The 57,671-nt window shown below is 72.8% G+C and carries 49 protein-coding genes, 1 tRNA gene and 1 other RNA gene (1 of these 51 running past the window's edge); 34 read left to right on the top strand and 17 right to left on the bottom strand.

From position 1 onward, the window contains the following. The 9 genes from IRY44_RS00255 to efeB all read left to right on the top strand — a co-directional run. Window positions 1–869, top strand: partial view of a hypothetical protein gene (locus tag IRY44_RS00255; RefSeq protein WP_194798474.1) — the 3' portion only. It extends 79 nt beyond the left edge of the window; 869 of the gene's 948 nt are visible here — the last part of the coding sequence; its start codon lies off the left edge, out of view; the stop codon is at window positions 867–869. A 199-nt stretch (window positions 870–1,068) separates the two neighbouring features. Then, window positions 1,069–1,275 carry a Trm112 family protein gene (locus IRY44_RS00250; protein ID WP_013284195.1) on the top strand — a complete coding sequence of 69 codons (207 nt, stop codon included), beginning with the start codon at window positions 1,069–1,071 and terminating at the stop codon, window positions 1,273–1,275. Next, entirely contained in the window at window positions 1,272–2,468 is a 1,197-nt protein-coding gene (locus tag IRY44_RS00245) for an SIS domain-containing protein (RefSeq protein WP_194798473.1), read from the top strand. Before IRY44_RS00250 ends, IRY44_RS00245 begins: the two co-directional genes overlap by 4 nt. Window positions 2,469–2,496: 28 nt before the next feature. After that, a complete protein-coding gene (locus IRY44_RS00240) occupies window positions 2,497–3,519 on the top strand; it encodes a cation diffusion facilitator family transporter (RefSeq protein ID WP_194798472.1) in 1,023 nt (340 codons plus the stop codon). 3 nt (window positions 3,520–3,522) lie between these two features. Beyond that, window positions 3,523–4,683 carry a mannose-6-phosphate isomerase, class I gene (manA, locus tag IRY44_RS00235; RefSeq protein WP_194798471.1) on the top strand — a complete coding sequence of 387 codons (1,161 nt, stop codon included), beginning with the start codon at window positions 3,523–3,525 and terminating at the stop codon, window positions 4,681–4,683. Window positions 4,684–4,973: 290 nt separating this feature from the next. After that, window positions 4,974–6,473: an adenosylhomocysteinase gene (gene ahcY, locus IRY44_RS00230; protein WP_194798470.1), complete on the top strand. Its 1,500-nt coding sequence runs from the start codon at window positions 4,974–4,976 to the stop codon at window positions 6,471–6,473. Between the two features lie 175 nt (window positions 6,474–6,648). Further along, window positions 6,649–7,578 (top strand): iron uptake transporter permease EfeU, encoded by a 930-nt coding sequence (gene efeU / locus IRY44_RS00225; RefSeq protein WP_194798469.1) that lies wholly within the window; start codon window positions 6,649–6,651, stop codon window positions 7,576–7,578. A gap of 29 nt (window positions 7,579–7,607) precedes the next feature. Further along, window positions 7,608–8,738, top strand: coding sequence for an iron uptake system protein EfeO (efeO, locus tag IRY44_RS00220; protein ID WP_194798468.1), 1,131 nt, complete (start codon window positions 7,608–7,610; stop codon window positions 8,736–8,738). Continuing rightward, a complete protein-coding gene (efeB, locus tag IRY44_RS00215) occupies window positions 8,735–10,057 on the top strand; it encodes an iron uptake transporter deferrochelatase/peroxidase subunit (RefSeq protein WP_194798467.1) in 1,323 nt (440 codons plus the stop codon). The genes efeO and efeB overlap by 4 nt, the downstream gene beginning before the upstream one ends. A gap of 7 nt (window positions 10,058–10,064) precedes the next feature. On the opposite strand, the gene IRY44_RS00210 is transcribed toward efeB, so the two are convergent. Further along, entirely contained in the window at window positions 10,065–11,033 is a 969-nt protein-coding gene (locus IRY44_RS00210) for an RDD family protein (RefSeq protein WP_269696170.1), read from the bottom strand. Window positions 11,034–11,074: 41 nt separating this feature from the next. Between IRY44_RS00210 and IRY44_RS00205 the strand changes: the two genes are divergently transcribed. Beyond that, window positions 11,075–12,028, top strand: a complete 954-nt coding sequence (locus IRY44_RS00205; protein WP_194798465.1) for a stage II sporulation protein M — start codon at window positions 11,075–11,077, stop codon at window positions 12,026–12,028. Here IRY44_RS00205 and IRY44_RS00200 read toward each other — a convergent pair. The 5 genes from IRY44_RS00200 to IRY44_RS00180 are packed head-to-tail and all read right to left on the bottom strand — an operon-like array spanning window position 12,006 to window position 17,023. After that, window positions 12,006–13,316 (bottom strand): DUF58 domain-containing protein, encoded by a 1,311-nt coding sequence (locus tag IRY44_RS00200; protein WP_194798464.1) that lies wholly within the window; start codon window positions 13,314–13,316, stop codon window positions 12,006–12,008. The two genes, IRY44_RS00205 and IRY44_RS00200, sit on opposite strands and share 23 nt — an antisense overlap. Then, complete coding sequence (locus tag IRY44_RS00195; protein WP_194798463.1) at window positions 13,313–14,290, bottom strand: MoxR family ATPase; 978 nt, start codon at window positions 14,288–14,290, stop codon at window positions 13,313–13,315. Before IRY44_RS00195 ends, IRY44_RS00200 begins: the two co-directional genes overlap by 4 nt. Next, the gene (locus IRY44_RS00190) at window positions 14,287–15,585 is read right to left on the bottom strand and encodes a DUF4350 domain-containing protein (RefSeq protein WP_194798462.1); all 1,299 of its coding nucleotides are present in this window, start codon (window positions 15,583–15,585) and stop codon (window positions 14,287–14,289) included. The genes IRY44_RS00195 and IRY44_RS00190 overlap by 4 nt, the downstream gene beginning before the upstream one ends. Beyond that, a complete protein-coding gene (locus IRY44_RS00185) occupies window positions 15,582–16,181 on the bottom strand; it encodes a DUF4129 domain-containing protein (RefSeq protein WP_194798461.1) in 600 nt (199 codons plus the stop codon). Before IRY44_RS00185 ends, IRY44_RS00190 begins: the two co-directional genes overlap by 4 nt. Continuing rightward, the gene (locus IRY44_RS00180) at window positions 16,178–17,023 is read right to left on the bottom strand and encodes a hypothetical protein (protein ID WP_194798460.1); all 846 of its coding nucleotides are present in this window, start codon (window positions 17,021–17,023) and stop codon (window positions 16,178–16,180) included. The genes IRY44_RS00185 and IRY44_RS00180 overlap by 4 nt, the downstream gene beginning before the upstream one ends. 216 nt (window positions 17,024–17,239) lie before the next feature. On the opposite strand from IRY44_RS00180, the gene mtrA reads away from it, so the two are divergent. The 5 genes from mtrA to hpf all read left to right on the top strand — a co-directional run bounded on the left by mtrA (window position 17,240) and on the right by hpf (window position 23,097). Then, window positions 17,240–17,929, top strand: coding sequence for an MtrAB system response regulator MtrA (gene mtrA, locus IRY44_RS00175; RefSeq protein WP_088969953.1), 690 nt, complete (start codon window positions 17,240–17,242; stop codon window positions 17,927–17,929). A gap of 13 nt (window positions 17,930–17,942) precedes the next feature. After that, window positions 17,943–19,694: an MtrAB system histidine kinase MtrB gene (gene mtrB, locus IRY44_RS00170; RefSeq protein ID WP_194798459.1), complete on the top strand. Its 1,752-nt coding sequence runs from the start codon at window positions 17,943–17,945 to the stop codon at window positions 19,692–19,694. After that, window positions 19,691–21,490 (top strand): LpqB family beta-propeller domain-containing protein, encoded by a 1,800-nt coding sequence (locus IRY44_RS00165; RefSeq protein ID WP_194798458.1) that lies wholly within the window; start codon window positions 19,691–19,693, stop codon window positions 21,488–21,490. The genes mtrB and IRY44_RS00165 overlap by 4 nt, the downstream gene beginning before the upstream one ends. 7 nt (window positions 21,491–21,497) lie before the next feature. Next, complete coding sequence (locus IRY44_RS00160) at window positions 21,498–22,202, top strand: ComF family protein (protein WP_194798457.1); 705 nt, start codon at window positions 21,498–21,500, stop codon at window positions 22,200–22,202. A gap of 250 nt (window positions 22,203–22,452) precedes the next feature. After that, on the top strand, window positions 22,453–23,097 hold the full coding sequence (gene hpf, locus IRY44_RS00155; RefSeq protein ID WP_194798456.1) for a ribosome hibernation-promoting factor, HPF/YfiA family: 645 nt from the start codon (window positions 22,453–22,455) through the stop codon (window positions 23,095–23,097). A 41-nt stretch (window positions 23,098–23,138) separates the two neighbouring features. Here the strand turns inward: hpf and IRY44_RS00150 are convergent, their stop codons facing one another. Then, window positions 23,139–24,245, bottom strand: coding sequence for a GNAT family N-acetyltransferase (locus tag IRY44_RS00150; protein ID WP_194798455.1), 1,107 nt, complete (start codon window positions 24,243–24,245; stop codon window positions 23,139–23,141). Further along, window positions 24,242–25,399 carry a GNAT family N-acetyltransferase gene (locus IRY44_RS00145; protein ID WP_194798454.1) on the bottom strand — a complete coding sequence of 386 codons (1,158 nt, stop codon included), beginning with the start codon at window positions 25,397–25,399 and terminating at the stop codon, window positions 24,242–24,244. Before IRY44_RS00145 ends, IRY44_RS00150 begins: the two co-directional genes overlap by 4 nt. A gap of 169 nt (window positions 25,400–25,568) precedes the next feature. Here IRY44_RS00145 and secA point away from each other — a divergent pair, with 169 nt between their 5' ends. Then, window positions 25,569–28,469 carry a preprotein translocase subunit SecA gene (gene secA / locus IRY44_RS00140; protein ID WP_194798453.1) on the top strand — a complete coding sequence of 967 codons (2,901 nt, stop codon included), beginning with the start codon at window positions 25,569–25,571 and terminating at the stop codon, window positions 28,467–28,469. A 523-nt stretch (window positions 28,470–28,992) separates the two neighbouring features. On the opposite strand, the gene IRY44_RS00135 is transcribed toward secA, so the two are convergent. Together IRY44_RS00135 and IRY44_RS00130 are read right to left on the bottom strand one after the other, a co-directional pair. Further along, on the bottom strand, window positions 28,993–29,571 hold the full coding sequence (locus IRY44_RS00135) for an Rv3235 family protein (protein WP_194798452.1): 579 nt from the start codon (window positions 29,569–29,571) through the stop codon (window positions 28,993–28,995). A gap of 95 nt (window positions 29,572–29,666) precedes the next feature. Beyond that, window positions 29,667–29,894, bottom strand: coding sequence for a helix-turn-helix domain-containing protein (locus tag IRY44_RS00130; RefSeq protein ID WP_013474124.1), 228 nt, complete (start codon window positions 29,892–29,894; stop codon window positions 29,667–29,669). A gap of 197 nt (window positions 29,895–30,091) precedes the next feature. On the opposite strand from IRY44_RS00130, the gene IRY44_RS00125 reads away from it, so the two are divergent. After that, window positions 30,092–30,601, top strand: a complete 510-nt coding sequence (locus IRY44_RS00125) for a hypothetical protein (protein ID WP_194798451.1) — start codon at window positions 30,092–30,094, stop codon at window positions 30,599–30,601. 10 nt (window positions 30,602–30,611) lie between these two features. Here the strand turns inward: IRY44_RS00125 and IRY44_RS00120 are convergent, their stop codons facing one another. After that, window positions 30,612–31,772 carry a hypothetical protein gene (locus tag IRY44_RS00120; RefSeq protein ID WP_194798950.1) on the bottom strand — a complete coding sequence of 387 codons (1,161 nt, stop codon included), beginning with the start codon at window positions 31,770–31,772 and terminating at the stop codon, window positions 30,612–30,614. 926 nt (window positions 31,773–32,698) lie between these two features. On the opposite strand from IRY44_RS00120, the gene pruA reads away from it, so the two are divergent. From pruA to IRY44_RS00075, 9 genes are all read left to right on the top strand, one after another. After that, the gene (gene pruA / locus IRY44_RS00115) at window positions 32,699–34,327 is read left to right on the top strand and encodes an L-glutamate gamma-semialdehyde dehydrogenase (protein ID WP_194798450.1); all 1,629 of its coding nucleotides are present in this window, start codon (window positions 32,699–32,701) and stop codon (window positions 34,325–34,327) included. A 135-nt stretch (window positions 34,328–34,462) separates the two neighbouring features. Beyond that, window positions 34,463–34,978 carry a PadR family transcriptional regulator gene (locus tag IRY44_RS00110; RefSeq protein WP_013284223.1) on the top strand — a complete coding sequence of 172 codons (516 nt, stop codon included), beginning with the start codon at window positions 34,463–34,465 and terminating at the stop codon, window positions 34,976–34,978. A gap of 45 nt (window positions 34,979–35,023) precedes the next feature. Then, the gene (prfB, locus tag IRY44_RS00105) at window positions 35,024–36,145 is read left to right on the top strand and encodes a peptide chain release factor 2 (RefSeq protein WP_194798449.1); all 1,122 of its coding nucleotides are present in this window, start codon (window positions 35,024–35,026) and stop codon (window positions 36,143–36,145) included. A gap of 118 nt (window positions 36,146–36,263) precedes the next feature. Further along, entirely contained in the window at window positions 36,264–36,944 is a 681-nt protein-coding gene (ftsE, locus tag IRY44_RS00100; RefSeq protein ID WP_013284225.1) for a cell division ATP-binding protein FtsE, read from the top strand. Window positions 36,945–37,009: 65 nt separating this feature from the next. Next, entirely contained in the window at window positions 37,010–37,885 is an 876-nt protein-coding gene (ftsX, locus tag IRY44_RS00095; protein WP_194798448.1) for a permease-like cell division protein FtsX, read from the top strand. 133 nt (window positions 37,886–38,018) lie between these two features. Then, window positions 38,019–38,498, top strand: a complete 480-nt coding sequence (smpB, locus tag IRY44_RS00090) for an SsrA-binding protein SmpB (protein WP_116511188.1) — start codon at window positions 38,019–38,021, stop codon at window positions 38,496–38,498. Window positions 38,499–38,601: 103 nt separating this feature from the next. Beyond that, window positions 38,602–38,977, top strand: a transfer-messenger RNA (tmRNA) gene (ssrA, locus tag IRY44_RS00085). A gap of 177 nt (window positions 38,978–39,154) precedes the next feature. Further along, window positions 39,155–39,583: a hypothetical protein gene (locus IRY44_RS00080; protein WP_194798447.1), complete on the top strand. Its 429-nt coding sequence runs from the start codon at window positions 39,155–39,157 to the stop codon at window positions 39,581–39,583. A 41-nt stretch (window positions 39,584–39,624) separates the two neighbouring features. Beyond that, window positions 39,625–40,569, top strand: coding sequence for a hypothetical protein (locus IRY44_RS00075; protein ID WP_194798446.1), 945 nt, complete (start codon window positions 39,625–39,627; stop codon window positions 40,567–40,569). 3 nt (window positions 40,570–40,572) lie between these two features. Here IRY44_RS00075 and mdlC read toward each other — a convergent pair whose 3' ends face one another. Next, window positions 40,573–42,165 carry a benzoylformate decarboxylase gene (mdlC, locus tag IRY44_RS00070; RefSeq protein ID WP_194798445.1) on the bottom strand — a complete coding sequence of 531 codons (1,593 nt, stop codon included), beginning with the start codon at window positions 42,163–42,165 and terminating at the stop codon, window positions 40,573–40,575. Between the two features lie 109 nt (window positions 42,166–42,274). After that, complete coding sequence (locus tag IRY44_RS00065) at window positions 42,275–43,075, bottom strand: S-methyl-5'-thioadenosine phosphorylase (RefSeq protein ID WP_194798444.1); 801 nt, start codon at window positions 43,073–43,075, stop codon at window positions 42,275–42,277. A gap of 148 nt (window positions 43,076–43,223) precedes the next feature. On the opposite strand from IRY44_RS00065, the gene IRY44_RS00060 reads away from it, so the two are divergent. Further along, window positions 43,224–43,814 carry a YqgE/AlgH family protein gene (locus tag IRY44_RS00060; RefSeq protein WP_018787607.1) on the top strand — a complete coding sequence of 197 codons (591 nt, stop codon included), beginning with the start codon at window positions 43,224–43,226 and terminating at the stop codon, window positions 43,812–43,814. Between the two features lie 90 nt (window positions 43,815–43,904). Next, a tRNA-Ala gene (locus IRY44_RS00055) sits at window positions 43,905–43,977 on the top strand. A 151-nt stretch (window positions 43,978–44,128) separates the two neighbouring features. Here IRY44_RS00055 and IRY44_RS00050 read toward each other — a convergent pair. Both IRY44_RS00050 and IRY44_RS00045 read right to left on the bottom strand, forming a co-directional pair. After that, window positions 44,129–45,805, bottom strand: a complete 1,677-nt coding sequence (locus tag IRY44_RS00050) for a DUF262 domain-containing protein (protein WP_194798443.1) — start codon at window positions 45,803–45,805, stop codon at window positions 44,129–44,131. 124 nt (window positions 45,806–45,929) lie between these two features. Continuing rightward, window positions 45,930–46,418 carry a DUF1772 domain-containing protein gene (locus tag IRY44_RS00045; RefSeq protein ID WP_194798442.1) on the bottom strand — a complete coding sequence of 163 codons (489 nt, stop codon included), beginning with the start codon at window positions 46,416–46,418 and terminating at the stop codon, window positions 45,930–45,932. A gap of 70 nt (window positions 46,419–46,488) precedes the next feature. Between IRY44_RS00045 and IRY44_RS00040 the strand changes: the two genes are divergently transcribed. Continuing rightward, the gene (locus IRY44_RS00040) at window positions 46,489–47,433 is read left to right on the top strand and encodes an AraC family transcriptional regulator (RefSeq protein WP_194798441.1); all 945 of its coding nucleotides are present in this window, start codon (window positions 46,489–46,491) and stop codon (window positions 47,431–47,433) included. Then, window positions 47,430–47,771, top strand: coding sequence for a VOC family protein (locus IRY44_RS00035; RefSeq protein WP_194798440.1), 342 nt, complete (start codon window positions 47,430–47,432; stop codon window positions 47,769–47,771). The genes IRY44_RS00040 and IRY44_RS00035 overlap by 4 nt, the downstream gene beginning before the upstream one ends. Window positions 47,772–47,815: 44 nt before the next feature. On the opposite strand, the gene IRY44_RS30540 is transcribed toward IRY44_RS00035, so the two are convergent. Beyond that, window positions 47,816–49,330, bottom strand: a complete 1,515-nt coding sequence (locus tag IRY44_RS30540) for a DUF4153 domain-containing protein (RefSeq protein ID WP_370584808.1) — start codon at window positions 49,328–49,330, stop codon at window positions 47,816–47,818. A 1,098-nt stretch (window positions 49,331–50,428) separates the two neighbouring features. On the opposite strand from IRY44_RS30540, the gene IRY44_RS00025 reads away from it, so the two are divergent. Beyond that, window positions 50,429–51,325 carry a lytic polysaccharide monooxygenase gene (locus IRY44_RS00025; RefSeq protein ID WP_194798438.1) on the top strand — a complete coding sequence of 299 codons (897 nt, stop codon included), beginning with the start codon at window positions 50,429–50,431 and terminating at the stop codon, window positions 51,323–51,325. A gap of 1 nt (window position 51,326) precedes the next feature. On the opposite strand, the gene mgrA is transcribed toward IRY44_RS00025, so the two are convergent. Then, window positions 51,327–52,316, bottom strand: a complete 990-nt coding sequence (gene mgrA, locus IRY44_RS00020) for an L-glyceraldehyde 3-phosphate reductase (protein WP_194798437.1) — start codon at window positions 52,314–52,316, stop codon at window positions 51,327–51,329. 57 nt (window positions 52,317–52,373) lie between these two features. On the opposite strand from mgrA, the gene IRY44_RS00015 reads away from it, so the two are divergent. From IRY44_RS00015 to IRY44_RS00005, 3 genes are all read left to right on the top strand, one after another. After that, window positions 52,374–53,342, top strand: a complete 969-nt coding sequence (locus IRY44_RS00015) for an aldo/keto reductase (RefSeq protein ID WP_047894557.1) — start codon at window positions 52,374–52,376, stop codon at window positions 53,340–53,342. A 70-nt stretch (window positions 53,343–53,412) separates the two neighbouring features. Next, entirely contained in the window at window positions 53,413–54,909 is a 1,497-nt protein-coding gene (locus tag IRY44_RS00010; protein ID WP_194798436.1) for a magnesium chelatase, read from the top strand. A 2-nt stretch (window positions 54,910–54,911) separates the two neighbouring features. Beyond that, a complete protein-coding gene (locus IRY44_RS00005; RefSeq protein WP_194798435.1) occupies window positions 54,912–56,867 on the top strand; it encodes a VWA domain-containing protein in 1,956 nt (651 codons plus the stop codon). The last annotated feature ends 804 nt before the right edge of the window (window positions 56,868–57,671 follow it).

Genomic DNA, 57,671 nt, shown 5'->3' with positions numbered 1-57,671 from the left:
CGGCGTCGGCCCGGGACGACCGGGTGGGACTGCGCGCGGCGAAGAGCTTCACCGCCGGTGGGCCGCCCGGGACGGTGGCGGTCGAGGTGCGCAAGCGGACGGACGGCTGCGTGCAGTTGCGTACCGCGGTCGGGCTCCGGCTGGAGGGCCTGCGGGCCGACCAGGTCCGGGTGCAGGTGGCGTCCGGCGGCCGATGGGTGCCGGTGCAGGTCTCCGGGGACGGCGGCGCCGTCGCCACCGCCGCGGTGGCGCCTGTCGACCGGCCGTTGTGCAAGGGCAAGGGCGTCACCGTGCGTTACCGGGTGTCCTTCCTTGCCGGGGCCGTCGGCGGCCGGCTGGAGCTGGCCGCCGAGGCGAGCGCCGCGAACGGCGACGTGCTCGGCCGGGCCGGCGGGTCGGCCCGGCTGGTGGGCGCGGCGACGCCGAGCCCCACCCCGTCCCGTAAGCCCTCGCCGACGCCCAGCGCGAGCGAGACCACGGCGGCCGAGGCGACCGACACGTCGCCGGTCGCCGCCGCCGTCGCCCCGGCCACCGCCGCGGCCGACGACTCGTCGTTCGGAGGTTCCATGATCATGTGGTTCGGTATCGGGCTGGTGCTGGTCGGCGCCGCCCTCATCGTCCTGCTGCTGCGCCGCAACCGCGCCGACCGCAGCGGTGGTGGCGCGGACACCGGCCTCCCGCCGGTCCCGCTGCCGCGCAGCACCACCACCTACCGCTCCGGCACGCCCGGGCCGGCCCCCACGGTGTACGGGGGCACGACGCCGCCCCGCCCGGCCGGCAACGTGTACGGCGCGCCCGCGTCCGCCCCGGCGCCACCGGCCCCGCCCGCCGGGGACGCGACGAGCGTCTTGCCCCGCTTGCCGGACTGAACCGGAACCCGACCCGCTCCCGGGGTTACGGTGACGGTGGGTGGTCATGCCGTGACCCGGCAGCCGCCACCTGCCCGACCGGAGGACGGAACACCGGGGCCGAACGGGGCCCGGTGCCGGGGCCGCTCGGCCGATAAGATCGCGTGCGCCGATCGGCACCGCCGACCGGTGAGACCGCATACGTGGAAGGAGCCGCGCCGTGGCCCTGGACCCGCAGTTGCTCGACATCCTCGCCTGCCCGGACACGCACCACGCCCCGCTCGACTACGACGCGCAGGCGCAGACGCTCACCTGCACCGAGTGCGGTCGCATCTTCGAGGTCCGGGACGACGTCCCGGTGCTCCTGCTGGACGAGGCGCGTGGTGGACCCGCCGCCGACGACGCGCGGGGCGGGTCGTCGCGGTGATGGAGGGTACGGCCGGGGTCAGCGGCCACCGGCACGCGGACGAGACCCTGCTGGACGACGCGGCGCAGCTCTCCGAGCGGGATCCGGGCGGGATGCTCCGGTTCACCGCGTCCGCCGGCGCGCAGGTGCGCGAGTCGGCGGCGCTGGCCGCCGAGGCGAATTTGACGGTGCTCGCCGACGACGGACGACCCCGCGCGGTGGTCATCGCGGGCATCGGCACCGCCGGGCGTACCGGTGACGTGCTGGCCACCGTCGCCGGGCCGCGCTGCCCGGTGCCGGTCATCCCGCACCGCAGCGCCGGCGTGCCGGGCTGGGTGGGCGCGGCGGACGTGGTCATCGCGGTGAGCGCGTCCGGTCGCAGCCCGGAGGCGCTGGGCGCGGCCGAGGCGGCGCACCGGCGCGGCGCCCGGCTGGTCGCCGTCGGCGCGCCCGACTCGCAGCTCCAGTCCGTGGCGGAGCGGGCCCGGGCGCCGTTCATCCCGGTGCCCCGGCGCGCGCCGGCCCGGGCGAGCCTCTGGGCGCTCACCGTGCCGGTTCTGCTGGCCGCCCGTACCCTCGGGCTCGTGAAGGTCAACGAGGCGGATCTGGCCGAGACAGCGGCCCGGTTGGACGCCGACGCCGATCGATGCCGGCCGACCGCCGAGTCCTTCGTCAACCCGGCGAAGTCGCTGGCGCTGGGCCTGTCCGGTTCGATCCCGATCGTGTGGGGTTCGTCCCCGCTGGCCACCGTGGCCGCCCGGCGGTTCGGTGACACGTTGTCCGCGAACGCCCGCTACCCGGTGGTCGCCGGTGCGCTGGGCGAGGCGGGCCGGGGCCGCGTCGGCCTGCTCGACGGGGTGTTCGGCGGCCTGGCCGAGGGCGAGCGGGACATCTTCGCCGACCCGGGCGACGACGAGCCCGACGGCACGCGGCTGCGGCTGGTGCTGCTGCGCGACGGCGGGCTCAACGCCGACGACGACACCGACGAGCCGCTGGCGGTCGAGGAGCGCCGCGCGGACGCGGTGCAGACGCTCGCCGAGCGGCGCGGGGTGCGCTGCGACGTGGTGACCGCCGAGGGCGGCTCCGCGCTGGAGCGGCTCGCGTCGCTGGTGGCGGTGCCCGACTTCGCCTCGATCTACCTCGCCTTGGCACATGGGCTGGACCCGATGGCGGTACCGGCCATCACGGAGATGAAGGAGCTGGCTAACCAGTGACCACACGGGGCATCGGGCGAGGCGGGGAATGAGCGCAAACGGGGGCACCAAGGCGATCGTCGCCGCCCTGGCGGCGAACCTCGGCATCGCCGTCACCAAGTTCATCGCGTTCGCCCTCACCGGCTCGTCGTCGATGCTGGCCGAGTCGATCCACTCGGTGGCCGACTCGGGTAACCAGGGCCTGCTGCTGATCGGCGGCCGGCGGGCCAAGCGGCAGGCCACGCCGCAGCACCCGTTCGGGTACGGCCGGGAGCGCTACATCTACGCCTTCATCGTGGCGATCGTGCTGTTCAGCATCGGTGGCCTGTTCGCGCTCTACGAGGCGTACCACAAGGCGTCCGACCCGCACCCGATCGAGAACTGGCAGTGGGTGCCGGTGGCGGTGCTCGTGGCGGCGATCGTGATGGAGAGCTTCTCCTTCCGTACCGCCATCAAGGAGTCGAACCTGGTCCGGGGCAACCAGACCTGGGTCCGGTTCATCCGTCGCGCCAAGGCGCCGGAGCTGCCTGTGGTCCTGCTGGAGGACTTCGGCGCCCTGGTCGGTCTGGTGTTCGCGCTGTTCGGTGTCGGCATGACGCTGATCACCGGCAACGGCATGTGGGACGCCGCGGGCACCGCGATGATCGGCGTGCTGCTGGTGATCATCGCGATCACGCTGGCGATCGAGACCAAGAGCCTGCTGCTCGGCGAGGGCGCCGAGCAGAGCGAGCTGGACAAGATCGAGCAGGCCGTGACGAACGGTCCCGAGGTCGAGCGGATCATCCACATGAAGACGCTCTACCTCGGCCCGGAGGAGCTGATGGTGGCCGCGAAGATCGCGGTGCCGGCCTGGGAGACCGCCCACGACCTGGCCCGCGACATCAACGCCGTCGAGGCGCGGATCCGGCGTGAGGTGCCGACCGCGCGGGTGATCTACCTGGAGCCGGACATCTACTCGCCCGCCGCCGAGCAGGCCGGCACCGGGCAGGCGGCGGACACCGCCGTCCCGGAGGCCGTGACCACCGGTGGGACGCACGCGGCCGACGAGGTCGCCGGGCGGCCCGGGAGCTGACCGATGGAGTTGTTGCAGGGCCGGATCCGTGACTACGCCTGGGGCTCGCGCACCGCGATCGCCGAGTTGCAGGGGCGGCCGGTGCCGAGCAACGGGCCGGAGGCGGAGCTGTGGCTGGGCGCCCACCCGGGCGCCCCGGCCACTGTGCAGCGCGACGGCCGGCCGGTCAGCCTCACCGATCTGCTGGTGGCCGAGCCGGGCCACTGGCTGGGTGAGCGGCTGGTCGGCCGGTTCGGCACCCGGCTGCCGTTCCTGCTGAAGGTGCTCGCCGCCGACTCGCCGCTGAGTCTCCAGGCGCATCCGGACGCCGAGCAGGCCCGAGCCGGGCACGCCGCCGACGTGGGGCGGGTCAACTACGTGGACCCGTACCACAAGCCGGAGCTGCTGGTGGCGCTCTCCGAGTTCGATGCGCTGTGCGGCTTCCGCGACCCCGGGGAGTCGGCGGAGGCGATCGCCGCGTTCGGCGTACCCGCGCTGGAACCTGTGGTGGCGGCGTTGCGGGACGGGCCGGCGGGGCTGCGGGAGGCGGTCCGCCTGCTGTTGAGCTGGCCGCAGGCGGAGCGCGCCGGGCTGGTGGCGGCCGTGCTGGCGGCGGCGCAGGCCGGGCCGGCCTCGGCGGACGCCGAACTGGTCCGCACGCTGGCGGCCGGCTATCCGGCCGACCCGGGCGTGGTGGTGGCGTTGCTGCTGCACCATGTCCGGCTGGCGCCCGGCGAGGGCATCTGGATGCCGGCCGGGAACCTGCACGCCTACCTGCGCGGCACCGGCGTGGAGATCATGGCGGCCAGCGACAACGTGCTGCGCGGCGGGTTCACCGCGAAGCGGGTCGACGTGGACGAGTTGCTGCGGGTGCTCCGGTTCGAGGTGCTGACCCGGCCGGTACTGCGGCCGGAGCAGGTGGAGCCGGGCGTGCTGACCTGGCCGGTGCCGGTGGAGGACTTCGCGCTGCACCGGGTCGAAGTGGCCGCCGGGGCGGCTGGTGTGCGGCTGACGCTGCCCGGGCCGCGGGTGGTGCTCTGCCGGGCCGGGAAGCTGACCGTCGACGACGGCGTGGGGTCGGTGACGCTGGACGCGGGTCAGGCCGCTGTGGGTACGGCGGCCGGTGGCCCGCTGGCGCTGAGCGGGGCGGGCGAGGCGTTCGTCGCCACTTGCGGCATGCACTGACCCCGGACAAGTCCGACTTTCCCGAAATGGCTTGACGGCCACCTTGCGTGGTGTGACTCTATGGGTACGCAGCGTTGTCGCGACGAAGGTCCGGTGACGTGCGGGGGAACCAAACCGGGGGGATGCGCGGGGCGGCCGGACCGTGAGTGGGAGAGTCCGCTCACGACCGACCGCCCCGTGCGCTGTCCGCCGACCGGCCGATTGCGCGGTCGGCCAACCGGGCACGGGTCGAGTGGCCCGCGAGCGTAAGGTGGAAGGCTGCGCACCACCATCGTTCGACAGGAGCTTCCATGACCAGCACCCTCCCGGCGGCCTCCAGCGGCGCGTCGTCGCAGGCCCGGCCGAGCACCCTCGCCGAGGGCGACTACAAGGTGGCGGATCTGTCGCTCGCCGCGTTCGGGCGCAAGGAGATCCGGCTCGCCGAGCACGAGATGCCCGGCCTGATGGCGATCCGGCGCGAGTTCGCCGAGGCCCAGCCGCTGGCCGGCGCCCGCATCACCGGTTCGCTGCACATGACCGTCCAGACCGCCGTCCTGATCGAGACCCTGGTCGCGCTCGGCGCGCAGGTCCGCTGGGCGTCCTGCAACATCTTCTCCACCCAGGACCACGCCGCCGCGGCGATCGTGGTCGGCCCCGAGGGCACCCCGGAGGCCCCTGCGGGCGTGCCGGTCTACGCCTGGAAGGGCGAGACGCTGCCGGAATACTGGTGGTGCACCGAGCAGGTGCTGGCGTGGCCGGACGGGCAGGGCCCGAACATGATCCTCGACGACGGCGGCGACGCCACCCTGCTCGTCCACAAGGGCGCCGAGTTCGAGAAGGCCGGCGTCGTGCCGCCGGTCGAGTCCGCCGACTCCGAGGAGTACGCGGTCATCCTCGAACTGCTGCACCGCTCGCTGGCCGAGGACGGCCGGCGCTGGACCCGGATCGCCGCCGGCATCAAGGGCGTCACCGAGGAGACCACCACCGGCGTGCACCGGCTCTACGAGATGCACCGCGCCGGCACGCTGCTCTTCCCGGCCATCAACGTCAACGACTCGGTGACCAAGAGCAAGTTCGACAACAAGTACGGCTGCCGCCACTCGCTCATCGACGGCATCAACCGCGCCACCGACGTGCTGATCGGCGGCAAGATGGCCGTCGTCATGGGCTACGGCGACGTGGGCAAGGGCTGCGCCGAGTCGCTGCGCGGTCAGGGCGCCCGGGTCGTGGTGACCGAGGTCGACCCGATCTGCGCGCTGCAGGCGGCGATGGACGGCTACCAGGTCGCCACGCTCGACGACGTGGTGGAGCAGGCCGATATCTTCATCACCGCGACCGGCTGCTTCGACGTCATCACCAACGAGCACATGGCCCGGATGAAGCACCAGGCCATCGTGGGCAACATCGGCCACTTCGACAACGAGATCGACATGGCCGGCCTGGCCAAGCGCAGCGACGTGACCCGGGAGAACATCAAGCCGCAGGTCGACGTGTGGCGCTTCGACGACGGCCACGCCATCATCGTGCTGTCCGAGGGCCGCCTGCTGAACCTGGGCAACGCCACCGGCCACCCGAGCTTCGTGATGTCGAACTCGTTCGCCAACCAGACGATCGCCCAGATCGAGCTGTTCACCAAGACCGACGAATACCCGATCGGCGTCTACGTGCTGCCCAAGCACCTGGACGAGAAGGTCGCCCGGCTGCACCTGGACGCGCTCGGCGCGAAGCTGACCACGCTCACCAAGGAGCAGGCCGCCTACCTGGGCGTCTCCCCGGAGGGCCCGTTCAAGCCGGACCACTACCGCTACTGAGTTCCACGCTCCCTGAGGGACCGGGGTCTGCCGCGCGGCCGACCCCGGTCCCTTTTCGCGTACGGGGGAAGGCCGTCAGGTGACGAACCGGGTGACGTTACCCGGATCAGCTTGACGTTTGCTGTGAACAGGAGCAAGGTATGCCTGCCCTAACTCAGCGACGACGGAGTGCCTGATGTTCGCCACGTACCTGATCGGCCTGCGCGAGGGCCTGGAAGCGACGCTCGTGGTCAGCATCCTCGTCGCCTTCCTGGTCAAGTCGCAGCGCCGGGACCGGCTGCCGCAGGTGTGGGCCGGCGTCGGCCTGGCCGTGGCGCTCTCCGTCGGCTTCGGCTCGCTGATCCAGTACACCTCCACCTCGCTGCTGCGCACCTCCGAGTCGCGCGAGCTGTTCGAGGCGGTCACGTCGGTCGCCGCCGTGGTGTTCGTGACCTGGATGATCTTCTGGATGCGCCGGGCCGCCCGCACCATCGCCGGTGAACTGCGCGGCAAGCTCACCGACGCGCTCGCCGTCGGCTCCCTGGCCGTGGCCGGCATGGCGTTCCTCGCCGTGATCCGCGAGGGCCTGGAGACGGCGCTCATCTTCTACGCCGCCGCCGAGAGCGCGGCCGGCGGCACCGGGCCCGGCTCGCTGCTCGCCCTGGCCGGCGGCATCGCCACCGCCGTCGTGATCGGCTTCCTGCTCTACCGCAGTGCGGTACGGATCAACCTCAGCCGGTTCTTCACCTGGACCGGCGCGCTGCTCATCCTGGTCGCCGCCGGCATCCTCAAGTACGGCGTGCACGACTTCCAGGAGGCGGGCGTGCTGCCCGGCCTGAACGACCTGGCCTTCGACATCTCGAACACGCTCGACCCGGGCTCCTGGTACGGCGCGCTGCTCGCCGGCATGTTCAACGTCACCGCCGCGCCGACGGTGCTGGAACTGGTCGCCTGGGTCGCGTACGCGGTGCCGGTGCTCGTGCTCTTCCTGCGCAAGCCGGCCAAGCCCGCTCAGCCCGCGAAGCCGTCCCGGTCCGCCGAGCCGGTCCCCCCGGCCGCCGCGCCCGCAGCCGACACGTCCGACGCGCCGGCCGACGTCGCCGCCGTTCCGTCCCCCCGCGCCTGAACCACCCGCTCCCGAGGAGACCCCGCACGATGCGTACCACTCGACTCGTCGCGCCCGCCGCCGCCGGGCTGCTCGCCGTCGCCGGACTGACCGGCTGCGGGGGCGGTGACGACGCCGACGCCACGAACGGCGGGCCGATCGCCGTCAAGGCCACCGACACCGTCTGCGAGGTCGGCGACACCGAGATCGACGCCGGTCAGGTCACGTTCAAGGTGACGAACAACGGCTCCAAGGTCAACGAGTTCTACGTCTACGCGGCAGGTGACCGGGTGATGGGCGAGGTGGAGAACATCGCCCCCGGGCTCAGCCGCGAGCTGCGGGTCGAGCTGACCGCCGGCACGTACGAGACGGCCTGCAAGCCGGGGATGAGCGGCCGGGGCATCCGGGGCGCGCTGAAGGTCTCCGGCACCGCCGCGACCGTCGCCCCCGACGCCGCGCTGACCCAGGCCACCGAGAGCTACCAGCGGTACGTGCGCAGCCAGACCGCCGCGCTGCTGACCAAGACCGAGGAGTTCGTGGCCGCGGTCAAGGCGAACGACGTGGCGAAGGCCAAGGCGCTGTACCCGGTGGCCCGCACCTACTGGGAGCGGATCGAGCCGGTCGCGGAGAGCTTCGGCGACCTCGACCCGAAGATCGACGGCCGCGAGGAGGTGGTCGAGGAGGGCATGGAGTTCACCGGCTTCCACCGGATCGAAAAGGACCTCTGGACCACCGGGGACGTGAGCAAGGACGGCGCGATCGCCGACCGGCTGCTGGTCGACGTGAAGGCGATCGTCGCCAAGGCGGACGCCGAGAAGCTCACCCCGCTCCAGCTCGCCAACGGCGCCAAGGCGCTGCTCGACGAGGTCGCCAGCGGCAAGATCACCGGCGAGGAGGAGCGCTACTCGCACACCGACCTCTGGGACTTCAACGCCAACCTGGAGGGCTCCAAGGCGGCCATCGCCGCGCTGCGACCGGCCCTGGAGCAGCGCGCGCCCGACCTGGTCAAGCAGCTCGACAGCGAGTTCGCGAACGTGGAGACCACACTCGGCAGGCACCGGGCCGGCGACGGCTGGAAGCTGCACACCCAGCTCGGCAAGGACGAGCTGAAGGAGTTGTCGGACGCGGTCAACGCGCTGGCCGAGCCGGTCAGCAAGGTCGCGGCGGCAGTCGCGCGATGACCGGTCCGGCCGGCGGTGACGCGACGAGCGAGCCGAACCGCGAGCGGACCGGCCGCGGCCTGTCCCGGCGCCGGGCGATGACCCTGGCCGGCGTCGGCGTGGCAGGCGTCGCCGGGGTGGCGGGTGGCGCGGGCGCGCTGCTCGCCGGCGGGAACGAGGCATCAGCCACCGGATCCGCCGCCGGGTCGGTGCCGTTCCTCGGCGAGCACCAGGCCGGCATCACCACCCCGGCCCAGGACCGGGTGCACTTCGTCGCGTTCGACGTGGTCACCAAGGACCGGGACCGCCTCGTCGCCATGCTCCAGGAGTGGACCGCCGCCGCGGCCCGGATGACCGCCGGCAAGGACGCCGGGGTGATCGGCGCGGTCGGCGGCATGCCCGAGGCCCCGCCGGACGACACCGGCGAGGCGCTCGGACTGCCCCCGTCGCAGCTCACCCTCACCGTGGGCTTCGGGCCGACGCTGTTCCGCGACGCGCAGGGCCGGGACCGTTTCGGCATCGCCGCGCGCCGCCCGGCCGCGCTCGCCGACCTGCCGCACTTCGCCGGGGACGCGCTCAAGCCGGAGCTGTCCGGCGGCGACCTCTGCGTCCAGGCCTGCGCCAACGACCCGCAGGTGGCGGTGCACGCCATCCGCAACCTGGCCCGAATCGGCATGGGCGTGGTGAGCGTCCGCTGGTCGCAGCTCGGCTTCGGGCGTACCTCGTCGACGTCCCGGGACCAGGCCACCCCGCGCAACCTGTTCGGCTTCAAGGACGGCACCGCCAACCTCAAGGCCGAGGACGCCGGCCTGCTCCGCGACCAGCTCTGGGTGCAGCCCGGCGACGGTCCGGACTGGATGACCGGCGGCTCCTACCTGGTCACCCGGAAGATCCGGATGCTGATCGAGACGTGGGACCGCAGCCCGCTCGCCGAGCAGGAGATGATCGTCGGCCGGACCAAGGGCAGCGGCGCGCCGCTGGGCCGCCGGGACGAGTTCGACGAGCCGGACTTCGCCGCGAAGGGCGACGACGGGGCGCCGCTCATCGCCGACACCGCGCACGTACGACTTGCTCACCCGGACGCGAACGGCGGGGCCCGGCTGCTGCGCCGCGGCTACAACTTCGTGGACGGCTCGGACGGGCTGGGCCGGCTCGACGCCGGTCTGTTCTTCATCGCCTACCAGCGGGATCCGCGCCGGCAGTTCGTGCCGATCCAGACCCGGTTGGCGCGCAACGACGCGATGAACGAATACCTGCGGCACGTCTCCAGCGGCCTGTTCGCCTGCCCGCCCGGCGTAAGCGACGCCGCCGACTGGTGGGGGCGGGCGCTGTTCGCCTGAGCCCGGCTCAGCGGCGTACCGGATCGGGGCCGGCGTCCGGCACGGCGGACCGCAACCGGCCGTCAACCGGCGCGGCCGGACGCAGGGCGGCCGGCGCGACGGCGTGCGGTACGGCGGCCGACGCCGGGACCAGCTCCGGCCAGAGCGTGGCGGCGACCGCCCGGGCCCGGCCCAGCCGCAGCGCCGCCCGGCGCCCCCGCTCGGCCAGGACGGCGGACAGGTAGACCCAGTCCGGCGCGGCCCACGGCGGAGGCGGCGAGGTGACCGCGGCGACCTCCGCCCACAGCGCCCGGCCCAGCCGGAAACGGTCCGGCTCGGCCAGCTGGGGGAGCCGGTCCAGGTACTGCCGGACGGCCAGCGCCAGCCCGTCGTCGAACCGGGTCAGGTCGAGGGTGGCCGCCCAGGCCAGCAGCGGCGGCGGGGCCGGTGGCAGCGGCCGCCACAGCGTGGCGCCCCGGCTGTGCACCACGAGCGTGCCGGCGACCAGGTCACCCAGCCGGCGACCGCGCGGGTCGGTGAGCATCACCGTGACGCTCGCGACCCAGCTCAGCAGCGGCAGCACCAGCCCGGGCCACTCCACCGCCACGCCCACGAGCGCTCGGGTCAGCGACTGGCCCACACCCACCGGGCCGCCGTCGGCGCGTACCACCCGCAGCCCCACTGCCAGCTTGCCCACGGTCCGGCCACCGGCGAAGCGTTCCATCGTCACCGGATAACCGAGCAGGACCAGCACCATCAGCACGACCTGGAGCGCGCCGGCCAGCGCCAGGTCGAGGGAGTCACCGAGCAGCGCGAGCGCCGCCATCGCCAGCACCGCGCCGAGCACCAGGAACAGCGCGACCTGGATCACGGCGTCGATCAGCAGGGCGAGCACGCGGGAGCCCAGCCGGGCCACCCGGACGTCCAGCTCCACCGCCTCGCCGCTGACCAGACCGGCGTCGCCCCAACGGGGCGGTGGGGGAGGTTGCGCGCGCACCCCGACAGTGAACACCATGGACGCCGAACGGGGGAGGGTGAGTGGATCTCGACGCGTACGTGGCCGAGCACGGCGCCGAATGGCGGCGGCTGGAACACCTGACCGGGCGGCGTCGGCTCGACGCGGCAGAGGTCGACGAGCTGGTGGCGCTCTACCAGCGCAGCGCCACGCACCTCTCCGCGCTGCGTGCCCGGGCGCCCGAACCGGCGCTGGTGAACCGGCTGTCCCACCTGGTCCTCGCGGCCCGCGCCCGGGTCACCGGCCGGCCCCGGCCGTCGTGGGCGGCGGTGGGCCGGTTCCTGGCCGCCGACCTGCCCGCCGCGCTCTACCGGGCGTGGCCGTGGTGGTGCGGCGTGGCCACCGCGTTCAGCGTGCTGAGCGTCTTCCTCATCTGGTTCGTCGCCGGCAACCCCGACACCGCCGCCGCGTTCGTCGGCGACGAGGAGGCCCGGCAGCTCGTCGACTCCGGTTTCGCCGGCTACTACTCCGAGTTCTCCGCGCCCACGTTCGCGTTCCGCCTGTGGACGCACAACGCCTGGTTGGCCGCCCAGTGCCTGGCCGCCGGTGTGCTCGTGGTGCCGGTGTTCTGGCTGCTGTGGCAGAACGCGCTGAACATCGGCGTGGTCGGCGGCGTGATGATCGCCTACGGGCGGGCCGACGTCTTCTTCGGCATGATCACCCCGCACGGGCTGCTGGAGCTGACCGGCATCTTCGTCGCCGCCGGGGTCGGCCTGCGGACCGCGTGGGCCTGGATCGCCCCGCCCGCGCACCTCGGACGCGGCCGGGCTCTCGCCGAGGCGGGACGGCTCGCCGCCGTGGTCGCGGCCGGCCTGGTCGGCGTCTTCGCCGTCTCCGCGGTGATCGAGGCGTTCGTGACCCCGGCGCCGGTGCCGATCCCGCTGCGGGTGGCAGCGGGCGCCGCGGTGTGGCTGGCCTTCCTGGCGTACGCGCTGGTGCTCGGCCGGCGCGCGGTCAGAGCCGGCCGAGGGACTTGAGCCGCAGATAGGTGTCGGCGACGGCCGGGGCGAGCCGGTGCCCCGGCACGTCCACCACCGTCACGCCGTAGCGCGACAGGGCGGCGCGTACCCGGTCCCGCTCGGCCAGCGCCCGCCACGCCGACGCGGCCGCGTACGGGTCGTCCGGGCCGGTCGGGGTGGCGGTGGCGAGCCCGGTCAGCACCGGGTCGCCGGCCGCGGCGAGCACCACCCGGTGCCGGGTGGCCAGCCGGGGCAGCACCGGCAGCAGCCCGTCGCCGATCGCGCCCGCCTCCAGCGCGGTGAACAGCACCACCAGGCTGCGCTGCCGCTCCCGGCGCAGCACCTCGGCGGCGATCAGCTCGAAGTCGGTCTCGACCAGCGCGGGCTGCAACGGCGCCACCGCGTCGACCAGCCGGGCGAGCAGTGCCGCGCGGCCGCTGCCGGTCACCCGGGCCCGGATCTCGGTGTCCGCCGCCAGCAGGTCCACCCGGTCACCGGCGCGGGCGGCCAGCGCGGTGAGCAGCAGCGCCGCGTCGATGGCGGTGTCCAGCCGGGGCTCGTCACCGAGGCGTACCGCCGACGTGCGGCCGGTGTCCAGGACGCAGACCAGGCGCCGGTCCCGTTCCGGGCGCCAGGTGCGCACCAGCACGTCGGCGCGGCGGGCGCTGCCCCGCCAGTCGATCGAGCGGACGTCGTCGCCCACCGCGTACTCGCGCAACGTGTCGAACTCGGTGCCGTGGCCGCGCCCCCGGGTCACCTGCACGCCGTCGATGACCCGCAGCCGGGACAGCTTCTCCGGCAGGTGCCGGCGGGAGTCGAAGCGGGGCAGCACCCGCAGCGTCCACTGCGGCGTCGCGGGCTGCTCGGCGTGCTGCCTCGCGCCCAGGCGCATCGGCCCGAGCGACCGTACGGTCAGCGCCACCGCCGGGCGGTCGCCGCGCCGGGTCGGGGTGAGCCGGACCGGCAGCGTGGCGGCGCCACCGGGCGGCACGGTGAGCAGGCGGTCCGGCGGCACGTCCGGGCGCGCCCCGGCCGACGGCACCCACGCGTCGCGTACCTGGGCGTAGAGCGTGCGTGCGGTCGGGTTGGCCAGGTGCAGCGTGACGGTCGCGGTGCCACCGAGGCGGACCGTCCGCTCCCCGGAGCGGGTCACCGTGAGCGCGTCCGGCGGCACCGCCATCGCCCGGTCGAGCAGCACCAGCAGCAGCACCGCCGCGGTCAGTACGGCGACGCCGAGGAACGGCGCCGGCCAGGCCGGCAGGGTCAGCGCGCCCACGCCGAGCAGCAGACCCGCCCGCCAGGTCATCGCGGGGTCGGCACGGTGGCCAGCACCGAGTCCAGCACGGCGTCCGCTGTGACGCCCTCCAGCTCCACCTCCGGGCGCGGGCGCAGCCGGTGCCGCAGCGTCGGGCGGGCGACCGCCTTGACGTCGTCCGGGGTGACGTGGTCGCGGCCGGCCAGCCAGGACCACGCCTTGGCCGCGTTCAGCAGCGCGGTGGCACCACGCGGGGACGCGCCCAGTTCCAGCGCCGGGGCGGCCCGGGTGCCCCGGCACAGGTCCACGATGTAGCCGAGCACCGGCTCGGCCACGTGCACCCCCCGCACCTCCGCGCGGGCGGCGGCCAGGTCCGCGGAACCCGCGACCGGGCGTACGCCGGCGGCACGCAGGTCGCGCGGGTCGAAACCGGCGTGGTGTGCGCGCAGCACGCCCAGTTCCTCCTCGCGCTCCGGCAGCGGCACCGTCAGCTTGAGCAGGAAGCGGTCGAGCTGCGCCTCGGGCAGCGGGTAGGTGCCCTCGTACTCGACCGGGTTCTGGGTGGCCACGACGATGAACGGGTCGGGCAGCGGACGGCGCTCGCCCTCGACGGACACCTGTCGCTCCTCCATCACCTCCAGCAGCGCCGACTGCGTCTTCGGCGGGGTCCGGTTGATCTCGTCGGCGAGCAGCAGGTTGGTGAAGACCGGCCCCTCCCGGAACGTGAACGCGGCGGTGCGCTGGTCGAAGATCAGCGAGCCGGTGACGTCGCCGGGCATCAGGTCGGGGGTGAACTGCACCCGCTTGGCGTCCAGGTCGAGCGCGGCGGCAAGCGTCCGGACCAGCAGCGTCTTGGCCACCCCCGGTACGCCCTCCAGCAGCACGTGCCCCCGGCAGAGCAACGCGATCACCAGGCCGGTGACCACGGCGTCCTGCCCGACGACGGCCTTCGCCACCTCGGCACGCAGCCGGTGCAGGGCGGCGCGGGCGCCGGACGGTGCGGTGGTCGTGACGGGTCCGGTCACCGGGTGTCTCCTTCGCTCGGATGCGGGGCCAGGGTACGGGTCAGGGCGTCCAGGTCGCGGGCCAGCTCCAGCAGCTCGCGGTCCTTCTCCGGGGCGGGGCCGTAGAGCAGGTCGGCCATCCGTTCCGGGTCGGCGCCGACGCGCTCGGCGACCCGGGCGGCCACCTCGTCGTCGGGCGTGTCCGGGGGCAGGTTGAGCCGGGTCACGAGCCGGTCCAGGGCGGCGGCGCGCAGCGTCGCGGCGACGGTGTCCCGGGCGCCCGCCCGGCGGTAGAGCCGCGCCCGGCCGCGTACCGTCTCGGCGGACCGGACGGTGACCGGCAGCGGCTCCGACACCGGCGGCCCGAGCCGGCGGGCCCGCCACAGCACCACGAGCAGGCCGGCCAGGGCGAGCTGCACCAGGAGGGCCCAGAACCAGAGCGGGAAGGCACCCCAGAGCGGGTTCTCCCGCGGCGGGTCGGCGCGGTCGGGCGGATCGGGCCGCTCCGACCGGCCGCTGCCGGCCGGTGCGGGCCGGTCGGTGACCGGATCCGGGGACCAGCTCGGGCCGGTCGGGGCCGGCACCGGCTCGGGCAGGTCGAGCCAGACCAGCGGGCGTCCGCCGCCGAGCAGGCCGGTGGCGAGGGCCTCGTTGCCCCACTCGCCGATCCGGTCGTTGCGGAACGGGTCGCTCGCGCCGGCCAGCACCACCTCGACCCGGCCGGGGACGCGCAGCAGCGCGCCGCCGTAGCAGTGGTCGACCTCGGCCGGCCCGTCATAGCGCTGCAGGTCGATCGCGGCGGTGCCGGCCCGTACCGCCTCGGGCAGCCGGCACGGCGTGCCGTCGGCGTCCGGCGGCACCGCCCGGGCGGCCCAGCGCCCGCCGGCCGGCACGACCGGAGTGTCCAGTTCGGCGAGCACCCGCCGGGACGGCTCGACCAGCACCAGCCGGCTACCCGGCGGCAGGGTGGTCAGCTCGTCGAGCCGGTCGGGGTGCACCAGAGCGGGCGCGGGCACGAACAGCGTGCTCGGCTCGGCCCCGGCGGTACGCAGCGCCGCCGTCAGGTCCGTCTCCCGGCGCACCGGCACGCCCTGGGCGCGCAGCGCCTCCGCGAGCCTGCTGGCGCCGTCGTCGTCGGTGGCGACCGGGGACAGGAAGCCCGGCTCGTCGGCGTCGGGCCGGTCGATCGCGTGCAGCACGAGCGTGGTCACGATCAGCAGCACGGCGAGCCCGAGCGGGACGAGCAACCGGTACGGCCGCCGACGCGACGCAACGGCGGCCGCCGTCGCGGTCTCCGGTACGGCTGTGGCGGTCACCGCGGCTCCTCCCCGGTCAGCTCGCGACTCAGGTCGGTGGCGAGTTCACGCATCCGCCGGTCGTGCGCGGCGGTGGCGGGACGCTGGGCGTACCAGAGGTCGGAGAAGATCGCTCCGGCCGCGTGCAGCGTCGGCCCGACCTGCGGCCGGGTGCGGGCCGCCGCCTCGGTCAGCTCCACGACGGTGAGCCCGGGGCGGGGTTCCACCACCTGCCGGACGACCAGGAGCCGGACCATCTCGCGCAGCCGTTCCCGGACCGCCTCGGCGTACCGGCCCTCGGCCGCCAGCCGGTCGGCCGGCCCGGGACCGGCCGCCGCCGGTTCCGGCAGCCGGGGCGCGGGCAGGCGGACGGCCGGCGGATCGGTGCGCGGCCGGCGGACACGCCGCCGCCGGAACCGGGGCAGCCGCAGCCGGGGCAGGCGGGGGCGCCGCAGCCGGGGCAGCGTGAACCGGGGCAGCCGGCGTGGCACCCAGGCCGGGAAGAAGTGCCAGGCCAGCGCCACCAGCAGCGCGACCGCCAGCAGGATCAGAGCGGCCAGTGGCAGCGGCACCACGTCACCGAGGGCCGCCACCGTCTCGGTCCACCACCGGCTCACCGGTGTGCCGCCAGCAGGACGGGCTCGGGCACGCCGGCCGGCGCGCGGGACAGCCGGATGTCCAGCCCTTCGGTGCGGACCCGGGTCTCCAGGTGCAGCACCGCGTCCAGGCAGGCGAGCGCCGGGTACGCGAGCGCGTTGACAGCGGTGAAGGCGGCGACCGTCAACGGCAGCGCCCAGACCGACACGTCGAACAGGCCCAGCATGCCGAGACCCTGGTATACGCCCAGCCCGATGCCGAGCCGGATCAGCCACCAGCCGAGGTAGCCCAGCAGCCGGATCGCGGCGCCCCGGGCGCTGACCCGGCCGGCCAGGCGTACCGCCCGCCAGGGCGCCAGGTGCGCCGGCACCCCGTCCAGCACCAGCACCGGCACCACCAGGCCGAGCAGCGCGTACGCCGGGAACCAGCCCGGCCCGGTCAGAGCGGCGGCCGTGACGGTCAGCCCGACCAGGACGGCGGCCGGCAGCGCCACGCCGAGCCGGGCGCCGCGCAGCAACTCGGCCGGCCGCGGACGGCGCCCCAGCAGCGCTGCCCCGGCGCCGCGCGCCGCCGGGGCGCCGAGCAGCGCGACGATCGCCGCCTCGGTGCCCGCGCCGGCCGCCAGCAGCAGCCAGTACTCCGGGAGGGTGTCGCCGAACTCCACCGGCCACCAGTACGGCGGTTCGGTCTCGGCGAGCATGCGCAGCGGGTGGAGCACCGCCTGTTCGGCGAGGGCGAGCAGCAGGGCGAGCGGCACGAGCACCCGGGCCTGGTCGCGCAGCAGCAGCACTGCTGCGTCGAGCAGCTCGCCGACGGTCAGCGGACGGCGCGGCAGCACCGCGGTCGGGCCGGCGTCGGGCACGCGTACTCCTGGGCGGGGGCGAGCGGAGGTGGCGGGCGGGGCGACGCCCGGGGGATCATGGTTGCACGGCGGGTCCGCATCCGGTGGACCCGTCCGCTCCGGCGCGCCACGCTGGGCGGCCACGCCGACTTGCTGTGGTGCGCGGGGCCGCCCGGCGCTACGGTGCCGTGGAGACGCCGAACACTCCAGACGAACGGGGATGGAACGATAAACCCCATGAGAGCCCGGGTACTCGTGGTCGACGACGACCCCGCCCTCGCCGAGATGCTCGGCATCGTGCTGCGCAGCGAGGGCTTCGTGCCGTCCTTCGTCGCGGACGGCGAACGGGCGTTGGCCGCCTTCCGCGACAGCCGACCCGACATCGTCCTGCTCGACCTGATGCTGCCGGGCATGAGCGGCATCGACGTGGCCCGCGCCATCCGGGGCGAGTCCGGCGTGCCGATCGTGATGCTGACCGCCAAGAGCGACACCGTCGACGTGGTGCTCGGGCTGGAGTCCGGCGCCGACGACTACGTGGTGAAGCCGTTCAAGCCCAAGGAGCTGGTGGCCCGGATGCGGGCCCGGCTGCGCCGGGGCGAGGACGTGGCGCCGGAGATGCTGACCATCGGCCCGCCCGGCAACCAGATCACCATCGACGTGCCGGCCCACACGGTCAGCCGTGACGGCGAGGAGGTGAAGCTGACGCCGCTGGAGTTCGATCTGCTGGTCGCGCTCGCCCGCAAGCCGCGTCAGGTGTTCACCCGCGAGGTGCTGCTGGAGCAGGTCTGGGGTTACCGCCACGCGGCGGACACCCGCCTGGTCAACGTGCACGTGCAGCGGCTGCGCGCCAAGATCGAGCCGGATCCGGAGCGACCCGAAATCATCCTGACCGTGCGGGGCGTGGGCTACAAGGCGGGTACCGGATAGCCTGGTCAGCACTGTGCTGACCTCGCTGCCCGAGTCGCCGACCCCCGCGCCCCGCCGGCTCTCCGCCGTGCGGGCGCTCTGGCTCGCCCTGACCGGCCGCGTCGCCCGGCTGGTGGCAGCCGTGCACCAGGCGTGGCGGCGGTCGCTCCAGGTCCGTGTGGTCACCATCACGCTTGTGGCGTCGAGTCTGCTTGTGGGCGGTTTCGCCTATCTGATCGCCGACAAGATCACCAGCATCCTGCTGGAGAACGCCGAGACCGACGTGCGGCTGCGGTTGAGCAACGGCAGCGAGTACGCGGCCAAGCAGTTCAACCTCTACAGCCAGCCGCAGGAGGCGCAGCTCCAGAACACCATCGACGGCACCGTCAACTACCTGGCCGGTGGCGACCCCACCCAGACCAGCGGCGTGGTGGTGGCGATCACCGCCGACAACTTCGCCGAGTTCATCGAGCCGCGGACCACGCCCGACGTGCCGGTGGACACGGTGATCGGCGACGAGTTGCGGGCCACTGTCGCCTCGGGCAAGGTCGCGCACCAGATCCGTACCGGCTCGCTCGGCGGCGAGCGGACGAAATACCTGGTCTACGGCTCCCCGGTGCCGACCAAGTTCGGGCAGGTCGAGCTCTACTACCTCGTACCGCTGGCCCGGCAGGACGCGACGGCGGCCGACGCCCGCGCCACGGTGGTCGCCACCGGCGTGGCGCTGGTGCTGCTGCTCGGCCTGCTGGCCGCCCTTGTCACCCGCCTGGTGGTGACGCCGGTACGGGTGGCAGCGCGCACCGCGCAGCGGCTCTCCGCCGGCCTGCTGGACCAGCGCATGGTGGTCTCCGGCGAGGACGACCTCGCGCTGCTGGCGGCCTCGTTCAACCAGATGGCGACGAACCTGCAACGGCAGATCCTCCGGCTGGAGGAGATGTCCCGGCTGCAACGCCGGTTCACCTCCGACGTCTCGCACGAACTGCGGACGCCGCTGACCACGGTCCGGATGGCCGCCGACCTGATCTTCGCCGAGCGCGACGAGTTCGACCCGGCGGTGGCCCGCAGCGCCGAGCTGCTCCAGGCCGAGCTGGACCGGTTCGAGGAACTGCTCACCGACCTGCTGGAGATCAGCCGGTTCGACGCCGGTTTCGCGGTGCTGGACAGCGAGCCGACCGACCTGGTGCCGGTGGTGCACCGGGTCACCGAGCGGCTGGCCGGGCTGGCCGAGCGGGTCGGGGTGACCATCGAGCTGGACCTGCCGGACACTCCGGTGATCGCCGAGGTCGACCCGCGCCGCGTCGAGCGGGTGCTGCGCAACCTGGTCGGCAACGCGGTCGAGCACGGCGAGGCCAAGCCGGTACGGATCACCCTGGGTCAGGACCGGAGCGCGGTGGCGATCACCGTGCGGGACCACGGAGTCGGCCTCAAGCCGGGGGAGGAGAAGCTGGTGTTCAACCGCTTCTGGCGGGCCGATCCGTCGCGCGCCCGGCAGACCGGCGGCACCGGGCTGGGCCTGTCGATCAGCCTGGAGGACGCCCGCCTGCACGGCGGCTGGCTGGAGGCGTGGGGCGCGCCCGGGCAGGGCGCGCAGTTCCGGCTCACCTTGCCGGCCCGGGCCGGGGACCGGCTCACCACCAGCCCGCTGCGGCTGGTGCCGGCCGACGCCACGGTGCCGTTCGGCGGCCCCCGCGACGGCGAGCTGTCCGCCATCGGGCCAGGCGGCGGCGTCGCCGCGCTCACCGCCGGACCGGCCGCCGGTGGCGACCACGCGGAGGCGCGGCCGTGAGGCGCCGCGTCCTGACCCTGCTGCTGACCGGCGCGCTGCTGCCGGCCGCGCTCGCCGGATGCGGCATCCCGGACGAGACCGACGTGCAGGTGGACGGCTCGGCGCCGGCCGCCGAGTCCGGGGTGCTCAACGGCAGCCCGGCCCGGCCGCCCGAACCGGCGGACAGCAGCGAGCCGGTGCCGTTCGTGGAGAACTACCTGCGGGCCGCCGCGGCCGGGGAACGCGACCAGGCGTACGCCCGGGCCCGCAAGTTCCTCGCCGCGGAGGCCCGCGACCTGCTTTCCGGCAAGCCGCAGACCAGCGAGATCGAGCTGACGGTGGTGCGGCTGCGGGAGAAGCCGGAGAGCACGCCGCCGAACAACCAGGGCACCAGCACCGTGACGCTCAAGGTGCAGCAGGTGGGCGTGCTGCGCGCCGACGGCACGCTCGGCCCGCCGGTGGCCAGCGAGACGCAGTACGTCTTCGAGCTGCGCCGGGCCGAGCCGGCCGGCACCGGCCTGCTGATCACCGAGCTGCCGAACATGCTGCTGGTCAGCGACTCTGCGGTGCGCGAGTACTACCGCCCCCGCACCGTCTACTTCTGGAACCCCGACCTGACCCGGCTGGTGCCGGACCAGCGCTACCTGCCCTCGTCGGCGCCGACCGAGCGCCGGATCACCGAGGTGATGAAGTGGCTGGCCGACCGCCCGTCGGACTGGCTGTCCCCCGCCGTGACCGGGCTGCCCGACGGCACCCAGCTGATCAACAACGCGACCGGCACGGACGGCCACTGGGAGATCAACCTCAACATGCCGGGCGCCAACGAGCAGCGGCTGACCCGGCTCGGCACCCAGCTGGCGTGGTCGCTGTCGGACCTGGACGGCCAGGTCGACCTGAAGATCCAGAACCAGAAGCGGCTCACCGTCGACCTGCGGCGGGAGCGGGTCTCGACCGCCGCCTATCCCCGGGGCGGCGACCCGATGCGGTACGCCGTCTACGACGGCGCCGTCCGTCCCCTGGCGTTCGGCACCGAGTCGCGGGCCGCCGCGCCGCTGCCGCCCGCAGAGAACCGCAACGTGGTGTCCGCGTCACTCGCCCGCGCCGACGACCAGGTGCTCGCCGCACTCGTGGTGACCGGGGCGGACAACCGCAGGCGGCTCAAGGTGGGCACCGGCCCGGAACCGGTCGCGACACTCAGCCCCAGCGACCGGACGTTCCGGGCGATGAGCCGTCCCACCTGGCTGCGCTCGCTGAACAAGACCCGCCCGGCGGGTCTGGTGGCGGCCGACGGGCGGCTCTACCGGTTCGACGGCACGGGCCGGATGAGCGAGATCCCGCTGTCCGTCCCCGGGCCGGTGACGGCGGTCGCCGGTTCCCTCGACGGGCACCGGATCGCGCTGGTCTCCGGCGGCGCGGTCTTCGTCGCCGCGGTGAGCGCCGACGGTGGCGGGGCCAGCCTCGGACAGCTCCGCCGGGTCACCACGCTGCTCACCGGCGTGACGGTGGTGGACTGGGTGGCGGAGAACGAGCTGGCGCTGGCCGGCAACGAGGCGGACCGGCGCTCGGCGATCCACCAGGTCAGCGTGGACGGCGCCTGGGAGACCCCGCTGACGGTGGAGATCGGCGCCCCGGTGACCCAGCTCGCCGGATATCCGGGCGGCGGCGACCGCGGCCTGGCCGCGTTCTCGTTCATGTTCGAGACGGACGGCGCGGCCTGGCGGAACAACCCGTTCGACTACGTCAAGCGGGAGCAGGTGCTCGACGTTCCGGCCGGCAGCCGGGCGACCAACCCGACCGCGCCGTTCTTCCTCTACTGAGCCGCGCGTGCGTGACCTGGGCGGGCTCTGGTCGGACCTGACCGACCTGGTGCTGCCCGCCGGGTGCGCCGGCTGCGGCGCGGGCTCGGTACGGCTGCGGCACGGCTTCTGCGGCGGCTGCGTACGGGAGCTGGAGTCGCTGCGTCCCGCCCCGACGAGGCCCGATCCGGCCCCGCCCGGCCTGCCGCCCTGCGTCGCGCTCGGCCCGTACGGCGGCGCGCTGCGCGAAGGGCTGCTGGCGTACAAGGAACGCGGCCGGCACGGGCTGGCCCGGCCGCTTGGCGCGCTGCTGGCCGAGGTGGTCGCGGCGGCCGCGGGGCCGCCCGGCCCGGTGACGCTGGTGGCGGTGCCCGACACCGCCCGCGCGGCCCGGGCCCGCTACGGCGACCACCTGGACCGGCTGGTCCGCCCGGCCGCGGCCCGCCTGCGCGCGGCCGGCTGGCCGGTACGCGTGCTGCGCCCGCTGCGGGCACTGCCCCGGACCGACTCGGTGGCACTGGACAGCGCCGGACGGGCCGCCGCCGCCGAGGCGGCGTTCCGGTTGCGCCGCCCGCCGGCCGGACAGCGGCCGGGGGAGACCGTCGTGCTGCTCGACGACATCGTCACCACCGGCGCCACGCTCGCGGCTGTGAGCCGGATGTTGCACCGCGCGGGAATGACGCCAAAGGCCGCGGCCGTGCTCGCCGCAACGCAAAAGCGGCACCGTCGGTGACGCTTCGTGTATCCGTTTCACCCCTTGGTGTATGAGCTGTTAAATTTCGCGACCGCCTTCGGCAACCAGGGGTGACGGGTGGCCGTACAGGAGTTAGCGTTTCGGTGTCGGGGGTAGTGAGGGTCAAACCTTCCCCCGGCACTGGAAGGAGGCGTAGCCGAACAACACCGGTCGACGCCGAGCGGGGCCCTCCCGGCGCGTCGACCGGATCTGATCCGGACCGAACGACCGTCCGAACAAGGGAGGTCACGTGGACATCGTGGTCAAGGGCCGTAACGTCGAAGTGCCGGGCCATTACCGGGTGCACGTAGCCGAGAAGCTCGCGAAGATCGAACGCTACGACCAGAAGCTCATTCGCGTGGACGTCGAGTTGTTCCACGAGCGCAATCCACGCCAGGCGGACACCTGCCAGCGGGTGGAGATCACGTGCGTGACGCGCGGCCCGGTGATCCGGGCCGAGGCCTGCACGAACGACTTCTACAGCGCGCTCGACGCCGCCATCGCCAAGCTGGACACGCGATTCCGCCGCGCGGCGGACCGTCGCCGGGTACACCGCGGGCGGCACGCGCCGATCTCCGTGGCCGCCGCGACCGCCGGCCTGCCAGTGGCCGACCTCGACGGTCCCGGCCTGGCGGCGCTCGACGGCCACGGCACCGCCACCGCGGTCGCCGAGCGCCCCGACGAGAGCGGCTACACCGAACCCGACGACCAGCCGTGGCACATCGCCCGGGCGAAGGTCCACCCCGCCGAACCGATGACCGTCGACGACGCGCTGTTCCAGATGGAACTGGTCGGCCACGACTTCTACCTGTTCCAGGACAAGGAGTCCGGCCGCCCGAGCGTGGTCTACCGGCGGCACGCGTACGACTACGGGATCATCCAGCTCGACACGTGACCCCTTGACCGGTCAGGACGGGCCCCGCGCGGGGCCCGTCCTCAGTTCTCGTCGGTGGCGAGCCGGCCGTAGACCACCGAGTCGACACGGACGCCGTCCGGGCCGGGCAGCCGGCCCCGCAACAGCCCCTCCCGCCGGAAGCCGGCCCGTTCCAGCACCCGCTGCGAGGCGATGTTGTCCGGCCGGGTGCCGGCCCACAGCCGGGCCACCCCGACGCCGAACGCCCACCCGGCGACCAGCCGTACCGTCCGGGCCGCCAGCCCGCGCCCGCGCGCCTCGGGCAGCAGGCTGTAGCCGAGCATGGCCTGCCCGGTGGCCGGCTCGTCGTAGAACAGCGCGCACCCACCGACGACGGCGCCGGTGGCCGCGTCGAGGATCGCCAGGTCGGCGGCCTCGCCCGCGAGCCAGCGGCTCGCCGCCAGCCGGCAGCGGCGCGCGAGCGCCGCCCGCTCCGGCGCCACCGGCGGCACCCGGTTCGCCACCACCTCCGGCAGCGAGTGCAGCCGGTACAGCGCGTCAGTGTCCGCCGGCTCCACCGGGCGCAGCGTCACCACGCCGTCGGTGAGCCGGCCGTCCGGCAGGTCCGGCAGGAGGCGGGCGACCGGCCCGGGCGGGTCGTCGGCCAGCCGCACCCAGGCGATCAGATCCTGACGTACGCCGTCGCCGTCCGCGCCGGCCGCCCGGCGTACGCCCTCGTGCCGGTAACCACAGGCCAGGGCGATGCGCTGGCTCGCCACGTTCTCCGTCCGGGTGAGCAGCTCCAGCCGGGCCGCGCCGGCGGCGAACGCCCGCCCGGTCAGCAGCCGGGTGGCGGCGGTGGCCACGCCCCGGCCGCGCGCCGCCGCTCCCACCCAGTAACCGATCTCGTACGTCGACCGCTCCGCGCTGAGCCGGGTCAGCCCGATGCTGCCGAGCAGCCGGTCGGTGGCCGGGTCGGCGATCGTGTACGCGGCCCCGCCGGCTGCCCACGCCGCGGGCGCGCCCTCGTCGATCCACCAGCGGGCGGCGTCTTCGTCGTAGGGGTCGGGCAGCAGGGGCATGAACCGGCGGATCTCCGGGTCGGTGCACCCGGCCACCATGTCCGGTACGTCCGCGAGGTGGCACGGCCGCAGCCGTACGCCGTGCCCCTCGATCGTCTCCGGGGTCACGCCAGGTCGCCCGGCAGCAGGCCGCCGATCCAGACGTCCTGCCGCTCGCCGCGGTGCTGGACGCCGCCGCGCAGCGTGCCCTCGACGGTGAAGCCGGCCTTCTCGGCGGCCCGCCGCGAGGCGGTGTTGCCCACGTTCGCCCGCCACTCGATCCGGGCCAGGCCGAGCGTGGTGAAGCCCCAGGTGCACACCGCGGCGAGCGCGGCCGGCAGGTAGCCCCGGCCGCGCGCGTGCGGCGCTGTCATGTAGCCCACGTCGGCCACCAGCGGGTCGTTCGGCAGCAGGCGCAGGTCGATCGAGGCGACGTACTCGTCGTCCGGGTCGGCCACGGCGAACGTCACCGCTGTGCCCCGCGCCCAGGCCGGGCGCACCAGGTCGCGCAGGAAGCCCTCGGCGTGCTCCGGCCGGTACGGGTGCGGCACCGTGGTCCAGCGGATCGTCTGCTCGTCCTGACAGGTGCGGGTCACCGCGGCCAGGTCGCGTTCCTCCAGCGCGCGCAGCCGCAGCTCGGTGTCGCCGGCGGTGGCGAACAGGACCGGCTGCGGCCGGCCGAAGACCGCCGCGCGGCGGGCCTGGAGCGTGTCCGGGCCGTAGGGGACCGGGTCGCCGGCGGCGGCGACCTCGCCGGGGAGCAGCGAGCCGATCCAGCCCTCGGTCCGGCCGCCGGGGCTGGGGTCGGCCAGTCGCAGCTCACCCTCGATCCGGAAGCCGGCGCGCAACGCGACCAGCCGGGAGGCGTGGTTGCCGATCTCGGCCTGCCAGGTGAGCCGGCGCAGCTTGAGCGCGTCGAACGCCCAGCGGGCGAGCGCGCGGGTGGCGCGGACCGCGACGCCCCGGCCCCGGGCCCACGGCGCGGTCCAGTAGCCCACCTCGGCCGAGTCCCGCGCGCGGTCGACGGAGACCAGGCCGAACGAGGCGAGCAGCTCACCGGTGCCGGCGTCGCAGACCGCGAAGAGCGCAGCGGTGCCCCCGGCCCAGGCGGTGGCGCTGATCGTGGTGACGTACTCCGTCGCGTGCTCCGGCAGGTACGGGCGAGGTACGGTGGTCCAGCGCTGGATGTCCGGATCCTGGCAGGCACGGTGCACCGCGTCGGCGTCCTCCGCGCGCCACGGGCGCAGCAGCAGGCCGTCCTCGATGATCTCCACAGGCTCCATTCGAGCCATCGTGCCGGATCGTTCGCGCACGGCGTAACCCGATTAGCGGCCGGTGGCGCACGGTCGCGGCGTTATGTCGGGTTCCGGAGCCCGGACCGCCGCCACCAGTGACCATCGTCGCCTCGGAGCGCCTACGATGGTTCGAGACCGTCTAGGGGAGCGTTGATCCGTGTCGATTCTGGAAAAGTTCCTTCGCGCCGGCGAGGGCCGCATGGTGCGTCGGCTGAAGGCCATCGCTGCCGCCGTAAACTCGATCGAGGACGACTACGTCAACCTCAGCGACGACGAGCTGAGCGGCATGACCGAGCAGTTCAAGGAGCGGCTCGAGGATGGCGAGACCCTCGACGACCTGCTGCCCGAGGCGTTCGCGGTGTGCCGCGAGGCCGCCTCGCGGGTCCTCGGCCAGCGCCCCTACGACGTCCAGGTGATGGGTGGCGCGGCGCTGCACTTCGGCAACATCGCCGAGATGAAGACCGGTGAGGGAAAGACGCTCACCTCGGTCATGCCGGTCTACCTGAACGCGCTCGCCGGCAAGGGCGTGCACGTGATCACGGTGAACGACTACCTGGCCGAGCGCGACGCCGCCTGGATGGGCCGCGTCCACGAGTTCCTCGGCCTGCGCGTCGGCGTGGTGCTGCCGAACCGGCCCGCCAGCGAGCACCGCGCGGCCTACGAGTGCGACGTCACCTACGGCACCAACAACGAGTTCGGCTTCGACTACCTGCGCGACAACATGGCCTGGTCGAAGGACGAACTGGTCCAGCGCGGCCACTTCTTCGCCGTGGTCGACGAGGTCGACTCGATCCTGATCGACGAGGCGCGTACCCCGCTGATCATCTCCGGTCCGGCCGAGCACTCCGCCCGGTGGTACCAGGAGTTCGCCACGGTGGTGGCCCGGCTCCAGCCCGGCACCGACGGCGAGGGCGACTACGAGGTCGACTACGCCAAGCGCACCATCGCCATCACCGAGCGCGGCGTGGCCAAGGTGGAGGACCGCCTGGGCATCGACAACCTCTACGAGTCGGTGAACACCCCGCTGGTCGGCTACCTGAACAACGCGATCAAGGCCAAGGAGCTCTACAAGCGCGACAAGGACTACATCGTCAACGACGGTGAGGTCCTGATCGTCGACGAGTTCACCGGCCGCATCCTGCACGGCCGCCGCTACAACGAGGGCATGCACCAGGCGATCGAGGCCAAGGAGGGGGTGGAGATCAAGCAGGAGAACCAGACCCTGGCCACCATCACCCTCCAGAACTACTTCCGCCTCTACGAGAAGCTCTCCGGCATGACCGGTACCGCCCAGACCGAGGCGGGCGAGTTCAACAAGGTCTACAAGGTCGGTGTCGTGACCATCCCGACGCACCGGCCGATGGTCCGGCTCGACCGGCCCGACGTCATCTACAAGACCGAGAAGGCCAAGTTCAACGCCGTCGTCGAGGACATCGCCGAGCGGCACGAGCAGGGCCAGCCGGTGCTGGTCGGCACCGTCTCGGTGGAGAACTCCGAGATCCTGTCGCACATGCTGCGCCGCCGCGGCATCCCGCACTCGGTGCTGAACGCGAAGTTCCACGCCAAGGAAGCGGAGATCGTCGCGCAGGCCGGGCGCAAGGGCGCGGTCACCGTCGCGACGAACATGGCCGGCCGCGGTACGGACATCCTGCTCGGCGGCAACCCCGAGTTCCTCGCCGCGAACGAGCTGCGCCAGCGCGGGCTCGACCCGGTCGAGCAGCCGGAGGAGTACGCCAAGGCGATGGAGGAGATCCTCCCGACCTGGAAGCAGGCGTGCGACGTCGAGGCGGAGGAGGTGGCCGCCGCCGGTGGGCTCTACGTGCTGGGCACCGAGCGGCACGAGTCCCGCCGGATCGACAACCAGCTCCGCGGTCGCGCCGGCCGGCAGGGTGACCCGGGCGAGTCCCGCTTCTACCTGTCGCTCCAGGACGAGCTGATGAAGCGCTTCCGGGCCGGCGCGGTCGAGGCGGTGATGGACCGCTTCAACATCCCGGAGGACGTGCCCATCGAGTCGAAGATGGTCACCCGCCAGATCAGGAGCGCCCAGGCCCAGATCGAGGGCCAGAACGCCGAGATCCGCAAGAACGTCCTCAAGTACGACGAGGTGCTGAACAAGCAGCGCCAGGTGATCTACGCCGAGCGCCTCCGGGTGCTCAACGGCGAGGACCTGTCCGACCAGGTTCGCAACATGATCGACGACGTGGTGACCGCGTACGTGGTCGGCGCGACGAGCGACGGCTACGCCGAGGACTGGGACCTCGACCAGCTCTGGTCGAGCCTGAAGCAGCTCTACCCGGTGGGGATCACCATCGAGGAGCTGGAGGAGGAGGTCGGTTCCCGCTCCGGCATCGACCAGGACTTCCTGCTCGCCCGCCTCAAGGAGGACGCGCACGCCGCGTACGACAGGCGCGAGGAGAACCTCGGCGAGGAGGCGGTCCGCCAGCTCGAGCGCATGGTCCTGCTTCAGGTGATCGACCGTAAGTGGCGCGAGCACCTCTACGAGATGGACTACCTCCAGGAGGGCATCAGCCTGCGGGCGTACGCCCAGCGCGACCCGGTCATCGAGTACCAGCGCGAGGGCTTCGACATGTTCGCCTCCATGATGGACGGCATCAAGGAGGAGACGGTCGGCTTCCTCTACAACCTGGACGTCCAGGTCGAGGAGGCGGAGCCGGAGGCCGAGGAGGTGCAGCTGCTGGACAAGCCGGTGGAGATCCGGGCCAAGGGTCTCAACCGCGCGCCGCAGCAGCAGGGCCTGCAATACTCGGCGCCCGCCGTGGACGGCGAGGCCGGCCGGGGCGCTCCGGTGATCGAGCGGCCCGAGCAGCAGGCGCCGGCGCTCGGCATCGGCCAGCAGTCCTCGGAGCGCCCGGCCGCCACCACGCCGCGCCGTGCTCCGGCCGGTGCGAGCGGCCAGGCTGTGGCCGCCAGCACCGCCCGGCGGGCCGCTCCCGGTCAGGTCGACGGCGGCGAGGGCCCGTCCCGGAACGCGCCCTGCCCGTGTGGCTCCGGCCGCAAGTACAAGCGCTGCCACGGCTCGCCCAACGGCGGCAACTGATCCCGAACACGCGCCCCGACGGGCCCCGGCCACCAAGGCCGGGGCCCGTCCCCGTCCCCGTCCCCGCCCGCCCTACCCGCCCCGCGCCCGCCCTACCCGCCCCGCGATCTTGCAGTTTCGGCCCTCGTTGTGCCCGATTCATGCCGGTATCGGGGGGCGGAAAGTGCAAGATCGGCGTCGGTGGAGGCGCGGGCGTGGGCCGGAGAGCCTCGTTCGCCGGGTTGCTGCGGCGAGCCTCCCGTTAGGCGAGATTGGCGTTCCGGCTGGTGGGAGCGGTGGAGATCTTGGTAGGAAAGGGCCCCTATGAGGGCCGTTTGGTACCAAGATCTCCGCTGGGAGCTGGGAGCTGGGAGCTGGGAGCTGGGAGCTGGGAGCTGGGAGCTGGGAGCTGGGAGCTGGGAGCTGGGAGCTGGGAGCTGGGAGCTGGGAGCTGGGAGCTGGGAGCTGGTTGGCTGCGCCCGCTCGCAGATCGGCGCGGATGGCCGCGGCGCGGCGAACCGGGTCGGGGAGGCGATGGCCCCGCTCAGAGGACGTCGAGGACGAGGCACAACCAGGTGCCTCGGCGGCGTTCCAGGCGTATCGCGACGGCCCAGCTCGCGCCGCCGGCGCCGGCGAACACGGCGGTGGCCTCGACCGCACCCGCGCGGGGCTCGCAGACCCGCAGGCGCCGCAGGAGCAGGGCCGGCCGGGCGGTACGGCGGCGGGCCGGTGTCACCCGGCGGGCCGCACGGGTCAGCTCGGCGGCCACCGGGCCGGCCGACTCGGGCACGCAGAGCGGCCGGAGCTGGCCGGGCGGCCGGAAGCCGTTGACGATCTCCAGGAAGGTGCGCACGAACAGGTGCGCGGCCCGCGCTCCCTCGGGTGTGGCGGAGGTGAGGGCTGACGCCTGCGCACCGGACCAGCGGGGCCAGGCGGGTGCCGGGTCGGGGGCGCGGCCGGCGGGGCGTGCGGCGGAACGGCGGCGCGGGTCGGCCAGGTCGAGCGTGAGCTGACCGACGGGACTCCAGAGCGGTTCCTCGTCGGTGCACGGCGGGTCGAGCGGCGGGGCGGGCCGGAGACGGACCGGCGGGCGGGGTGCGCTGGGACGGCGGGTGTCGACCATCTCGAATCCTTGCGTTTGCCTTCGTTTGCCTCCGACAGGCTCTTATCTTCCCGGACGCGGACGACCGCCGTCAATGGCAGGCGGTCCCTGGGCGGTCACTCCTCGTCGCGCTCGCCGAGCGGGTTGCCGCGTACCCATTCGGCCGTCTCGGCGTACTTGCGCTCGATGTATTCCTCCAGCCGGGCGCGCTCGACCCGCCACTGACCCCGGCCACCGATCTTGATCGCGGGCAGTTCGCCGCTGCGGACCATGTGGTAGACCTGCGAGTCCGACACGTTCAGCTCGGCGGCGACGTCGGACAGCAGCAGGAACCTCGACTCCACGGTGTGACTCCCGGGGTTGGTTGCGTTTGCTTCAGTTTGCCATCACCAGGTGACATCGCCGCGCTCCCGTTCGGGAGACACACCGGCGGGAGACTTCACCCGCGCCGGTGCCGGGTGTATGACGGTCTCGGCGTACGGCATGATCGGCGCCCGGAGTCGGCGTCCGCCGACGATCGGCCTGAGTGTGGGAGTGACCGGTGACCGACGAGCTTGTCCGGGTGTACCTGCCGGCGACCGTTCCCATGCTCGCCCGGCTGCGGGAGGAGGGGCTGAGCGCCGAGGCGGCGCACGCCGTGACCCCGGAGCTGCGTGAGTGGTACGCCGAGGGCGACGAGGAGGAGCTGGAGTACGTGGCCTTCACCCGGGCCGCTCAGGACGCGCTGCTCCTGCTCCGGCACGACCCCGCCGCGCCCCGGCGACGGGTGGTGGTCTCGGCCGACCTGCCGGCCCGTGCGGTCGACCGGGTCGGCGGTGAGCTGGGGTCGAGCGTGGTCCGGCCGGCCGGGCCGGTGCCGGTGAAGTCGGTCGCCGCGCTGCACGTGGACGGCGCGGACGCGGTCGAGGACGTGGCAGCCGCCGTCGACGTGGTGGTGGAGGCCCAAGCCGGCGACCCGGACGCCCAGTTCACCGTCGACGGCGCCGAGGACCACGAACTGGAGTGGTACGACGTGACCGAGCTGGACCTGCTCCTGCGCGAGGCGGGCTGACCGGGCCGGTTCAGGCCGCGGGCTCGTCCTCGTCGTCGTCCACCGGGCGCGGCCCGAGCGTGCGCCCGAAGACGATGAGCGTGGTCAGCGCGCCGACGAAGAGCACCCAGATCCCGTTGTCGACCCGCGAGGTGCCCAGCGCGGTCTGCGCCACCTCGTCGGCCTCGCTGAGCGCGGCGGCCAGGTCGAGCAGCCCACGGCCGCCGACCCGGATGATCACCTCGGTGAGCAGCAGGAGCAGGCCCGCGCCCGCCCCGGCCACCAGGTAGGCCGGCCAGCGCAGCGGCGACGCCGCGCCGTCGCGGCGTTCCGCCCGGCGCCGGGACCAGGTCAGATAGAGGTACGCGGCCAGGCCGGCCAGCAGCCCGGCGAGCAGCGATTCGGTACGCGAGACCCACTTCGCGGCGTCGAGCACCGACTGCTGGGTCTCCCCGGCGCCGAACAGGTCGGAGAGCGGATCGCGGACGCGGCTGAACAGCACCACGAAGATCTGCGCGGTGAGCGTGGCGAGCGTGATCGCCCCCACCACCCGGGCCTGGCGCGCGCCGGCCGTCGCCCCGCCGATGATCGCTGCCGCCGCCGCGGTGCCGGCGATGGTGTTCGTGGTGGCGTTGTCCGCGTACGTCAGGTTGATCGCCACCGCGGTGACGAGCCCGACCAGGAGGCTGGTGCCGACGGCGGTCAGGAAGCGCAGCGTGGCGCGGCCCAGCCGGTTCGTCGCGAGCAGGGCCATTGTGGCGCCGGTGACCAGCGCGGCGGTGATGACGCCTGGCAGCGCGTACGCGGAGAGGCTGATCGCGGTGACGCCGGCCGCCGTGGAGTGGATCGCCTCGCGGGTGGACCAGAGCATGGCGGCCAGCCACCCGACCGAGAGCAGGGCGAGCACGACCGCGCCCGGCGCGAACTCCGGCCGTCCGCCGGTGACAGTGCCCTCGTCCCCATGCGCGGGTCCGACTGCGTCCTCGCCCGTCGGAGCCTCGCCCGTCGGAGCCTCGCTCGCCGGTGTCTCTCCCGCCGGTGCCTCGGCCAACGGTGTCTCTCCGGAGGACGCCTTGACGGGGGACGCCTTGACGGAGGACGTCTCGACGGTGGCCCCGTCGCCCGTGGTCGGCCCGACGGCCTCGGGCTGATCCGTCTCCGCGGCCGTGGAGCTGCCGGGCTGGTTGCTCATCGTCTTCCCTTCGACGGTCGCCGGATGTCCCCGCGCCGGGCCGGGCAGGTCACCGGTCATCCAGCGTACGCGGCGCATCACCACTCCTCGGGCGGGCCGTGTGCCGTCTGCGCCTTGATCGACTGCAGTACGCCGATGTGGTGGCATCCGAAGGGCTCGGATACCGCCGTTTCCCCGAGGTGGAGTGGATCAGTGTCCGATAACCGCGAGGCGCGGTGCCCGGGAACCTGAGGCGGGGCCGGGTGGAAGGTCAGGCGGCGCGGCCTGCGGATGGTTGCCTTCCTGCTCCATCGGCGGCACGGTGTCGTGTGGCGGGCACTGCTCGCGCGGTCGTATTGCGGGTGCCGCTCGCACGGCTGTTCCTGCCGATCTTCGGGGCGGTTCATTGTGCGGCCGCTGTTCGGGTGGGCTGGCGCTGACCGATCCTCGGGCTGGTCCTGTGCCGCCGCTGTTCGAACGGGCAGGTGTCGGCCGATCCTTGGACGGTCCTGTGCAGGCGCGCTTACCCTCGTCCGCCAACCGCGCACAGATGGCCGCCTCGGCAGCCTGCTGGGCGGTGATCGCGTTCCCGACGTGTCGCCCGAGCGTTGATCGGCTGCAGTACGCCGATGTGGTGGTATCCCGTGGGCTCGGATACCGCCGCTTCCCCGAGATGGAGTGGATCAACGGTTGAGTAAGCGCCAATGAATCGTCGATCAAATGGGTTGTGATCCGATGTTTCGTCGGATGTGGGTGGGCGGCGGCCGAAGGTCCGGAGACGGCCGGGCCGTCCGGTGTACCGGGGAGGCGCGGCCTGCGGGGGCGTCTCGTGACAGAATCGGGCCAGGTCCCGCCGCCGCTGACCCCGCGGTGTCCGGCGTCCGGCCGCCGGCCGGCGCCAGCGGGTCCGGTTTCGCCGTCGCCGTCGAGATCGCCAGGAGCCTGTGATGGACGCCGTGTTCTCCGTACCCGAGCCGCTCAACGAGCCGGTACACAACTACGAGCCCGGCAGCGCCGACCGGGAACGGCTCCAGCGGCGGCTGGCCGAACTGGCCGCCGAGCGGATCGAGCTGCCGATGACGATCGCCGGCGAGCGCCGGATGGCCGGCGGCGCGTCGATCGACGTGGTGCAGCCGCACAAGCACGCGCACGTCCTCGGCGTCACCGGGCACGCCACCCACGACGACGCCCGCGCCGCGGTGAAGGCTGCCAAGGACGCCGCTCCGATGTGGCGTGCGCTGCCGTTCGAGGAGCGGGCCGCCATCTTCCTGCGCGCCGCCGACCTGCTCGCCGGCCCCTGGCGGGACACGCTCAACGCGGCCACCATGCTCGGCCAGTCCAAGACCGCCGTCCAGGCCGAGATCGACTCGGCGTGCGAGCTGATCGACTTCCTCCGGTTCAACGTGCACTTCGCCCGGCGGCTCCTGGCCGAGCAGCCGCTGTCCTCGCCCGGGGTCTGGAACCGCCTCGACCACCGGCCGCTGGAGGGGTTCGTCTACGCGATCACCCCGTTCAACTTCACCGCGATCGCCGGCAACCTGCCGTCCGCGCCGGCCATGCTCGGCAACACGGTGGTCTGGAAGCCGTCCCCGACGCAGCAGTTCGCGGCGCACTTCACCATGCGCCTGTTTGAGGCCGCCGGCCTGCCGCCCGGTGTGATCAACATGGTCACCGGGCGCGGCGAGGAGGTCTCCGAGGTGGCGCTGGCCGACCCGGACCTCGCCGGCATCCACTTCACCGGCTCGACAAAGGTGTTCCAGCACCTGTGGAAGACCGTCGGCGACAACATCGCCCGCTACCGGGGCTACCCCCGGCTGGTCGGCGAGACCGGCGGCAAGGACTTCGTGGTCGCGCACTCCAGCGCCGACGTGGACGCGCTGCACACCGCGCTGATCCGGGGCGCCTACGAGTACCAGGGCCAGAAGTGCTCGGCCGCCTCCCGGGCGTACGTCCCGCGGTCGATCTGGGAGGGTGGGCTGCGCGACCGGCTCGCCGCCACCGCCGACTCGCTGACCTACGGCGACGTGACCGATTTCAGCAACTTCGGCGGCGCGGTGATCGACGACAAGGCGTTCGGCCGGCACACCGCCGCGCTGGAACTGATCAAGAGCGACGACTCCTGCCGCATCCTGGCCGGCGGCACCGCCGACGACTCGGTCGGCTACTTCGTCCGGCCGACGCTGTTCGAGTGCTCCGACGCCGCACACGAGACGTTCACCACCGAGTACTTCGGGCCGATCCTCGGCGTACACGTCTTCGACGACGCCCGCTTCGACGAGGTGGTCACCCAGGCCGAGTCGATCGCGCCGTACGCGCTGACCGGGTCGATCTTCGCGACCGACCGCCGGGTGGTCGACCAGGTGGCGGAGAAGATGCGGTACGCCGCCGGCAACTTCTACATCAACGACAAGCCGACCGGCGCGGTGGTCGGGCAGCAGCCGTTCGGCGGCGCCCGGGCCAGCGGCACCAACGACAAGGCGGGCTCCTGGCACAACCTGGTCCGCTGGATGTCGCCGCGGACGATCAAGGAGACCTTCGTCCCGCCGACCGATCACGCCTACCCGCACATGGGCTGAGACCCTCGCCGGAGGGCCCGTCCCGGCCGGGGCGGGCCCTCTTCCTCATCCGACAGTGCACATCGGACCCGTCATCGGGTGCCGAAATGAGCAAATCCTGGACGCCAGAGCCGACAAAGTGGCAGCTTAGAGGGCATGGCGGAATCCGGAGTCAACCCGACGGCAGCAGCTCTGCTCGGTCTGCTGCACGACGGCCCGATGACTGGCGGCCAGTTGATGGCCGCCGCTGAGCGCCGGCTGGCGCCGTACTGGTCGATGACCCGCAGTCAGGTCTACCGGGAGCTGCCGGTCCTGGCCGAGAAGGGTCTGGTGCGTCTCGGCAAGCCCGGGCCGCGGATGAGCCAGCCGTACGCGCTGACGGCGGCCGGGAAACGGACATTCTCCCGCTGGCTGGCGGAGAATCCCGGCAAGGACACCATCCGTAACCCGATAGCGCTACGGATCGCGTTCGGTGACCTGCACTCGTCGAGCCAGCTCAAGAACCTGTACGCGACGGCGAACGAGTACCACACCGAGGCGCTGGCGGCGGTACGGGAGCAGGTCAAGAACGCCAAGAAGGAAGGCGACAGCTACGACGCCAGCGCGCTGGAGTTCGCCGTCGCCTACCACAAGGCGGCGCTGTCCTGGCTGAAGACCGCGCCGGTCGGCTGACCACCTGCGGCGGCCGGGCCAGGATAGGCAGTAGTCTTGTCTGTCGTGACCGCTGCCGATTACGCCGAACAGCTCAAGGAACTCGACGCCACGCTGCGCAACATCGAGGCTGTGCTCGACCTCGACAAGCTGCGCGAGCAGAAGGCCCGGCTGGAGCAGGAGGCATCCGCCCCCGACCTCTGGGACGACCAGGCCAAGGCGCAGCAGGTGACGTCGCAGCTGTCGTACGTCAACGGCGAGATCACCAAGCTCGGTGACCTGCGCTCCCGGCTCGACGACGCCGGGGTGCTGCTGGAGCTGGCCCAGGCGGAGGACGACCCGGGCGCGCTGACCGAGGTCGAGTCGGAGATCACCGGGCTCACAAAGGCCATCCAGGAGATGGAGGTCCGCACGCTGCTCTCCGGCGAGTACGACTCGCGGGAGGCGCTCGTCGCGATCCGGGCCGGCGCCGGTGGCGTGGACGCCGCCGACTTCGCCGAGATGCTGCTGCGGATGTACCTGCGCTGGGCCGAGCGGCACGGCTACCCGACCGAGGTCTACGAGACCTCGTACGCCGAGGAGGCGGGCCTGAAGTCGGCCACCTTCACGGTGAAGGTGCCCTACGCCTACGGCACGCTCAGCGTCGAGTCCGGCACGCACCGGCTGGTGCGGATCAGCCCGTTCGACAACCAGGGCCGCCGGCAGACCAGCTTCGCCGGGGTCGAGGTGCTGCCGGTCACCGAGCAGACCGACCACATCGACATCCCGGAGAACGAGGTCCGGGTGGACGTCTACCGGTCGTCCGGCCCGGGCGGGCAGAGCGTCAACACCACCGACTCGGCGGTGCGGCTGACCCACATCCCCACCGGCATCGTGGTGACCTGCCAGAACGAGAAGTCCCAGCTGCAGAACAAGGCCTCCGCGATGCGGGTGCTCCAGGCCCGGCTGCTGGAGCGCAAGCGGCAGGAGGAGGAGGAGAAGCTGGCCGGCCTGAAGACCGGCAGCACCAGCTCCTGGGGCGACCAGATGCGCTCGTACGTCCTGCACCCGTATCAGATGGTGAAGGATCTGCGTACCGAACAGGAGACGGGCAATCCGTCCTCGGTCTTCGACGGTGACCTGGACAGCTTCATCGAGGCGGGAATCCGCTGGCGGAAGCAGCAGCAGCTCAGCGCTGACAGTGCGTGATCACGGTTGGACGCAGCGCGTCATCGATCTCGGGCTGACCGGGTAAATCGATGACGCGCACCGCTTCTGCGGGGCGTGGGGCTTGGCTCTGCGGTTACACCGCGTAGACTACCGACCCGTGATTCAGCTTGAGCAAGTGACGAAGACGTACCCGAAGGCGTCCCGGCCTTCGCTCGACAACGTGTCCGTCTCGATCGAGAAGGGCGAGTTCGTCTTCTTCATCGGTCCATCCGGCTCCGGCAAGTCCACCATCATCAAGTTGCTGCTGCACGAGGTCACGCCCAACAAGGGCCGGGTCGTCGTCAACGGCAAGGACGTCACGTCGATGCGTTCCTGGAAGCGACCTCACTTCCGGCGTTCCATCGGCTGCGTCTTCCAGGACTTCCGGTTGCTGCCGAACCGCACCGCGTACGAGAACGTGGCGTTCGCGCTGGAGGTGATCGGTAAGACGAAGGCGGTCGCCCGCCGGGTCGTGCCGGAGGTGCTGGAGCTGGTCGGTCTCGGCGGCAAGGAGCACCGCTACCCGCATGAGCTCTCCGGTGGTGAGCAGCAGCGTGTCGCGGTGGCCCGGGCGTTCGTCAACCGGCCGCTGATCCTGCTGGCCGACGAGCCGACCGGAAACCTGGACCCGGACACCTCGATCGAGATCATGCGCCTGCTGGACCGGATCAACCGCACCGGTACGACCGTCGTGATGGTCACGCACGACTCCAACATCGTGAACCAGATGCGGCGCCGGGTCATCGAGATCGAGAGCGGCCGCATCGTGCGCGACCAGGCCCGCGGCGTCTACGGCTGAGCCGGACGACGTTCCGTAGACCCTGACGACGAAACCTCACGCCGGAGAGCCGGAGGAATATCCCGATGCGGATGAAGTACGTCCTGTCCGAAGTACTGGTCGGGCTGTGGCGCAACGTCACGATGACCATCGCCATGATCATCACAATGGCGGTGTCGCTGTTCATGCTGGGCGGCAGCGGCCTTCTCTACCAGAAGGTCGGCGACATGAAGGACCTCTACTACGAGAACGTCGAGGTCTCGATCTTCCTGAAGACCGATGCCACCAAGGAACAGGTCGACGCGCTGGGTCAGCAGCTCGATCAGGACCCGCTGGTCAAGGACTCGACGTACGTCAACAAGGAGCAGGCGTACGAGCGCTTCCAGCAGATGTACGCCGACGCCCCGGACCTGGTCAGCGCCGTCAAGCCGGACCAGCTTCCCGAGTCGTACCGGGTGAAGCTGAACGACCCGGAGCAGTACAAGGCGATCTACGACAAGTACAAGACCGCCGAGGGCATCGACACGATCGTCGACCAGAGCAAGCTGCTCGACAAGGTCTTCGGCGTGCTCAGCGGGTTCCAGAACGGCGCCCTCGCGATCGCCATCGTGATGGCCGTCGCCGCCCTGCTGCTCGTCGCGAACACCATCCAGGTCGCCGCGTACAGCAAGCGGCGTGAGGTGGCGGTCATGAAGCTCGTCGGCGCGTCGAACTGGTTCATCCAGGCGCCGTTCGTGCTGGAGGCGGTGGTGGCCGGTCTGTTCGGCTCCATCCTGGGCCTGCTCGCGTTGGTCGCGGTGAAGCTGCTGTCGGCCGGCAGTTCGATGGCGGCCCTGGAGGGCCTCATCACCCCGATCTCCTGGTCCGAGATCTTCCTGACCTTCCCGCTGATGGCCGCCGTCGGTGGCGTGGTCAGCGCGGTCACCGCCTGGGTCACGCTCCGCTTCTACCTGCGGGTCTAGTCACCTCGTACGGCTCACCGAGGGCCCTTCCGCGCCGGAATAAACGGCGCGGGAGGGCCCTTGTGGTTCCGGTAGCATGATCTCCGCTCGCCGGCCGGTGGCCGGTGAGTCGATCAGGAAGGGGGTGGCGCCGATGCCACGGGAAAAGGGTCGCAAGGTGGTCGCCTCCAACAAGAAGGCACGCCACGACTACGCCATCCTCGACACGTACGAGGCGGGCATGGCGCTGACCGGCACCGAGGTCAAGTCGCTGCGGGCCGGGCGGGCGTCGCTCGTGGACGCGTTCGCCCAGGAGCGTGACGGCGAGATCTACCTGCACGCCATGCACATCCCGGAGTACGCCCAGGGCACCTGGACGAACCACGAGCCCCGGCGTACCCGCAAGCTGCTGCTCAACCGGCTGGAGATCGACCGGCTGCTGGGCAAGCTCAAGGAGAGCGGCCTGACGCTGGTGCCGTTGCAGGTCTACTTCTCCGACGGCTGGGCCAAGGTGGAGATCGGCCTGGCCCGGGGTAAGAAGTCGTACGACAAGCGCCAGGACCTCGCCAAGCGGGACGCCGCCAAGGAGATCGCCCGGGCGGTCGGCCGGCGCGGCAAGGGCATGGCTGAGTGATTCGTCCGGTTCGTCCGGTTGCCTGCGTCGGGCGGGCCTCGGGATGAAACCGGTTGCGCCAGGCGTTAGGCTTGGTGTGCTGCCGACAGGGGCAGCGCTTCGAGGGGGTGACTGGTTTCGACTTCGTACGCAGCGACAGGGGAAGCGAGCCGAGGAAGCCGACGTCGTCTCGAGAATCGGTCGTCGGAAACCAATAAGCGCCAAGAACAATCGCGCTGACTTCGCTCTCGCCGCCTGAGGCGAGTAGCAAGTCTGTCGGCCTGGGAGCGCCTTCGACCCAGTTAGCCGGCATCAGCTAGAAGGCTGGCCAATCGGACCCGGTCGCGGGGTCCGTGCGGCGAGATCAATCAGCGACTGGGCCCGTCACACCAACTTGCTCGCGTGAGCGGTGGGGCCGAGTAGAGGCACAGCGAGCTGCGCTCGGAGAAGCCCTGACAAACCGGCGAAGGACCCGGGTTCGATTCCCGGCACCTCCACCACAGACTGTGCGCCCCGTCCACCCGGACCGGGGCGCACAGTCGTCTCCGAGGCCGGTGACACCTCGCGGGGCTGCTGATGCCGATGGGGCAGATGAGGCGGCACCGACCGCTGGACAGCGCCCGGAACCGGGTCCACCATCGCCATACGGGTTCGCACCCAGCAGCGGGAGGTGTCCCATGGTCACCAGTCCGATCCAGCAACCGACCGCCGTGCTCCCGAGCGCCTCCGGTGACCTGCGCGCCCTCGGGCGGGCGCTGGCCACCGCCGGGCCGCGCTGGCGGGAGCGACTCCTCACCGATCTGGACCCCGTCCGGCGGGGGTTCACCGAACACGTCCGCGTCACCGAGGGAGCCGGCGGCCACTACGCCGACCTGGTGCGCGCCGCGCCACGCCTGGACCGGGGCGTACGCCTGCTGGTCGGTGAGCACGCCGCGATCAGCGCTGCGCTCGCCGCGCTCCAGCACGCCGTACGCCTGCCAGGGGTGTCCGCCGCGGAGGTACGGGCCCGCACCCACGGTCTGCTGCGCGCGCTCGACCGGCACCGGCGGCACGGCGCCGACCTGCTCTGGGAGGCGTACCAGGCCGACCTCGGCGGCGAGGACTGAGCCCGGGGAACCGGCCGGGACGGGCACGCGTCCAACCCCGTATGCGTCGCGTGCTCGCCCTGCTCGGGATCCCGTTGCTGGCCCTCTCCGCCTGCGCCACGCCCGGTGCCGATCCGGGGGTGGCCACGCCCGCCGGCCCGGACCAGCGGCCCGCGTTCACCGAGCGGGCGCGGGAGGTGGCGGCCGGCTGGCGGCCCGTACCGGGCTGGCACGACGGGTACGTCCCGCTCCAGGACGCCACGGTGCTCACCGGCGACCCGGGCACCACCGCGGAGACGAAGACGGCGTTCAACGCCGGCTGGTACCGGGACCAGATCCCGATCCCGGCCGACGTGCCGAAGGACGGCACGATCCGGTTCCCCGACGGCACGCTGCGGGTGCCGCTGGTGAGCGCCGCCGACGCGTACGCCCAACTCCACCAGGGTGATCCGCCGCCCTGCGACGGGCGTCCGGCCGCACCGGATCCGGCACCGACCGGGCGACCCGGCCCGAACGACCCGGTGTCGACCTCGGCGCCCGGCGCGTGCGTGGCGCTCACCGTGACCGGGGTGCGGCTGGGCAGCGCGCCGGTGTGGACCAGCCGAGGGCGTGCCGAGGTGCCCGCCTGGCTGTTCACCGTGGAGGAACTGGCCGTACCCGTGGCCCGGGTCGCTGTCGCGCCGCGCGTGACCGGCCGGGTTCCCGGCGGCGCGGTGCCCGGCACGCCGCTCCCGGCGGGCCTGGTGTCCGCGCAGCAACTACGGGCGGTGGAGGGCAACCGCATCGACTACCTGCTCGGCGTCGGCGCCTGCGACAGTCCGCCCACACCGCTGGTGCTGGAACGGCCGGACGTGGTGGTGATCGGCGGCGCCGTGGTCTCGCCCACCGGCCCCTGCACCCAGCAGCTCGTGCTGAAGCCGGTCAGCGTCACGCTCACCGCGCCGGTGGGCGGGCGCGTGGTGCTCGACGCCGGCAGCGGCGCCCCGCTGATCGTCCAGCCCGGCTGAGGCTCACAGGATCCGTGGCACGTCGGTGCTGATCGGCACCGGCAGCACCGTCGGTCGGTCCGCGGCGAGCGCCGCCTCGAGCGCCGCGCCGAGCCCGTCCGGCGTGGTCACCTCACCGGCGCACCCGTAGCCGTGCGCCACCGCCGTCACGTCCAACCCGGGCAGGTCCAGCGCCGGCACGCCAGGGGTGTGCTTCAGCTCGGCGAACGCCTTCAGGATCGCGTACTGCTGATTCACCGGGACCACGACGGCGAGCGGCAGACGCAGCCGCGCCGCCGTCCACAACGCCTGGACCGAGTAGTGGAACGAGCCGTCGCCGACCACCGCGACGACCGGGCGGCCACGCCCGGTGTCGCGCTCGGCGAGCGCCATGCCGACCGCCGCCGGCAGCCCGAAGCCGAGGCCGCCGCTGGCCATCGTCAGGTACGAGCGCGGCCGGTCGATCGGCAGCCGGCGGCGCAGCGCGGCCAGGTTGGACGGCGACTCCTGTACCAGCACCCCGTCCGCCGGCCACGCGTCCGCCAGCGCGGCGAACAGCGCGTCGGCGCTCGGCGGGTCGGCCGGCTCGGGCGGGGCCGGCTGCGGGCGCGGTGACGGCGCCGCCCGATCGGTCGGCGGCAGCAGCTCACACAGCGCGGCCAAGGTCAGCCCGGCGTCGCCGAGCAGGCTCTCCCCGACCGGGGCGCGGGCCGCCTCGTCCGGATCGTCGGTGACGTGCAGCAGCCGCGCGTCGCCGGGCAGGTAGTCACCAGGCACGTGCGGGTAGTAGCGGAACACCGGCGCGCCCACCACCAGCACCACGTCGTGGCCGCGCAGCGCCTCCGACAGCGGCCCGATCGCGTACGGCAGCACGCCCCGGAAGTGCGGATGCCGTTCGGGGAACACGGCGCGCTCCGGTGCCGGGGCGGCCCAGACCGGGGCGGCCAGGCGCTCGGCCAGCGCCACCGCGTCCGGCCAGGCGTCCGACCGGTCCACCGCCGCGCCGAGCACCAGTGCCGGGGCGCGGGCGGCGGCCAGCGCGCCGGCGAAGCTGCGCAGCCGGTCCGGGTCCGGCGCGATCCGGGTGGCGACGGTACGCACCTGCGGCGGCGGGTCGGCCGGACGGTCCCAGTCGTCCATCGGCAGGGAGAGGAAGACCGGCCCGGCCGGTGGCTGCACCGCCGAGGCGTACGCCCGCATGAAGGCCGCCGGGATGTCCTGCGCGCGGGCCGGCTCGTGGGCCCACTTGACGTACGGCTGGGCCAGCTCGACCGCCCGGGGGCTGGCCAGGCGCGGCTCGATCAGCAGCATCTCGCGGGTCTGCTGGCCGGCGCTGACGATCAGCGGGGTCCGGTTGTGCCAGGCGGTGACCAGGTTGCCCATGCCGTTGCCGGTGCCGGGCGCGGTGTGCAGGTTGACGTGCGCGGGCCGGCCGGTGCCCTGGGCGTAGCCGTCGGCCATCGCGACCGCCGACGCCTCCTGAAGCGCGTGCACGTAGTGGAAGTCGTCCGGGAAGTGCTGGAGGAACGGCTCCTCGGTCGAGCCAGGGTTGCCGAAGACGGTGGTCAGGCCGAGCGCGCGCAGCAGGTCGTAGGTCGCCTCCCGCACCGTCGCCATCGCCGGCTGCCTCCGTTCCGCACGCGGATGCCGGAGCCGGCCCGGTGCCCAGTCTCCCGACCAGCCGAATCTATCGGGCCGAAGACGACTTTTCGGGCGCTTCCCGCGCTCAGGGCAGCGGGAACGGCAGCTTGATCCCGTCCAGGGCGCTCCCGCACTCGCACTCCCGCTCGGCGGGCAGCGCCGCCACGGCGTCCAGCAGCAGCCCGCGCAGCCGGTCGGTGTTCTCCGCGAAGACCCGGAACACCTCCTCGTGGGTGACCGACTCGCCCGCCTCCACGCCCGCGTCCAGATCCGTCACCAGCGCGATCGACGTGTAGCAGAGGGCAAGCTCACGGGCCAGCACCGCCTCCGGGTGACCGGTCATGTTGACGATCGTGCCGCCCATCGAGGCGAACCAGCGCGACTCCGCCCGGGTCGAGAAGCGCGGACCCTCGACCACGACCACGGTCCCGCCGTCCACCGCCGGCACGCCACGCCCCGCCGCCGTGTCGAGCAGCGTGCGCCGCCCGGCCGGGCAGTACGGGTCGGCGAACGACACGTGCACCGCGCCCCTGTCGTAGTACGTCTGCGTGCGCCCGCTGGTGCGGTCGATCAACTGATCCGGCACCACGAACGTCCCCGGGCCCAGCTCCGGCCGCAGGCCGCCCACCGCGCACGGTGCCAGCACCTGGCGTACGCCGAGCGACCGCAGCGCCCACAGGTTCGCCCGGTACGGGATCAGGTGCGGCGGGTAACGGTGATCGCGTCCGTGGCGGGGCAGGAACGCCACCCGGCGACCGCCCACCTCGGCGACGGTGATCGGGCCCGACGGCTCGCCGTACGGGGTGTCCACCACGTGTTCCACCCCGTCGAGCAGGGCGTAGAGCCCCGACCCGCCGATCACCGCCAGTTCGGCCTGCGCCGCCATCCGGCCCTCCCTCGATCCGTCGCGATCACCCGCCGTCAGACCTTAACCAGCGGGCCGGGTGCAGGCTATGGTGCGTGACATGGCGTTGACAGGGTGGACGGTCGACGGCCTCGGGCCCGTACGGGCGCACGGCTGACGGGTGTCGGACATGCAGGGTGAGGGGCAGGCGATCGGTGGCCGAGCCATGGAGTCGATGACCGGACGACTGCTGGTCGCGACACCAGGGCTCAAGGATCCGAACTTCGACCGTACGGTCGTGCTGCTCGTCGCCCACGAACCCGGCGGCGCCCTCGGGGTGGTGCTGAACCGGGCCACCGAGGTCTCCGTGGCCGACGTGCTCGGCGACTGGAGCGACCTGGCCGGCGACCCGGCGGTGCTGTTCGAGGGCGGCCCGGTGCAGCCCGACTCCGCCATCTGCCTGGCCCGGATGCGGCACCCCGTCCGGCCGGTCAAGGGCTTCCACCGCGTCTCCGGCGCGGTCGGCACCATCGACCTCTCGGTCGACCCGGAGAAGCTGCGCGAGGCGGTCGGCGGGATCCGGGTGTTCGCCGGCTACTCCGGCTGGGGTGCCGGGCAGGTCGAGCGCGAGATCGAGGAGGGCTCCTGGTTCGTGTTCGACGCGCTGCCCGGTGACGCCTTCGTCGACCGGCCGGATGATCTCTGGCCGATGGTGCTGCGCCGGCAGGGCGGCATGATGGCGGCGGTGGCCCACTTCCCGCCGGACGTGGCACTGAACTGAGCCGGGTGCGGGGGCACCCCCGCGAGATGACCATGCCGGGCGGCGTGTGTATAGTTCTCTCCGTGCCCGGGCGACCGGGGACGACCGCAAGGGGCCGTGGCGCAGCTGGTAGCGCACCACACTGGCAGTGTGGGGGTCAGGGGTTCGAGTCCCCTCGGCTCCACCCAAGCGGAAAAGCCCTGGTGGGGAGAGATATCCCACCAGGGCTTTTCGCTATCTCAGGATCAGTTGGCCCTGCACTCGAGCGGGCGACAGGATGACGGTGGCGAAGGCCCACGCCTTCCCCGTCGCCTCGCCTCGAGCCCAGTCCGCGATCAGTCCTCCACCCACGCCTTCTTCAGCACGTTGAGTAGCGCGGCCTGACGCTTTCGCAAGACCTCCGGCGTCCACTGGTTCTCCAGGAGAACCTGGCTCGTTAGTGCGAACGTGGCGACGCCGTTCTTCCCGGCGAAGTAGGTGGCCTTCTTCTTCGTAAAGTCGAAGTTGCGCGCCTGCGAGTTCTTCGCGCGGTTCAGCAACACCAGGTTGGCGACGCGGTGCGTCCAGTACTCCCGTTGCTCATCGGTGAACCTGACCTTCCACAGCGAGGCGGGTGCCGGGTTCTGCGGCAGGACGTGCTCAACCGTGATGCGGGCATGCTCATATGTAACGCCAGGCGCGCCGGCCAGAAGTTCATCGAGACGCAGCAGCACGTAGCGGCGTACCTTCTCCTGGAGATAGAGGTCGCCGTTCAGCTTCTCCGTGACCTCCTTCTTCTCAACTTCGGAAAGCGCCAGCGACGGCGCGTCCAGTCCCTTTCCGTCGGCAAGCTCGCGCAGCAATGCGGCATAGCGCTGGGCCCGTGGGGTCGCGTAGACCCGGCGGATGAGCATGCTGGCTGCGAGCCGCTCGAGCGCCTTCAGGAAGTCATCCAGCCAGGCGGCATCGTCACCGTGGCGACGAAGTGCCCACAGGGCGGGCGGCAGCCAGTCGCTGTTGTCGATCTGAGCCAATCTCCGGAACCAGTTGTTGACCGGCTCTGCGCCCACCGGTGCTGCGTAGGTGAAGTCCCGGATCTGGCCGTAGGCTTCGGCGTACGGGGTCAGCACATCGTCGACGAAGGCGGCGCCCCTGCCCGGCAGGTAGTCAACGAGGACTTGTTCGGGGAACTCTCTGAGTAGTTCCTTTTCCGGACGTTTCATGGCGAAGATCATCCGGATGTGCTGGAAGAGTTCGGCGAAAAGCTCGCGGCCCACCAGCTCCTCAGCGCTCTCCCACTTCTCGGCGTATGCATCTGAGTCGTCGGAGGGCAGGCCGCCGATGATGTTCGACTTGAAGATGTCGGTGGGCAGAAGATCGAGCCCGCGGGCGTTCATTACGCTGAAGATGCGGTGGGCGCTGGCCAGATCTGGTGTGCTCACCACGACCAGGTAGGTGCGCGTGCTCAACATCCGCATGAGTTCGAGTCGGCGGTGGGACGGCCACTGTGCGAGGCGTCCGTGGAGGGCGTTCGCGTTCTCCTGGATGGCGCGCTGGGCGTCGTTCTTGACCACCGTGTGGTTGAGAGCCAGCAGATGAATAACGCTGCCGGTGCGTTGGACGTGATCCGCGAAGAACGCGCGGTCGCGTTTCCGTAGCATAAGACGCGGCTGCGAAGCCAGTCCTCGGATCTTGTCACCAGGCTCGGAGATCAGGTGGTCGAGGCTTGATCGAACCTCTTGGTCGTCGGTCAGATCGCGCAGGACCGCGAGCAGAATGGTCAGGGTTGTGAGGCGCTGCTGGCCGTCGATGACTTCGGCCGCCGGATCCTGCTTGTTCTTGACGAGGACGACGGATCCGAGGAAGTAGGGATCCGCGCTGTCGCGGTCGAGGGCCTCACTCAGATCATCCAGTAACTGCAACGCCTGTTCCTTGCGCCACGCATAGGGGCGTTGGTAATCAGGGATGCTGAAGCTGTATTCGCTGCAAAACACCTTGTGGAGCGGCATTTCGTGCGCCTCGAGTTGTGGCATTGGTGCATTATCCCTACCGGGTCTCCGGATGTCCCTCGCCCAGATGGTTATCCGCAACCCGCCTAACGAGCGGACCAGGAGAAGTGCTGGCGTCGCCGTTGATCAACTTCAGTGGTGCGGTTCCCTAACTGGTCACGCGGCCCGCGAGCACCAGCGCCCAGCACAGCGCGCCGAACCCGGCAGTGCTCGCCACCGTCCGGACCACGTTCCAGGTGACCCAGGCGGACTCGAAGCGCTCCCGCGCCGCTCCGAGATCCGCCGTGCCGGCCGCCGCGAGCGCGTCGTTCAGCGGCACGTTCACCGCCACCGTGACGACGAACATCACCAGGTACAGGGCCAGCCCGGCGACGATCCACGGCAGCGCCGGCCGGGTCGCCCCGCGCCACGCCAGCACCGCCGCGAGCGCCGCCAGCGCCGGCGTACCCAGGAACGCCAGCAGGAACCAGCCGTTGACGACTGAGACGTTGATGCGCTGCATGGCGTCCACGAACGTGCGGTCGTCCGCGCCGCGCAGCGCCGGCATCACGGCGTACGCGAACGCGGCGAACAGGCCCGCCATCAGACCGGCGCCGACTGTGGCGCCGACCAGCGTCAGTTGTTGTACGAGTCGCATGTCCTCATCGAACCGCCGGGCGATGAGACGGCACATGGTCAGGACGCGCGATCGTGTGTTCAATCGTCTCGTGGACGCCGTCTCCGGCCTGCTCGACGGTCCCCGGGCGCGGGGCGCCTTCCTGCTGCGTTCGATCCTCACCCCGCCCTGGTCGATGCTGATCCGGGACGAGGCGCCGCTCACGCTTGTCGCCGTGGTGCGGGGCGAGGGCTGGATCGTGCCGGAGGAGGGCGACGCCGCGCGGCTGACCGGCGGTGACGTGGCGATCGTGCGCGGGCCGGCCCCGTACACGGTGGCGGACGACCCGGCCACGGCGCCGCAGGTGGTAGTGCACCCGGGGCAGCGCTGCACCACACCGGACGGGCGCGAGCTGTTCGCGATGACACGCTGGGGCGTACGCACCTGGGGCAACGGGCCGGACGGCCGGACCGTGCTGCTCACCGGCACGTACCCGGTACGGGGCACTGTCGGGCGGCGGCTGCTGGACGCGCTGCCGCCGCTCGCGGTGGTGCGGCGCGAGTCGTGGGACACGCCGCTGGTGCCGCTGCTGGCCGCCGAGATCGTCAAGGACGACCCCGGCCAGGAGGCGGTGCTGGACCGCCTGCTCGACCTGCTGCTCATCGCCGCGCTGAGGGAGTGGTTCGCCCGGCCGGACGCCGCCGCCCCCGCCTGGTACCTGGCGTACGCCGATCCGGTGGTCGGCCGCGCGCTGCGCATGCTGCACCACGACCCGGCCCGGCCGTGGACGGTGGCGTCACTCGCCGCGGAGGTGGGGATGTCGCGGGCGGCGCTGGCCCGGCGCTTCACCGCGCTGGTCGGTGAGCCGCCCATGTCGTACCTGACGGGCTGGCGGCTGGCGCTCGCGGCCGACCTGCTCCGCGAGCCAGGCGCCACAGTCGGCGCGGTGGCCCGCCGGGTCGGCTACGGCAGTTCGTTCGCCCTGAGTGCGGCGTTCAAACGCCGGTACGGCGTGAGCCCGCGCCGGCACGTCGACCCGGATAGATTGGCCGGATGACTGTCGACCTGTTCGCCGGCGTCCCGGTGCGCGATCTCGCGGTGGCGACGGACTGGTACGAGCGGCTGTTCGGCGAACCGCCGCAGTTCCGGCCGAACGACAGCGAGGCGGTGTGGGAGCTGGCCGAGCACCGCTACCTCTACGTCGACGTGCGGCCCGAGCACGCCGGTCACGCCATGCAGACGGTAGTCGTCGACGACCTCGACTCCCGCGTCGCGGGGATCACCGCCCGCGGTCTGACGCCGACCGCGCAGGAGACCTACGACAACGGCGTCCGCAAGGTGATCTTCCACGACCCGGACGGCAACGAGATCGGCTTCGGCGGCGGTCCGGCCTGACCGGGCCGGCCGGGCCGCGGGGATTCGCGGCCCGGCCTGCGACGTCAGCGCGGGCGCCGGGTCTTCGGCAGGTCGAACTGGTCGGCCCGGCGGCAGTCCTTCGGGCCGCCGATCGCCTGCGGGCCGACCTCGTCGAGGGCCTTGCGGGCGCGCTGGCGGCCCAGGTTCCAGGCGTACCAGGGGTCGGGTTCGGCGAGGTCGTCGGCGATCCAGCTCAGCGTGCACCGGCGTACCGGGTCGGGGAGTTTGGCGAGCGCCGGGGTGGCGTCGGCGGACAGTGCCCGCAGGTACCAGGCGTCGATCTTGCCGGTCTGCTCGTACCGCAGCGTGTTGCGGCGGGCGACGTAGTCCTCCGGGTTGAGCACGGCCAGGCCGAGCAGCATCGCCACCGCCAGCGCGAGCGTGGTGCCGGGGATCCACCGGCCCCGCCACTTGACGCCGGCCGCGATGATCATCAGGAAGACCGTGCCGAGCAGCATCTCGAACGCCATCACGAAGATCCGCTCGCCGGTGAAGCTGTAGACCTTCTGGTACGTCCACATCCGGGACAACGCCGACGCCACGATCACCACGCTGAGCGCGCTGATCAGCCCGAGCAGCACGCGCAGCAGGATCCGCTCGACCGGCCGCTCCCGGCGTGCCCAGCGGCTCACCCCGCCGAGCACCGCCACCGTCAGCAGCGTGACGAAGAGCAGCTGCCAGAAGCCGCTGCGCGCGTACTCGGCGTAGCTGAGCCCGGCGATCCGCTGCACGTGCTGCTGCCCGCCGAAGAGCGTGGTGAACTGCACCACCACGAACCCGGCGAACAGCAGCGTGAGCGCGCCGATGGCCGGGGCCCACTCCAGCAGGCCGAGACGGCGTTCACCCTCGCGATCCACGGTGGACAGGTCGGGCGGCGCGGCGAGCGTGTAGAGCGCGGCAACCGCGATCAGACCGCCCACCACTGCGAGGAACAGCCAGCCGAACACCGTACCGATGTTGATCTCAGGGACGAGCGAACCGAGCGCCTCGGAGAACGCCGCGTCGGCCGACGCGAGCAGGCTGCCGAAGACCACGAGCACCACGACCGTGGCGACCACCGAGACGGTCACCTTGCGCACGGTCGCCTCCTGCGGCGAGGCGGTGATGTGCCGGCGTACCCACGGCAGGCCACGCAACGCCGCGAACGGCGTCGCCACCAGGCCGAACAGGACCGAGCGCACCAGCCGCCCGCCGATGATCGCCAGGGTGGCGCAGCCGAGCGCGCCGAGCACGCAGAACGTCACGAGCCACCAGGCGTTCCGGAACGCCGGCACGGCGATCAGGGCCAGCGCCGCAGCCGCCCACCCGGCCCGGATGAGCTTGTCGGCGCGCGGCAGGTCCGCGGTCTTCGACCGGACCGCCAGCACCACAGCGAGCGTGAGCGTGAGCCAGCCCAGGAACCAGCCGACGCCGACGCGGCCGAGCGGCACGAAGACCGCGCTGCCGACCGCGGCGGCCAGCACCGCGAGCGGCACCGCCCGCCCGGTCGCCGCCTTCGGGCCGGGCCACCGCGCGCCGAGGAACGAGGTCCGCGGCACCGGAGGTCGCGGCGCCCACGTCGGCGCCTGCGGGTGCCCGCTCCACCCCATTCCGGGGTACGGCGGCGCGGGCGCCAGCCCACCGCCGTGCGGAGGCGGGGTGCCCGGAGCGCGCTGAGTACCCGGCGCGGGCAGCGGCCCGGAGGCAGGCTGCGCGCCCGGCGCGGTCCATGCTCCGGAGACTGGCGCCTGCGTGGCGCCGGACGGGCCGGTAGCCGCTGGCGTGCCCGGGGGAGCGGCAGATGTCTGCGAGGCTCCCGACGGGCCGGAAGTCGCGGAAGCGGCCGTCCGCAGAGCACCATCGCCGGGGCGCGCGCCGGTCCCGGCTCCACCGGAGGCGGCCGTGGCCGCGTCTGCCGGGCCGGCATCCGGGGTGGACGATGCGGCGTCGCCGGTGGCCGGGGACGTTCCGCCAGCCTGCTCCCGGCGAGCCGCCGGAACGGCGTCCGGCGGGGCGGCGACAGGCCCTCCGCCCGCCGGACGGTCGGCGACGGGCTTCCCAGCCTCGGCTGCTGCCGCCGCACCCGATGCGGTCGGGCCGCTCGCGGCGGTGGAAGGAACCGAGCCCTCGGCCGGTGTGGACAGGGCGGCGGTGGTGCCGCTCGCGCCGGTGGCCGGGGCAGCGCCCTCCGCCGGGGAGCGCTCGGCGGCGGGCGCCGTCGCCTGGGCGGGCACCGCCGCCGGCTGGCCGGGTGCCCCCGGCTGGCCGGGCGCGGGGACCAGCGGGAGGAACAACGCGTACCCCTGGGTGCCGGGCGGCACGCTGACCGGAATGGCCCAGCCTGGTTGCCCCTCGGCACCGGGCCACGGCACCGGTGCGGGAGCGCCCTCCATCGTGGGCAGGACCAGCAGGTACGGCTGTGCGGGGGCGGGAACGTCGCCCGGTGCGGGACCGGCCGCGGGGGCGGCGCGGGACGACTCGGGGGACGGGACCGGCTCGGGCAAGGGACGCTCCTCGATCACAGGGTTTCGTCACTCTAGGGCCGTCAGGCGTCCGTCGCCGCCCCGGTTGTCCGTTCGGTCATGCCGCCCCGCCGATCGGCGCGGATCGAACCTTTGGCGGCTCGCGGCCGTACCAGTGCGCGGGAGGTCGATCACATGGCCGCACGTCGCGCGTTCGCCGCGTTCGCCGCCGTCGCCGCGACGGTGCCGCTGACCGCCGCGCCGGCCGCGGCGCACGGTGCGCCGACCAGCCCGCTGAGCCGGGCCGCCGCGTGCGGGCCCGAGGGTGGCCGGGCGCAGACGCCCGCCTGCCGGGCCGCGGTCGCCGCCGGAGCGGCGGTACGCGAGTGGGACAACATCCGGGTGGCCCGGATCGACGGGCGGGACCGGGAACGCATTCCGGACGGGGAACTGTGCAGCGGCGGGCTGTCCGCGTATCGGGGGCTGGACCTGGCGCGTGCCGACTGGCCCGCCACCACGCTCACGGCCGGTGCCCGGCACACGTTCCGCTACCGCACCACCATCCCGCACCGGGGCACGTTCCGGTACTACGTCACCACCGGCTCGTACTCGCCGAAGCGCGTGCTCACCTGGGCGGATCTGGAGGAGAAACCGTTCCTCGAGGTCACCGACCCGCCGATCCGCGCGGGCGCGTACGAGATGCGGGGGAAGCTGCCGACCGACCGGACCGGCCGGCACCTCGTCTACGTCATCTGGCAGAACTCGGACACCCAGGACACGTACTACTCCTGCTCGGACGTGATCTTCCGGGCGGCACGCGGTGAGCCGGACCCGCCGCCGGCAGCGCCGAAGGCGAGCGCGTCGCCTCCGCGTACCCTCGCCGTGCCGGCGGCCGACGACGAGCCGGCGGTGCCGGTCGCGACGGTGACCGACGGCGGACCGCTGTCCCGGCCGCTCGTGGTCGGCGCTGCGGCGCTCGTCGTCGCGCTGCTCGCGGCGGCGGTGGTCGGACTGCGGCGGGCCGGCGGGCCGCCGCCCGGGCGGCCGTGCGGGATCCGCAACCACCGCGCCGGGCGGCGCCGCATCTGGTGACTCAGCCGAGCAAGCTCTCGATCTCCGCCAGGTCGTCACCGGCGAGGTCGAGGTTGTTCACCGCGGCCACGTTGCCCTCCAGTTGCCCGACGCTGCTCGCGCCGATGATGAGGCTGGTCATGCGCGGGTCGCGCAGCGCCCACGTCAAGGCGAGCTGCGCGAGGGTCTGCCCGCGTCGCTCGGCCACCGCGGCGAGCCCTCGGACCGTCGCCATCGTCTCCTCGTCGAGGTCGCTCTCGTTCAGGAAGACGCTCGTGCGGACCCGGGAGTCGGCCGGGATGCCCTTCAGGTAGCGGTCGGTGAGCAGGCCCTGGGCGAGCGGGCTGTAGGCGATGCAGCCGGCGCCGACGCGCTCCAGCGTGTCCAGCAGGCCGTCGCTCTCCGTCCAGCGGTTCATCATCGAGTACGACGGCTGGTTGATCAGCAGCGGCGTGCCCAGGTCGCGCAGGATCGCGGCGGCCCGCTCGGTCTGCTCCGAGTCGTAGTTGGAGATGCCCACGTAGAGCGCCTTGCCGGAGCGGACGATCGCGTCGAGTGCGCCCATCGTCTCATCCAGCGGGGTCTCCGGGTCGAACCGGTGCGAGTAGAAGATGTCGACGTAGTCCAGCCCGAGGCGGCGCAGTGACTGGTCCAGCGACGAGATCAGGTACTTGCGCGAGCCCCACTCGCCGTACGGGCCCTGCCACATCAGATAGCCGGCCTTGCTGGAGATCACCAGCTCGTCCCGGTACGGCTTCAGGTCGGCGGCGAGCAGCCGGCCGAAGTTCTCCTCCGCCGAACCGGGCGGCGGGCCGTAGTTGTTGGCCAGGTCGAAGTGGGTGATGCCGAGGTCGAAGGCGCGGCGGACGATGTCGCGCTGCCGCTCGAAGGGGCGGTCCGGTCCGAAGTTGTGCCACAGGCCGAGGGAGATGACGGGGAGCTTCAGCCCGCTCCGGCCGCTGCGCCGGTAGATCATCTCGTGGTAACGGTCGTCGCTGGCGAGGTAGGTCACCAGGCCATTCTGTCCGGACCGGAGTGCGCACGCAGCGGCGCGGGTACGTTCGGCCTCATGCGTTACGTGCGGCTCGACACCCCCAAGCCCATCTCCAAGATCGGCCTCGGCACCTGGCAGTTCGGTTCCAAGGAGTGGGGCTACGGCCCCGAGTACGAGCGCCGGGCCGCCGAGATCGTCCGTCGGGCGCTCGACCTGGGCGTCACCCTGTTCGACACCGCCGAGCTGTACGGCTTCGGCCGCAGCGAACGCATCCTCGGTGCGGCACTGGGCGACGACCGGGCCAAGGTCGTGGTCGCCACCAAGATCTTCCCGTTGCTGCCGGTCGCCCCGGTGGTGCAGCAGCGCGCGGTCGCCTCCGCCGCCCGGCTCGGCGTCGACGGCATCGACCTCTACCAGGTGCACCAGGCCAACCCGGTGGTCGCCGACACCACCACCATGCGCGGCATGCGCTCGCTGCAGGACGTCGGGCTGGTCGGCGAGGTCGGCGTCAGCAACTACGGCCTGCGCCGGTGGCGGTTCGCCGAGGCCGCGCTGGGCCGCCGGGTGCTGAGCAACCAGGTCCGCTACAGCATGATCGACCGCGGCCCCGAGGAAGACCTCATCCCGTACGCGGAGCAGGCCGGCCGGATCGTCATCGCGTACTCGCCGCTGGCGCAGGGTTTCCTCTCCGGCCGCTACGACGCCACGAACCCGCCGGCCGGGGCGGTACGCCGGGCCAACCCGTACTTCCTGCCGGAGAACCTGGAACGCGGCACCGCGCTGATCGCCACGCTGCGCGAGGTGGCCGACGCGCACGACGCCACGCCGAGCCAGATCGCGCTCGCGTACGTGCTGCGGCACCCGAACGTGGTGGCCATCCCCGGTGCCTCCGGGGTCGAGCAGATGGAACGCAACGCCGCCGCCGCCGAGATCGACCTCGCCGACGACGAGTACGCCGCACTGGTCGCCGCCGCGCACGCGTTCCGCCCGGTCACCGGGCTGGCCGCCGTACCCCGGATGGTCCGCGCCCGCCTCGGTAAGTGAGCGGCGTTCCGGTGGCGTCCGTGGTCGGCTGAGTGACGACGGGCGCCGCCGGTCATCGGACCGCGCTAGCGTGGGTCGGGTGACCGCTCCCAACCAGGTTTCCCCGGTCCCGCCCGCCGACCTGCCGAGCACGCTCGGCGAGCTGCGCGCGACCGGCCACCGCTACCGCACGGTCAAACAGGAACTCCGAGACAACCTCCTCGTCCGGATGGGCTCCGGCGAGGAACGCTTCCCCGGCATCGTGGGCTACGAGGACACGGTGCTGCCCGAGGTCGAGCGCGCGCTGCTCGCCGGGCACGACATGGTGCTGCTCGGCGAGCGCGGGCAGGGCAAGACCCGGCTGATCCGCTCGCTCGGCGCGCTGCTCGACGAGTGGACCCCGGTGATCCCCGGCTCGGTACTCAACGAGCACCCGATGCACCCGCTCACCCCGGCGTCCCAGGCGCTCGTCGACTCGGCCGGCGACGACCTGGCGATCGGGTGGCTGCACCGCTCGATGCGGTACGGCGAGAAGCTCGCCACGCCGGACACCAGCGTCGGTGACCTGATCGGCGACGTCGACCCGATCCGCCTCGCCCAGGGCCGCACGCTCGGTGACCCGGAGACCATCCACTTCGGGCTCGTACCGCGCACCAACCGGGGCGTCTTCGCCGTCAACGAGCTGCCCGACCTGGCCGAACGCATTCAGGTGGCGCTGCTCAACGTGCTGGAGGAGCGCGACATCCAGGTCCGCGGCTACCAGCTGCGGCTGCCGCTGGACCTGCTGCTGGTGGCGAGCGCCAACCCGGAGGACTACACCAACCGGGGCCGGATCATCACGCCCCTGAAGGACCGGTTCGGCGCGGAGATCCGTACCCACTACCCGCTCGACCTCGACCTGGAGCTGGCACTGATCCGGCAGGAGGCCGACCTGGTCGCCGTCGTACCTGAGCACGTGCTGGAGGTGCTGGCCCGGTTCGCCCGCGACGTGCGGGAGTCCCCGTCGGTGGACCCGCGCTCCGGCGTGTCCGCCCGGTTCGCCATCGCCGCCGCGGAGACGGTCGCCGCCGCCGCGTTGCGCCGTTCGGGTCTGCTGGCCGGTGCCTCTGCCGTCGCTGGTGCCTCGGGTGGCGGCGCTGCGTCTGCGTCTGCCTCTCGTCCGGAGGCGCCGGTGGCCCGGATCGGGGACACCGTCTCCGTCACCTCCACGCTGCGCGGCAAGGTCGAGTTCGAGAGCGGCGAAGAGGGGCGCGAGATCGAGGTGCTCGCGCACCTGCTGCGTACCGCCACCGCCGAGACGTTCCGCGCCCGCCTCGCCGGGCTCGACCTGTCCGGCTTCACCGCGATCGTCGCCGAGGGCGGCGCCGTCGAGACCGGGGAACTGGTCTCCTCGGCCGAGCTGTTGCGCCAGGTCGGGACCGTGCCGGGGCTGGCCAAGGTGCTCGACCGGCTCGGGCTCGGCGACGCGCCCAGCCCGGAGGAGGCGGCAGCCGGCATCGAGTTCGTGCTGGAAGGGCTGCACCTGACCCGCCGGCTCGGCAAGGACGTCACCGACACCGGGCGCACCGTCTACGGGGACCGGGACTGACAATGGCCGGCGGCAACCGCTTCCGGTACGGGCAGTGGCGCGGCGGACCCGACCCGCTCGCCCCGCCGTACGACGTGCGCGCCGCGGTGGACGCGGTCGGCTCGGACGTGCTCGCCGGCGGCAGCCTGCGCGAATCGCTGCGCGAGCTGCTACGGCGCGGCCCGCAGGGGCGTGGCGGGCTCGACGACCTGGCCGCCCGCGCCCGCCGCCTCCGCCGGGAGGCGCTGCGCCGGGGCGACCTGGACGGCGCCGTCACCCGGGCCCGGGCCCTGCTCGACCAGGCGCTCGCCGCCGAACGCGACGAGCTGCGCGGCCGCGACGGCGACGACGCCCGGTTCGCCGAGGCCGTGCTCGACAACCTGCCCCGCTCCACCGCCCGTGCCGTGTCGGAGCTTTCCGGGTACGACTGGGCCAGCGCCGAGGCGCGGCAGACGTACCAGCGGATCCTCGACGGGCTGCGCGGCGACGTGCTGGAGCAGCGATTCGCCGGGCTGCGCGACGCGGCCCGGGCCACCGCCGACCCGGCCGTCCAGCGGCAGCTCGCCGAGATGATGCGCGACCTCAACGACCTGCTCGCCCGGCACGCCCGCGCCGAGGACACCACCGACGCGTTCGCCGAGTTCATGCGCCGCCACGGCGAGTTCTTCCCGGAACGCCCCAGGGATGTCGACGAGCTGATCGACGTACTGGCCCGGCGGGCCGCCGCCGGTGAGCGGCTCATGCGGTCGCTGTCGGACCGGCAACGCGAGGAACTGGCCGGGCTGATGCGCCAGTCGCTCGGCGACCGGCTCGCCGGCGAACTGTCCCAGCTCGACGCCCACCTGCGGTCGCTGCGGCCGGACCTGAACTGGCAGCGCGGCGAGCGGGTCCGCGGCGACCAGCCGCTCGGCTACGGCGAGGCCACCGGCGCGCTCGACGAGATCGCCGAACTCGACGAGCTGCTGGACTCCCTCGACCAGGACCAGCCCGGCGCCACGCTCGACGACGTCGACGTGGAGGCCGTCGCCCGGACGCTGGGCCGGGACGCCGCCGACGACGTACGCCGGTTGCGGGAGCTGGAACGCGAACTGCGCCGCCAGGGCTGGGTCACCCGCGATGCGGACGGCCTGACGCTCAGCCCCAAGGCGCTGCGCCGGCTCGCGAGCACCGCGCTGCGGCGGGTCTTCGCCGACCTGACCGCCGGCCCGCGCGGCCAGCACGACCTCCGCACGGCGGGCGCGGCGGGCGAGGTGAGCGGGGCGTCCCGCCCCTGGGAGTACGGCGACGAGCAGCCGCTGGACGTGGTGCGCACGCTCACCCGCGCGGTACGACGGGCCGGTCCCGGAGTGCCGGTGCCGCTCGCGGTCGAGGACTTCGAGGTGGTGGAGACCGAACGGCGGGCGTCGGCGGCGGTGGTGCTCTGCGTCGACCTGTCGTACTCGATGATCTCGCAGGGCCGCTGGGGCCCGATGAAGCAGACCGCGCTGGCCCTGTCGCATCTGATGGCGACCCGGTTCCCGCAGGACGCGCTGCAGATCGTCGGCTTCGGCCGGGAGGCGATGCCGCTGACCCAGCAGGAGCTTGCGGCGGTGGAGCCGGACATGCAGCAGGGCACCAACCTCCAGCACGCGCTGCGGATCGCCGGCCGGCACCTGCGCCGCCACCCGGGTGCCGAGCCGGTGGTGCTTGTGGTCACCGACGGCGAGCCGACAGCGCACCTGGACCCGGAGGACGGTGAGGCGTACTTCCACTGGCCGCCGTTGCCGGAGACCATCTCGGCGACGATCCGGGAGGTGGACCGGCTGACCCGGTACGGCGCGACGCTCAACCTGTTCATGCTGGGCGATGATCCAGGGCTGCGCCGGTTCGTGGACGCGGTGGCGCGGCGTTCGGGTGGCCGCATGTTCACCCCGGACCTGGACGACCTGGGCGAGTACGTGGTTTCCGACTACCTTCGTGCTCGCCACGGCCGCCGCTGACCCTGCTGCTCCCCGCCCCGACGCCGATCTTGGAGTTGTGGCACCCGGGATGCCCGACTCACGGCTTTCGCGAGGCGCCACAACTCCAAGATTGCCGCATCCGTCGCCAGTTCACCCGCGATCTTGCACTTGCTGCCCGGGCAAACCTCGCAAACGGGATGCCGGGAGGGCGTGAACTGCAAGATCGCCCGTGTCGCCTGCGGCGCCCTTCGGGTCAGCCCTGCCCGGTCGCGTCGATCATGAACTTGGCGGCGCTTGGTGTCCGTTTTGTCGCTGCCAACCTCATGATCGACGCTGCGGGCGCCCGGGAAGGGTTTCTCCTGGGGTGATCAAGGAGTTTGTGCCCTCGGCAGCGCCGGAAAGTGCCGCAAACTCCTTGATCACCGGGTGTAGAGCGGGGTGTCCGGGTTGGGGGTGGTGGGCGGCACTCTGGTGGCGGAATCGTGGGCGGGTGCCGGGCGTTGTAACCGGGTGAACGACCGAGCACTGGCCGCCGCCGAGCGAGGCGGTGCCGGCTGTGGGCACAGCCCAGGCCGCGGTCGTTGAGTACGTCTCCGACGGCCTGAGCCGCAGGCAATCACCCCGGCCGGCGGGTCGTTGACGATGGTTGCGACGACGCGTCAGGGCCCGGGAATGATCCTGGCCGGCTGGTCGTTGAACACGGTTCCGACGACGTGAACCGCTCGCACCGCACCCCCGGTGGTGGCGTGAGGCGCCCGGGAATGATGCCGGGCCGCTGGTCGTTGGACATGCTTCCGGCGCCGCGTAGAGGCCCCCGCCCCCGCGAGCAGCCGGGATCCCCCC

Source organism: Micromonospora sp. ANENR4, from assembly GCF_015354395.1.
GTDB classification, from domain to species: domain Bacteria; phylum Actinomycetota; class Actinomycetes; order Mycobacteriales; family Micromonosporaceae; genus Micromonospora; species Micromonospora aurantiaca.
This window is presented reverse-complemented; position numbering and strand designations above follow the sequence as displayed.

Coding starts and splice junctions, on each gene's coding strand:
- manA (WP_194798471.1), top strand. CDS start 3,523: ATGGAGTTGTTGCAGGGCCGGATCCGTGACTACGCCTGGGGCTCGCGC.
- smpB (WP_116511188.1), top strand. CDS start 38,019: ATGCCACGGGAAAAGGGTCGCAAGGTGGTCGCCTCCAACAAGAAGGCA.
- IRY44_RS00145 (WP_194798454.1), bottom strand. CDS start 25,399: ATGGAGCCTGTGGAGATCATCGAGGACGGCCTGCTGCTGCGCCCGTGG.
- IRY44_RS00135 (WP_194798452.1), bottom strand. CDS start 29,571: ATGGTCGACACCCGCCGTCCCAGCGCACCCCGCCCGCCGGTCCGTCTC.
- pruA (WP_194798450.1), top strand. CDS start 32,699: ATGGACGCCGTGTTCTCCGTACCCGAGCCGCTCAACGAGCCGGTACAC.
- IRY44_RS00075 (WP_194798446.1), top strand. CDS start 39,625: ATGCGTCGCGTGCTCGCCCTGCTCGGGATCCCGTTGCTGGCCCTCTCC.
- IRY44_RS00025 (WP_194798438.1), top strand. CDS start 50,429: ATGGCCGCACGTCGCGCGTTCGCCGCGTTCGCCGCCGTCGCCGCGACG.
- IRY44_RS00060 (WP_018787607.1), top strand. CDS start 43,224: ATGCAGGGTGAGGGGCAGGCGATCGGTGGCCGAGCCATGGAGTCGATG.
- ahcY (WP_194798470.1), top strand. CDS start 4,974: ATGACCAGCACCCTCCCGGCGGCCTCCAGCGGCGCGTCGTCGCAGGCC.
- IRY44_RS00050 (WP_194798443.1), bottom strand. CDS start 45,805: ATGCCACAACTCGAGGCGCACGAAATGCCGCTCCACAAGGTGTTTTGC.
- ftsX (WP_194798448.1), top strand. CDS start 37,010: ATGCGGATGAAGTACGTCCTGTCCGAAGTACTGGTCGGGCTGTGGCGC.
- IRY44_RS00005 (WP_194798435.1), top strand. CDS start 54,912: ATGGCCGGCGGCAACCGCTTCCGGTACGGGCAGTGGCGCGGCGGACCC.
- IRY44_RS00065 (WP_194798444.1), bottom strand. CDS start 43,075: ATGGCGGCGCAGGCCGAACTGGCGGTGATCGGCGGGTCGGGGCTCTAC.
- efeO (WP_194798468.1), top strand. CDS start 7,608: ATGCGTACCACTCGACTCGTCGCGCCCGCCGCCGCCGGGCTGCTCGCC.
- IRY44_RS00035 (WP_194798440.1), top strand. CDS start 47,430: ATGACTGTCGACCTGTTCGCCGGCGTCCCGGTGCGCGATCTCGCGGTG.
- IRY44_RS00240 (WP_194798472.1), top strand. CDS start 2,497: ATGAGCGCAAACGGGGGCACCAAGGCGATCGTCGCCGCCCTGGCGGCG.
- efeU (WP_194798469.1), top strand. CDS start 6,649: ATGTTCGCCACGTACCTGATCGGCCTGCGCGAGGGCCTGGAAGCGACG.
- IRY44_RS00080 (WP_194798447.1), top strand. CDS start 39,155: ATGGTCACCAGTCCGATCCAGCAACCGACCGCCGTGCTCCCGAGCGCC.
- IRY44_RS00200 (WP_194798464.1), bottom strand. CDS start 13,316: ATGACCTGGCGGGCGGGTCTGCTGCTCGGCGTGGGCGCGCTGACCCTG.
- efeB (WP_194798467.1), top strand. CDS start 8,735: ATGACCGGTCCGGCCGGCGGTGACGCGACGAGCGAGCCGAACCGCGAG.
- IRY44_RS00015 (WP_047894557.1), top strand. CDS start 52,374: ATGCGTTACGTGCGGCTCGACACCCCCAAGCCCATCTCCAAGATCGGC.
- IRY44_RS00110 (WP_013284223.1), top strand. CDS start 34,463: ATGGCGGAATCCGGAGTCAACCCGACGGCAGCAGCTCTGCTCGGTCTG.
- mtrA (WP_088969953.1), top strand. CDS start 17,240: ATGAGAGCCCGGGTACTCGTGGTCGACGACGACCCCGCCCTCGCCGAG.
- IRY44_RS00045 (WP_194798442.1), bottom strand. CDS start 46,418: ATGCGACTCGTACAACAACTGACGCTGGTCGGCGCCACAGTCGGCGCC.
- IRY44_RS00120 (WP_194798950.1), bottom strand. CDS start 31,772: ATGAGCAACCAGCCCGGCAGCTCCACGGCCGCGGAGACGGATCAGCCC.
- mdlC (WP_194798445.1), bottom strand. CDS start 42,165: ATGGCGACGGTGCGGGAGGCGACCTACGACCTGCTGCGCGCGCTCGGC.